Raw genomic sequence first — 56,493 nt, forward strand, 5'->3', positions numbered from 1 at the left:
CTCCAGGGGCGGCGGGGCTTCCAGGGGCGGCAGGGTCTCCAGGGGCTGCGGGGTCTTCGGGCGCTGCGGGGGCGCCGGGATCCGTTGGGGCCTGGGGCTCGACAGTGGTCTGGGGCTCGATGGTGACCTGGGGGGCGGCGGTGACCTGGGAGTTGGTCGTGGCCTGCGGGCCCGCAGCGCCCCCGTGAACGGCTCCTGGGTGAGCGGCACCCAGACGAGCGGCCCCCTGTTGAGCGGCCCCCGCCAGCACGCCGTCCAGCGGCAGCGACTGCGTGTGGCCCGGCAGTTCGCCCGCGCGTACCGCACCGGCCCCCGCGACCGGCCCCCCGGCCACCGGCCCGGCCCCCGGCCCGATCCCCACATCGGCTCCGCCCCCCGCCGCCCCCAAGGCGCCGGCCGTCGCCGCCGGGTGGGAGGGCAGGAGGACGGCGGCCGTGCACGCGGCGCCGAGGCAGGTCGCGAGGAAGGGGCGCATGGGAAATCCTGGACACGGGGCGGGGCGGCGCGCCATCGCTGGTCTGACGGGCCATCGGCCGATCCGGTGGCCGCCCGGGGCGTACCGGAGGCGTACCGCGGGCCTTCCGGACTGACCGCCGGCGGCCGGCGCGCGTACCCTGGCGGCGATGAACGCCACCGATCGCACCCCCGCCGACCTGCTGGGTTCCGCGCTCGCCGCGGACCCGGCCCGCCCGCTGGTGACCTTCTACGACGACGCCACCGGCGAACGGGTCGAACTCTCCGTCGCGACCTTCGCCAATTGGGTGGCGAAGACCGCCAACTACCTCCAGGGCGATCTGGCCGCCGAGCCGGGCGACCGGCTGGCGCTGCTGCTGCCGGCCCACTGGCAGACCGCCGTGTGGCTGCTGGCGTGCGCGTCGGTGGGCGTGGTCGCGGACGTCGGGGGCGATCCGGCGGCGGCCGATCTGGTCGTCAGCGGTCCGGACGCGCTCGACGCGGCGCGGGCCTGCTCCGGGGAGCGGGTGGCGCTGGCGCTGCGTCCGCTGGGCGGCCGGTTCCCGCAGCCGCCGGCGGGTTTCGCGGACTACGCGGTGGAGGTGCCGGGCCAGGGCGACCGTTTCGCGCCGTTCGTCCCGGTGGATCCGTCGGCGCCGGCGCTGGTGGCCGGCGGTGTCGAGCTGACCGGCGCGGAGATCGGGGCGCGGGCGCTGGCGGACGCGGCGGCGTCCGGGATGCCGCCGGCGCCGCGGGTGCTGTCGGGCCTGCCGTACGACTCCTGGCAGGGCCTGTCGTACGGGCTGTACGCGCCGCTGGCGGCGGGCGGCTCGGTGGTGCTGTGCCGGCACGTGGAGCGGCTGGACGAGGCGGCGCTGGCGGAGCGTACGGCGGCGGAGAAGGTGACGTTCACCGCGCCGCGCGCCTGAGCCCGGCGGCAGCACCGGCGCACGGGCCACGGCCCGGCCCGCGAAGCGGCCGCCGCCCCACCGCACGCCCGACCGGGACCGCCCCGGCCCCCGAAGCAGACCTCACCCCCACACCCCTTCCCCGAGGCTCCCCTCCCCCATCCAGCCGACCCCCCTTCCCTCCGGGCGGGCCGCCCGGCCCCGTTGGCGCCATGCTCGGTGTACAGGCCCGATGGGCGCGGGCATCCCCGGTGGGGGCCGTCGGTCCGCCGTCCGGTGGTGGCCGGCGCGGGGCCGCCGGCTCCGTGAGGAGGGACGCAGGTGACCGAGAGCCCCGAGAACCCGCCACCGCCCGGCCGCCGGCGTTCCGGGAAGCCGGCGCGGTTCCAGGGGTGGCCGGAGCGGCCGGCGGGGGTGCTGCGGACGGACCGGCCGGGGCCGCCGAGGACGCCGCCGGCCCGGCACCGGCGGTGGCTGCGGGCCGGGGCGCTGGCGCTGGCCGTGGCGGTGCCGGCGTCGGGGGCGCTGGGCTGGGCGATCTGGACGCGGCTGAACGGCAACATCCGCTCGGACAGCGCCACCGAACGGGAGCTGGAGAAGTACGAGTCGGAGCGGCCGCCGGCGGGCCCGCCGAACGCGCAGAACATCCTGCTGATCGGCTCGGACAACCGGTCCGGCGCCAACCGGGAGTACGGGACGGACACCGGGACGCAGCGGTCGGACACCACGATCCTGCTGCATCTGGCGGCGGACCGGCGCAGCGCGACGGCGGTGAGCATCCCGCGGGACCTGATGGTGGCGGTGCCGCACTGCAAGCGGGCGGACGGGCAGGAGTCGGCGGCCCGGACGGCGGAGTTCAACTGGGCGTTCGCGTACGGCGGGGCGGCGTGCGCGATCCGTACGGTGGAGCGGATGACGCGGATCCGCGTCGACCACCACATCATCGTGGACTTCACCGGGTTCAAGAACATGGTGGACGCGGTGCACGGCGTGCAGCTGTGCCTGGCGCGGCCGATCCGGGACGAGGAGGCCCATCTGTCGCTGCCGGCCGGGCGGCAGACGCTGGACGGGGAGGCGGCGCTGGGGTTCGTCCGGGCGCGCAAGTCGCTGGGGGACGGCAGCGACACCCAGCGGATGGCCCGGCAGCAGCAGTTCCTCGGGGCGCTGGTGAAGAAAGTGCAGAGCAATGGTGTGCTGCTGAATCCGATGCGGCTGTATCCGGTGATGGACGCGGCGACGAGTTCGCTGACGACCGACGCGGGTCTGGCGTCGCTGCGCGGGCTGTACGAATTGGTGCGCGGTATGCGCTCCATTCCCACCGCGCAGGTGCGGTTCCTGACCGTGCCGCGTACCGAGTACCGCTACGACCCCAATCGCGATGAGCTGGTGCAGCCGGACGCGGAGCGGCTCTTCTCGCGGCTGCGGAAGGATCAGCCGGTCGCGGTGGCGCCGCGGCGGGCGGGCGACGGGAAGCCGCGCGGGGCGGGGCGGGCGGCGCGGCCGGCGCCCGCCGGGAGTGCGGTGCCGGTCTTTCCGGGGAGCACCGCGGAACACGCGGCCTGCGAATAAAGACGCCGCAAAGGGTTCCGGGGAACGGCGAAGAAAATGGGCGGATTGCCCGGTTGTAGGGAAGTGGAATGTGTCACGGGCGTCGCTCGACGCTGAAGTGGGCGGATAGTGTGAGCGATCCGGTCGGCCCGACCAGCCGGCCGCCGACCGCTGCCCGGGCGGCCCGGCGCCACCGGAATCGGCGACCGCGCAGCGACCGGAACAGCAACCGAAACAGCAACCGCAACCACCCGACACACGATCGACCGACCGACCGAGCGCCTTGAGGGGATGGCGCCGCGTGGTACCGACGGAGGACTCAAGGCACCGTGGACGCGCAAGGCCGTGGGCAGGCGGACGACAACAACGTCGACCCCGCCGATCAGTGGGTGTTCGATCCGGACACCGGCAACTACGAGCTGCGGACCGACCCGTCGGGTCGGCCCCCGGCCCGGCCCGACGACCGGCCGGCGCGCGGGAGATGCGGGGCCGCGGGCGGTGCGGGCGGCGAGGACACCGACACCCGGCCGCTGCCGGTGCAGCGCGGCCGCCGCAAGGGCGCTGACGCCGGGGCCGGTGAAGCGGCGGGCGGCCGGGCGGCGCGCCGGGCCGCGGCCCGCAGCGGGTCCGGGCCGGCGGGCCGGGGCGCGGCGAGCCGCCGCAAGCCGAAGCGGGCGTCGGGCCGGCGGAAGGCGCTGTACTGGACGGCCGGGGTCGTGGGCTTCGTGCTCGTCGCCGGCTGCGGCACGGCGTTCGTGATCTACCAGCAGCTCGACGGCAACATCAAGAAGGTCGATGTCGGCGAGGAGAACGCGGCGGTCACCGACGGGCCGGTGAACCTCCTGGTCATCGGCACGGACGCGCGGACCGGCAAGGGCGACACCGGCTACGGCGACTCCGGCAGCGTCGGGCACGCGGACACCACGATCCTGATGCACATCTCCAAGGACCGGACGAACGCCACCGCGCTGAGCATCCCCCGGGACCTGATCACCGACATCCCGGACTGCCCGACGAAGCAGCCGGACGGCACGACGAAGGTGATCCCCGGTCAGCGGCAGGTGCGGTTCAACACCAGCCTGGGCCAGGAGGGCCGGGATCCGGGCTGCACGTGGCGGACGGTGGAGAAGCTGACCGGCCTGAAGATCAACCACTTCATGATGGCGGACTTCAACGCGGTCAAGGACCTGTCGAACGCGGTGGACGGCGTGGAGGTGTGCGCCGCGAAGGACATCAACGACCCCAAGTCGCATCTGCGGCTGTCGGCGGGCCGGCACGTCGTCAAGGGCGAGCAGGCGCTGGCGTTCGTCCGGACCCGGCACTCGGTGGGGACCGGCAGCGATCTGAGCCGGATCCAGCTGCAGCAGCAGTTCCTGGGGTCGCTGATCCGGAAGCTGAAGTCGAGCGCGTTCAGCAGCCCGGGGAAGCTGCTGGACGTGGCGCAGGCGGCGACGAAGGCGCTGACGGTGGACACCGGTATCGGCACCGCGTCGAAGCTGATGGACTTCGGGACCGATCTGAAGCGGGTCGACCTCAACAAGATCACCTTTGCTACCGTTCCGGTGCTGGACAACCCGCGGGACAAGGCGACCGTCGTGCTGGACACGGCGAAGGCCGAGCCGCTGTTCCGGATGGTGCAGCAGGACCACGCGCTGGCGAAGGGCGCCGGGAAGGGCAAGGGCGGCAAGGAGGCGCCGGTGAAGAAGGCGCCGGCGGAGCTGGTGCGGGTCGATGTGACCAATGGCGGCGGGCCGTTCGGCGCGGCGCAGGAGACCGTGGACTGGCTGCAGAACGACAAGGGCGCCCGGCTGTCGACCAACGCCGGCAACGCGCCGGAGAAGCTGTCGGCGACGCGGCTGGAGTACGCCCCCAACCAGGCGGACCAGGCGGCGACGCTGGCGGAGTGGATGGGCCTGCCGAAGAGCGCGCTGAAGCAGACGGCGCGGGACGCCGGTCCGCGGGTGCCGATGAAGCTGGTGCTCGGCAAGGACTTCACCGCGCCGGGCACGCCGATCGAGGCGCCGACCGAAACCCCGGCGGGGGTTCAGCACGTCAATGCGGATGACAAGAACATCTGCGCGAAGTAATCCGGCCGGCCACTGAGCCGGGGCCACCGAGCGCACCGGAACGGAACAACGGGGAGAGAGCGAATGCCGCAGAGCGGTGTGCGCGGTGACGGGCAGCGGCGGGGGCGCCGGGCGAAACCGGAACCGCTGGGCTGGGCCGACAGCGGCTTCCGCGACCAGGGGCTGCCCCCGGACGCGCCCGGCTGGAGCCCGGACGGGGCGGCGCCGGGAGCGTCCGGGCCGTCCGGTCCTTCCGGCCCTTCCGGTCCGTCCGGCGGCCCGGCCGCGGGCATACCGGTCCCCGGGATACCGGGCGGTGACGGGCCATCCCCTGACGGCCCGCCCGCTGACAGCCCGCCCGCTGACAGCCCGTCCACTGACGGACCGTCCGGTGACGGCCCGTCCGGCACCGACGCCAAGGGCGCGGACGGAAAAGCCGGCCGGCCGCGCCGCAAAGGCCGCCGGGTGCTGCGCTGGACGGCGCTGGGCCTGGGCCTGCTGCTGGTGGCCGGCGCCGGCGGCGGCTACCTCTACTACCAGCACCTGAACGCCAACCTCCGCAAGGAGGCCCTGGACCTCGGCCCGGGCGGGATCCAGAAGCCCGAGCCGAACGCGTTCGGGCAGACGCCGATGAACATCCTGCTGCTGGGGTCGGACGGCCGGAACACCGAGAAGAACATCGAGCTGGGCGGCGCCCGCCAGGACGCCGACCGCAAACCGCTCGCGGACGTCCAGATGCTGCTGCACGTCAGCGCGGACCGCAGCAACATGTCGGTGATCTCCATCCCGCGCGACACCCGGGTGCTGATCCCGCAGTGCACCGACCCCAAGGACGGGCACGTCTACCCGCAGACCACCGGGGCCATCAACGAGTCGCTGCAGCACGGCGGTCCGGGCTGCACCGTCGCCACCTGGAAGGCGCTGACCGGCATCTACATCGACCACTTCATGATGGTCGACTTCGCCGGGGTGGTGGACATGGCCGACGCGGTCGGCGGCGTGCCGGTCTGCGTGGACCGGAACGTCTACTCGCACGACAGCAGGGGCCACGGCAGCGGCCTGAAGCTGACCAAGGGCACCCACTCCGTCAAGGGCGTCCAGGCGCTCCAGTGGCTGCGGACCCGCTACGGCTTCGAGGACAACACCGACATCGGCCGGGCCAAGGCCCAGCACATGTATCTGAACTCGATGATCCGCCAGCTCAAGCAGGGCACCAAGCTCACCGACCCGGTGCAGCTGCGGAACCTCGCGGAGGCGGCGACCAGCGCGCTGACCGTCGATGAGGACCTGGGCTCGGTCAAGCGCCTGTACGACCTGGGCGGCGACCTCCAGCGGGTGCCGACCAAGCGCGTCACGATGGTCACCATGCCCTGGCAGTACGGGCCCGGGGAGCGGTACGTCGTCCCGAAGCCGGGCGAGGCGGAGGCCACGTTCGCGATGCTGCGCAACGACGTCGCGCTGGACGGCCAGGACGCCAAGGGCGCGAAGAAGAAGCCCGAACCGGACCCGGAGCCGTCGGTGCCCAAGGGGAAGCTGGCGGTCGTGGTGCAGAACGGCACCGGCAGCACCGTCCGCGGCCCGGTGGGCGGCCGCGCCGGCCAGATCCGCGACCACCTCGCGGGGCTCGGCTACACCGGCGCGACCCAGGACTCCGAGCTGATCAGCCAGGCCGACACCACCCTGGTCTACCGGGACGCGGGGCAGCGGGGCGACGCGCTGGCGCTGGCCAAGGCGCTGGGGCTGCCGAAGAGCGCGGTGCGCCAGTCGTCGGCGGCGTCCGGGCTGCGGCTGGTGGTCGGCAACGACTGGCGGAGCGGGACGGACTACGCGGCGGCGTCCGGCGCGCCGGGCAGCTCCGGCGGGGCGCCGGCCGACAAGGCCCCCAAGAGCGCCGACCCGCTGAACGCGGAGAAGGACTCCTCGGCCTGTATGACCGTCAATCCTCAGTACTCGTTCTGAGCAGTCCGCAGTACTCGTTCCGAGCGACACGTCTCTGAACGACACGTCTCCGGGCGGCCGGCCGGCGGCGGGGTGCGGCCCGGGGGCGCGCACCCCGGGCGGCTACTTCCCGGCCGGTGCGGCGGCGGTCCGCACGGCGGGCCGCCGGCTGGCGATGACCTTGCGGGCCAGCGAGCGCGGGCTGGTGAGGAAGCCGGTGCCCCAGGACATGTGCATGGTGACCAGGGCGACCGGGATCTGCGCGCGGGCCTTGAGCGGAAGGCCCTTGCCGGCCGGCAGCGAACCCGCGGTGATCGCCGCGAGGTAGCCGGCCGGGACGGCGAAGCCCCAGGGGGTGACGGCGGCGCCGACGACGAGCCCGGCGGCGATCGCGCACACCGCGGCCGGCGGGGCGAGGTAGCGGAGGTTGATCGACCCGGAGTGGTAGCGGGCGACGACGTGCCGCCACTTGCCGTAGTCCTTGTACTGCTTGGCCAGCGCGCGGACGCTGGGCCGCGGCCGGTACTGGACCTTCAGCTCCGGGGAGAACCAGATCAGGCCGCCGGCCTCGCGGATGCGGAAGTTCAGCTCCCAGTCCTGGGCGCGGATGAACTCCTCGTTGTAGCCGCCCTGCGCTTCGAGGACCTCGCGGCGGAAGACGCCGAGGTAGACGGTCTCGGCGGGGCCGGCCGCGCCGCCGGTGTGGAAGGCGGCGTTGCCCACGCCGATCCGGGAGGTCATGGCGGCGGCCACCGCCTGCTCCCAGGCGTTCTCGCCCTCGGCGTGCATGATGCCGCCGACGTTGGCGGCGCCGGTCTCCTCCAGCAGGCGGACGGCGGTGGCGATGTAGTTCGGCGAGAGCATGCCGTGGCCGTCGACGCGGACGACGACGGGGTGCCGGGACGCCTTGATCGCGGCGTTCAGGGCGGCGGGGGTGCGGCCGGTGGGGTTGGGGACGGTGTGCACGCGGGGGTCCTCGCGGACCAGTTCGGCGGCGATCTCGTCGGTGCGGTCCGTGGAGGGGCCGAGGGCGATCACCACCTCCATCTCGCCGGCGTACTCCTGCTCCAGGATGTGCCGGACCGCGTTGCGCAGGTGACGTTCCTCGTCGAGTACCGGCATGATCACGGAGACGGCCGGGAGCTGCTGCTGGGGCATGGTTCCTCGGGGGTACGGCCCGCTGGCGAGCCGCCGTGGGGCGGCAGCGCCCGCCGGGAGACTGCGGATTTCCGCCTCACGGTACCGCGAACGGGGGACGCGGTCGGACGGCAACCGGGTGGCCGCGCCCCGCCCGCCCGGTGTGTGGCGTTTTGCAGGAGATCGTATCGGCTTACGGTGTCCCGGTCCGCTCCGTACCGCACCGTTCCGCGCCCGCGCGGGCCGCCCGCGCCGGCCCGCAGCCCCCCGTCCCCGTCCACCGCGGAGGTGGCCCGTGACCGCGCCGTCCCCCTCCTCCCGCACCGTTCCGGGCCGGCGCCCGCGGCGGTCCCGGCGGCGTGCGCGCCCCCGGCGCCCCCAGGGGCCGCGCTGGGGCCTGCGGATCAGCACCGCGGCGGCCGCGCTGCTGCTGTCGGCGGGCGGCGTCGGGCACGCCATGGTCACCGGCGTGGAGACCGGCATCGGGCGGGTGGACGCCTTCCAGGGGATCAGCGACCGGCCCGGCGGCGGCGCCGGCCTGACGTTCCTGGTGGTCGGCACGGACGGCCGGGACAAGCTCACCGACGCCGAGAAGGAGAAGTTCCACCTCGGCGGCGCGCCCTGCCACTGCACCGACACCCTGATGCTGGTGCACCTGTCCGCCGACCGCAGCCGCGCCAGCGTCGTCAGCCTGCCCCGCGACTCCTACGCCGAGGTGCCCGCCCACCAGGACGCCGACGGCCGCCGCCACCCCCGGCACGCGCTGAAGCTGAACGCCGCCTACGCCGAGGGCGGCCCCAACCTCACCGTGCGGACCGTCGAGCACATGACGGGCGTGCACATCGACCACTACCTGGAGGTCGACTTCACCAGCTTCATGCGGACCGTGGACGCGGTCGGCGGGGTGGAGATCTGCACCGTGCGGCCGCTGCGGGACCGCTACTCGGGGCTGGACCTGCCGGCCGGCACGTCCCGGCTGGGCGGCGGGCAGGCGCTCCAGTACGTCCGCTCCCGGCACGTGGACGCCTCCGCCGACCTGGGCCGGATGCAGCGCCAGCAGCGCTTCCTGGCGGCGCTGGTGGACCGGATCACCTCGACCGGGGTGCTGGTCAACCCGGTGCGGCTGAAGGAGGTCGCCGACGCCGTGCTGCAGTCGGTGCGGGCCGACGCCGGCTTCGGGGCGGCCGATCTGACCGATCTGGCGCAGGCGATGCGCGGCTTCGGGCCGGCGTCGTCGGAGTTCGCGTCGGTGCCGCTGCGCGGCGCGGCGGAGAACGTGCCGGGGCTGGGCTCGACGGTGCGCTGGGACCCGGTGGAGGCGCCGAAGCTGTTCAGGGCGCTGCGCGAGGACCGGCCGTTCGCGCCCCGCCCGGAGCGCGCCGGGCCGTCCGCCGCGGTGGTGGACGTCCCGCCCGGCCGGGTGCAGGTACGGGTGGAGAACGGCACCGGGCGGCCCGGGCTGGCCGCGCGCGTCACCCGCGAGCTGCACGCCGCGGGCTTCGCCACCACCGGCGCCCCCGGGGACGCGGCCTCCGGCCCGGTGGCGCGCACGGTGATCTCGTACGACCCGCGCTGGGACCGTTCGGCCCGCTCGCTGGCGGCCGCGCTGCCGGGCGCGGAGCTGCGGCCGGCGGCCGGGCAGGGGCCGGTGATGCGGGTGACGGCGGGGGCGGACTTCCGGGCGGTGCGGCCGGTGCGGGCCGAGGAGCCGACGCCGGCGCCCGGCACCCTCGCGGCGATCACCGGTGACCAGGCGGTGTGCCGATGACCGTGCCAGCGCCCCGCCGGACCGCGCCGGGGCCGTCCCCGGCCGGCCCGGACCGGCGCCGCCGGGCGGCCCGGGTGGCCGCCGCCGGGGCGGTGCTGGGGCTGGTGCTGGCCGCGGCGGCGGCCGCGCCGGCGGCCCCGGACGCCCCGACCGGCTGCGGCGACCTGGTGCGCGGCCGGCTGTGCCTGCGCGGCCCGGTCGGCACCACCGGCGTCTACACGGCCGTCTACCGGCGGGACGACCCGGCGGCCGGGGAGCTGACCGTGCGGCTCGGCTACCAGCGGAAGAACTCCCGGATCACCGCGTTCCCCGGCTGGTTCGGCACCGGGCGGACCCGGGGCGGCGCGGTGCGGCTGAGCGGGCGGGTGGAGATGCTGCCCGACGAGTGCGTCCGGGGCGTCATGGAGTACGTCCGGACGGTGTTCGTGACCAAGTGGAGCTGCGGCTGACGCCGGGCGCCGCCCGGTGTCCGACACACGCGGAGGCGAACCATGTGGCAGGTCGTGCTGGCCGTCACCCCGGCCACGGTGGCGCTGTTCCTGGCCGCCGCGCTGGCGCTGGCGCTGGCCCTGGCGGCGTGGGCGGCCCGGACGCCGTACGGGCGCGGGCCGCGGGGCGCGGCGCGGGCGCTGCTGGCGGGCTGGCTGCTGCTGATGCTGGTGGTGACGCTGGCGCCGCTGCAGCCGCTCGGGTCGGCGGACGCGACGTTCTGGTGGCGGCCCGGGGAGGGCCTGTTCGAGCTGGGCGCGCGGCTGGAGCCGGCGCAGGTGGCGCTGCTGGTGCGGCGGCAGGCGGCCGGGGCGGCGCTGTTCGTGCCGGTGCCGCTGCTGCTGCGGTTCGCCGCGCCGCGCTGGTCGGCGGCCGGGGCGTTCCTGCTGGGCGTGGGGCTGAGCGCCGCCATCGAGACCGGGCAGCTGCTGATGCGGGCGGGCCGGGTCGCCGACATCGACGACGTGCTGTGCGCGGCGGCCGGGACGGCGACCGGCGCGGCCCTGGCGCTGGCGGCGAAGCTGGCGGTCGCCCTCGTCCACCGCCGGACGCTGCCGCGGCGCCCGGTACGGACCGCGCCGGCACCGGCACCCGAGGAGGCGTGAGGCGCCGGGCCGCGGCTGCGTACGGTCGCGGGGCGGCGCAGCAGCCCCGTGCCCGACCTGTCAGGCGTCGTCCGGCCGGTCAGGCGTCGTCCAGCCCCTCGGCCGCCCGCCGCTCCCGCAGCTCCTTGATGGCCCGGCGCCGCGCCAGCCGGTGCGTCCGCCGGATCTGGGCCTCCTGATAGCGCCGCTTGTCCCGCTCGGTCTCCGGGATGACCGGCGGCACCGGCCGCGGCTTCCCGTGCTCGTCAACGGCCGCGAAGACCAGATACGCCGAACCGACCTGCTGGGCCGGCGTGGACTCGTTCCACCGCTCGGCCAGCACCCGGACGCCGACCTCCATGGACGACCGCCCCGTCCAGTTGACCTGCGCCTTCACATGCACGAGGTCGCCGACCCTGACCGGCTCCAGGAACACCATCTCGTCCATCGACGCCGTCACCGCCGGCCCGCCGGAGTGCCGGCCGGCGACCGCGCCCGCCGCGTCGTCGACCAGTTTCATGATCACTCCGCCGTGCACGGTGCCGAGGAGGTTGGTGTCGGCCGCGGTCATGATGTGCGACAGCGTGGTGCGGGAAACGGAGGTCGGCTTGCCCGCGAGGGCGTCCTCCGCGGAGTCGGTGACGAGATCGGTCATGCAGACCAGCGTAAGCGGCTGCCGTACGCGACCGTACGGCAGCGGTGGCGAACGCGGCCCCTGGCGGGCCGACGCGGCCGGGGCGGGCGGCCGCGCCCCGGCCGCACAACGTCCGGCCGACCCGTGACCGAGGTCTCGACCCACCCCTCCCCTCCGTGACATCCGTCTCCCCTCCCCCGCCGGAAACCATCCGGAATGAAGCCTTCCGGAGGCCCCGCCGGAATCGTCGCCCCCTTCTCCATATGGGCCGTTACCGCTCCCCCGCTTTGCATCAGCTCTGCAACAGCCCTGGCCCGATCCCGCACCCGCCCTATGGAGCGGCCCCCCGCGGCGTGCACACTTCCCCGTATGAATGAGTGGCCCCAAGGACGGTCCGGCGACCCGGCCGGCAACCGGTACGGACGCGGCAGCGGCAGCGCCGAGCCGGAGGGCGCGCGCGCCATGCCGCACGTACGGCGCGACGCGGCCCCCGGTTACCGGCGGAACGAGCCCCCGCTCCCGCCCTCGCTCTCCCCGCGCCGCGGCGCGGGCGTCCCGCCGCAGCAGTCCGGGGGCCACGACGACGGCTACAACACCGGCCAGGTCTACGGCGCCGGCGGTGGCGGCGGCGCGGGCGGACGCTCCGCCCGGCCGCGCCCGAACTGGGGCCGCCGCATCAAGTGGACGGTGCTCACCCTGGTCGTCGTGGTGCTCGCCACCTCGATCGGCACGTACTTCTGGGCGGACGGCAAGCTGCGCCGCGAGATCGACCTGAGCAAGGTCATCGACCGCCCGGCCACCGGCGACGGCACCAACTACCTCATCGTCGGCACGGACAGCCGCGAGGGCATGACCGACGACATGAAGCAGAAGCTGCACACCGGCGGCCCCAAGGACGGCGGCCGCACCGACTCGATGCTGATCCTGCACGACGGCAGCAACGGCCCCACCCTCATATCCCTGCCCCGCGACTCCAACGTCGAGATCCCGTCGTACGTCGGCTCGACCTCCGGCAAGAAGTACCCGGCGACCGGCCGGCACACCAAGCTGAACGCCACCTACGCCGAGGACGGCCCGGCACTGCTGGTCCGCACCGTGGAGTACAACACCCACCTGCACATCGACCACTACGTGGAGATCGGCTTCGCCGGCTTCGCCAACATCGTCGACGCGCTGGGCGGGGTGGAGATGGACATCCCCAAGGGCTTCAAGGACAAGGACTCCGGCGCCGACTTCAAGGCCGGCACCCAGACCCTCAACGGCGCCCAGGCCCTCGCCTTCGTCCGGACCCGGCACGCGTTCGCCAGCCAGGACCTGGAGCGCACCAAGAACCAGCAGAAGTTCCTGGCCGCCATCGCCCACCAGGCCGCCACCCCCGGCACCGTCCTGAACCCCTTCAAGCTCTACCCGACGCTCGGCGCCGGCCTGGACACCCTGAAGGTCGACAAGGACATGAGCCTGTGGGACCTGGGCCAGATGTTCTTCGCCATGAAGGGCGTCACCAACGGCGACGGCAAGTCCATGAACATGCCCATCTCCGGCAGCGTCGGCGGCAACCTCGTCTGGGACCAGGCCAAACTCAAGCAACTCGTCCAGCAACTCAACAACGACGAACCGGTCACGGTCACCGGCAACTGACGGCGGACGATGACGACGAGGGGCCCCGGCCGATTGCGGCCGGGGCCCCTCTCCTCGTCTCGCCGTGAGCGCTGGACCTCGACCCCGGACAGCTTCGACAGCTTCAGCAACCGCGGATTGCTGCGGCGGTGCAGGGACGACAGGACACGGAGCACCTCGCGGCCCATGGGGTGGATCCTGACCATCTGCGGCGCCACGTCCCAGGCGGCACAGAGATCCCCAAGGGCCCCGTCCCGGTCACCGATGTCGAGCCGGGCCCGCGCCATGTTGATCCGGGTGGGCGCGATCCGTGTGGGCGGCAGGCCCGCCAGGACGGCCTCGATGTTCTCGGCGGCACGCAGGGCGTCACGCGGTTTCCCCAGGTCCAGCCGCGTGGCCAGTACGTGGGTGGCGGTGTTCCGCGGCCCGAAGATCAGTCCTTCAGCCGCCCGGCGAGGGTCATGCCCCGGAGGTTCAGCACACCGACCGCGAAGGCCCGCTGCTGACCCGAGAGGCTCGTCTGCGCCTGCGCGACAGCCCGGTCGACGATGGTCAGCCCGCCCTCGAAGTCCCCGCCGTTCAGATAGGCCCCGGCGCGGTCACGCGCGGCGATGGCGTCCCCCAGCGGATTGGCCCGCTGTTCGACGGCCCAGCGCTGACGCGTCACCGCCAGCTCCGCCATGTCCATCCACCTGTGCCGCGCGGCCAGCCAGTAGACGGTGCTGTAGACATCGGCGAGAGACGCCCACGCCTCCACCGTGTCCGCCGCATGGGCGTGCGTCGTGGCGTCCCTGAGCAGCCTCGGCAGCATCCTCAGCAGGCCGGGCCACCTCCACGTCGTCGCGGAGCCGTCCGGCAGCCGCCAGGGCGGCCCCTACCGACTCCTCGTGGACCTCCTGGCGTCCAGGCAGGTCGTAGTCCCGGACAGCGGAGCGAAGCGCCGACAGCTTCTGCTCTCCGTCCCGGGCGACAGCCGCCTTGCCCATGACCTCCGCCATGCTCAGCCCCAGCGGCTTGCCTACGGCGGCGGCCACGGCGGGCGTCAGCGTCCGGTCTCCCACCTCGATCTTGGAGAGCAGGGAGACGCTGATGTTCGCCCGCCGCGCCAACTGCGTCTGGGAGAGCCCGCGTTCCTTCCGGAGCGCGGCCAGGTTCGCGCCCGGTGCCAGTTCGGTGGTCGTGCTCATGCGATCAGCCCTACCTCCTGCCAGGGAGCCATCTGCCCGAGCCATCGTGCCCGTACCGGCAGGTACCCGCACGACGTTCCCCCGCCCCTGCCCCCGTTGGCCGCCACTTGTGCAAGCCGTGTGCAAGTCCCATGGCACGCAAGAAAGTTGACTGGGGTGCAGCAGTCAGCAACCGACGACAGCGAAGGGACCACCGATGGCGACAGCAGTGCATACGCGCGACCCCCGGACGTCTGGGAGCGCGTGGTACGGCTCATCATGCGCGACCACGGGACGGGCCGGGAGCTCGCGGGGCGCACCTTCGGCCAGAGGCCACCGCGCAGGAAGGGAATCGAGATGGAAGCGGTCACCGCGGCATGGGAACGGTACGCGGCCGGCAGGACGCCGAGGAGAGCCCGGAACGCCGCCGGGGCCGCCACGTGGCTGAACTGGACCCAGTACCCCGACCACGGGCCCGACGAGTCCCTGCTCGGCCCGGTGCGCGGGCGCCGGGTGCTGGAGCTCGGGTGCGGCACCGGCTGCAACCTCGCTCACCTCGCGACGCTGGGCGCGGTGTGCGTCGGCATCGACATCGCCCCTACGCAACGGGCAAAGGCGGAGGCCCGCTGGGGACGGGTCCCCCACCTCACGTTCCGGACGGCGGAGGTGACGGAGTTCCTGGCCGCCGCCCGCCCCGAGAGCTTCGACGTGGTGCTGTCGATCTTCGGGCCGGTGTGGTTCACGGCCCCGGCGACGCTCCTGCCGCTGGTGCGGCGGAGCCTGGCCCCGGGGGGTGTGTTCGCGTTCTCGCACAGGCCGCCCGAGCACGGCGAGGAGCCGGGAGGGCCGCTGCGGGACGCGCGGGCGGTGGCGCGGTGGGACCACTCGGCTCGGGAATGGGCGGGGCTGCTGGCGTCGGCCGGCTTCAGCGGCGCCACGGCAGAGGTCATCGATCCCCCGGTGGGCGAATCCGTGGGGACGCTGGTGGTGCGCGCCGAGGCGTGAGGGCTGGGCACCGCCCGAGCAGCGAAGGGGCCCCGGCCACTGCGGCCGGGGCCCCTCTCGTCGTCGCGCAGGGCGGGCCCTACGGCAGGTTGCGGGCCATCACGATCCGCTGGACCTGGTTGGTGCCCTCGTAGATCTGCGTGATCTTGGCATCGCGCATCATGCGCTCGAGCGGGTAGTCGCGGGTGTAGCCGTAGCCGCCGAGGAGCTGGACGGCGTCGGTGGTGATCTCCATGGCGGCGTCGGAGGCGTAGCACTTGGCGGCGGCGCCGAAGAAGGTGAGGTCCTCGTCCTTGCCGCCGGCCGAGACGCGCTCGGAGCGGGCCGCGGCGGCGTAGGTGAGCTGGCGGGCCGCCTCCAGCTTCATCGCCATGTCGGCCAGCATGAACTGCACGCCCTGGAAGTCGCCGATCGGCTTGCCGAACTGCTTGCGCTCCTGGACGTAGCCCTTGGCGTAGTCGAGGGCGCCCTGGGCGATGCCGAGGGCCTGCGCGGCGATGGTGATGCGGGTGTGGTCCAGGGTCTTCATGGCGGTGGCGAAGCCGGTGCCCTCCGCGCCGATCATGCGGTCGGCGGGGATCCGGACGTTGTCGAGGTAGACCTCGCGGGTCGGCGAGCCCTTGATGCCGAGCTTCTTCTCCGGGGCGCCGAAGGAGACGCCCTCGTCGCCCTTCTCGACGACGAACGCCGATATGCCCTTGGAGCGCTTCTCCGGGTCGGTGACGGCCATGACGGTGTAGAACTCCGACACCCCGGCGTTGGTGATCCACCGCTTGACGCCGTTGAGCACCCAGTGGTCGCCGTCCCGGACGGCCTTGGTCTTCATGCCCGCCGCGTCCGAACCGGCGTCCGGCTCGCTCAGGCAGTACGAGAACATCGCGTCGCCCTTGGCGAGCGGCCCGAGGTACTTCGCCTTCAGCTCCTCGCTGCCGGAGAGGATCACCGGGAGGGAGCCGAGCTTGTTGACGGCCGGGATCAGGGACGAGGACGCGCAGACCCGCGCCACCTCCTCGATCACGATGACCGTGGCCAGCGCGTCCGCCCCGGCACCGCCGTAGGACTCCGGGACGTGAACGGCGTGCAGGTCGTTGGCGACCAGCGCGTCCAGCGCCTCCTGGGGGAAGCGGGCCTCCTCGTCCACCGCGGCGGCGAACGGCGCGATCTTCGCCTCGGCGAGCGAGCGCACCGACTCGCGGAGCATGGCGTGCTCCTCCGACGGCCGGTACAGATCGAAATCAGCGGCCGCGTTCTTTCCCACTCGCGCCAAGGTGTCTCACTCCCCTGTGAGGTGTGGCAGCGCTAACTACCGTTAAGTAACCCTTACTGGAAAGGGATTCTAGGGCCGATGCCGGGCCGCGGATAGGTGAGGTTGCCGACAGTCCCCCCAGCGCGCGTACGCGTTCGGGAAGGGTGCGTTCCGTGCCCGACTATGCTCGGTCAGCACCGTCTTCCCGGAGAACGTCTGGAGCCCCGCATGGCCCTCAAGATCACCGTGATCGGCACCGGCTACCTCGGTGCCACCCACGCCGCCGCGATGGCGGAGCTGGGTTTCGAGGTGCTGGGCCTGGACGTCGCCCCCGAGAAGATCGAGATGCTGCGGCGGGGCGAGGTCCCGATGTACGAGCCCGGTCTGGAGGAGCTGCTGCGCCGCCACGTCGCCGGGATCGAGGGCTCCAGCGGGCGGCTGCGGTTCACCACCTCCTACGCCGAGGCCGGCGAGTTCGGCGACGTCCACTTCATCTGCGTCAACACTCCCCAGAAGCACGGCGAGTACGCCTGCGACATGTCGTACGTCGACGCCGCATTCGACGCGCTCGCGCCGCATCTGCACCGGGCCGCGCTGGTCGTCGGCAAGTCCACCGTGCCGGTGGGCAGCGCGGCCCGGCTCGCCGAGCGGCTGGCCGCCGCCGCGCCGGCCGGCGCCGACGTCGAGCTGGCCTGGAACCCGGAGTTCCTGCGCGAGGGCTACGCCGTCAAGGACACCCTCCACCCCGACCGGATCGTGGTCGGCACCGCCGGCCCCGAGCACCTGCCCGAGGGCAGCGGCGGGCGGGCCGAGGCGCTGCTGCGCGAGGTCTACGCCACGCCGATCGCCGAGGGCTCACCGTTCGTCGTGATGGACTTCCCCACCGCCGAGCTGGTCAAGACCGCCGCCAACTCCTTCCTGGCCACCAAGATCTCGTTCATCAACGCCATGGCCGAGGTCTGCGAGGCGGCCGGCGGCGACGTGGTCAAGCTCGCCGAGGCGATCGGCTACGACGAGCGGATCGGCAGCAAGTTCCTGCGGGCCGGTATCGGCTTCGGCGGCGGCTGCCTGCCCAAGGACATCCGCGCCTTCATGGCCCGGGCCGGCGAACTGGGCGCCGACCAGGCGCTGACCTTCCTCCGCGAGGTCGACTCGATCAACATGCGGCGCCGCTCCCACATGGTGGAGATGGCCCGCGAGGCGGTCGGCGGCAGCTTCCTCGGCAAGCGGGTCGCGGTCCTCGGCGCCACGTTCAAGCCCGACTCCGACGATGTGCGGGACTCCCCCGCGCTCAACGTCGCGGGGCAGATCCACCTCCAGGGCGGCCAGGTCACCATCTACGACCCCAAGGGCATGGCCAACGCCGAGCGGCTGTTCCCGACGCTGGGCTACGCCGAGAACGCGCGCGAGGCGGTGCGCGGCGCGCATGTCGTACTGCACCTGACCGAGTGGCGGGAGTTCCGCGAGCTGGATCCGGCGGAGCTGGCGGAGGTGGCGGGCGAGCGGAGCGTTCTGGATGGGCGCAATGCGTTGGACGCGGAGCTGTGGCGTAAGGCCGGGTGGGTTTATCGGGCGCTCGGTCGCCCTAATGCCTGATCTCTTGCGCCTTCGGCGCCTGTGCGCGTAGCGGGTCGCCGGCCGCGGTGTCGGCGTTCCCGCCGTGGGGGTGCTGTCTTTCGCGCCTGCGGCGCGGGGTATCCGCTGCGCGGGGCTGGTCGGCCGCGGTGCCGGGGTGGGTAGAAATCCGGTGCGTGGGGGTACGCGTGGGAGGGATGGTGCGGGTGAGCCGACGGAGGTAACGCCATGAGCCTGATCAGCCCGGGAGTCGTCGCGGTGGATTGTTCGGATCCGCGGGGGCTGGCGCAGTTCTATGCGGACGTGCTCGGCTGGGAGGTCGTGGACGACGGGCGGGACGACTGGGTGGAGGTCGCCGGGCCGCGGGGGCGGGCGCTGGCGTTTCAGCTGGTGGAGGACTACCGGCCGCCGCGGTGGCCGGGTCAGGACGTGCCGCAGCAGTTGCATCTGGACTTCGATGTGCGGCCGGAGGACATGGACGAGGCCGAGCGGAAGGTGGTCGCGCTGGGTGCCCGGCTGGTCCAGCACGACGAGGGGAAGCGGGACTTCCGGGTCTATCTGGATCCGGCCGGGCACCCGTTCTGCCTGTGCTTCCCGAAGGAGCGGTGACCTCAGGTCAGGACGGCGTTGGAGGGGGCGCGGCGGGACTGTTCGGCGCGGGCCGCGTCCTCGGCGGCGCGGAGGACCCGGACGGCGTTCTGCCAGGTCAGTTTGGCCAGGTCGGCGGGTGACCACTTGCGGTCGAGGAGTTCGGCGATCAGCGTGGGGTAGCTCGCGACGTCGGCGAGGTCCGCGGGGGTGAAGGCGGTGCCGTCGAAGTCGCCGCCGATGCCGATGTGGTCGATGCCGGCGACCTCGCGCATGTGGTCGAGGTGGTCGGCGACGGTCGCGGCGGTGGCCACCGGGCGCGGGTTGGCGGCCTCGAAGGCGCGCTGGACGGCCATGCCGCGCTCGGTGGTGTCGAGGTGGTGCAGGCCGTGGGCGCGCATGTTCTCGTCGGCGCGCAGGGTCCACTCGACGGCCGCGGGCAGCACGAACTTCGGGACGAAGGTGGCCATGGCGATGCCGCCGTTGGCGGGGAGTTGGGCCAGGACGTCGTCGGGGATGTTGCGCGGGTGGTCGCAGACCGCGCGGGCGGAGGAGTGCGAGAAGATCACCGGGGCGGTGGTGACGCGGAGCGCGTCCCGCATGGTGTCCGGGGAGACGTGCGAGAGGTCGACGAGCATCCCGCAGCGGTTCATCTCGCGGACGACCTCTTCGCCGAACGGCGACAGGCCGTGGTGGCGGGGCTCGTCGGTCGCCGAGTCCGCCCAGTCGTTGTTGTCGTTGTGGGTGAGCGTCATATAGCGGACGCCCAGGGCGTGGAAGGCCCGCAGGGTGGCCAGCGAGTTGTTGATCGAGTGGCCGCCCTCGGCGCCCATGAGGGAGGCGATGCGGCCCTCGGCGCGGGCCGCTTCCATGTCGTCGGCGGTCCTTGCCAGGCGCAGGTCGGACGCGTAGCGGTCGGTCAGCTGGTGGACGGCGTCGATCTGCTCCAGGGTCGCGCTGACGGCGTGGTCGCCGGCGTAGTCGGAGCGGACGTACACCGACCAGAACTGCGCGCCGACGCCGCCGGCCCGCAGCCGGGGCAGGTCGGTGTGGAGGGCGGCGCTCTGGTCGGTGGCCAGGTCGCGGCGGGCGAGGTCGTAGCGGACCTGTTCGCGCAGCGCCCAGGGGAGGTCGTTGTGGCCGTCGACGACGGGCCAGGCGGCGAGGAGTGCGCGGGCGGTGTCCAGGGCGGCGGTCACTTGCCGCCCCCGAAGCCGAAGCCGGCCGTGCCCGCGACCTTGGTGCGCAGCCGCTTGCCCTTCTCGGTGGCCTGGTCGTTCAGCTCCTGCTGGAACTCCCGCATCCGGGCGAGGAGTTCGGGGTCGTGGGCGGCGAGCATCCGGGCGGCGAGCAGGCCGGCGTTGCGGGCGCCGCCGACGGAGACGGTGGCGACGGGCACGCCGGCGGGCATCTGGACGATGGACAGGAGGGAGTCCATGCCGTCGAGGTACTTCAGCGGGACGGGGACGCCGATGACGGGCAGGGGGGTGACGGAGGCGAGCATGCCGGGGAGGTGGGCGGCCCCGCCCGCGCCGGCGATGATCGCCTTCAGGCCGCGGCCGGCCGCCTGCTCGCCGTACGCGATCATCTCGTGCGGCATGCGGTGGGCGGAGACGACATCGACCTCGTAGCCGATCTCGAACTCGTCCAGGGCCTGGGCGGCGGCCTCCATGACCGGCCAGTCCGAGTCGGAGCCCATGACGATGCCGATGAGGGGGGTGGTGCGGGGGGCGGGGCTGGCCGTCATTCGGTGATCGTTCCTCGCAGGTAGCCGGCGGCGTGCGCGGCGCGCTCGCGCACCTCCGCCAGGTCGTCGCCGTAGGTGTTGACGTGCCCGACCTTGCGGCCCGGCTTCACGTCCTTGCCGTACATGTGAATCTTCAACCGCGGGTCGCGTGCCATGCAATGGAGGTACGCGCCGTACATGTCGGGGTAGTCGCCGCCGAGGACGTTGGCCATCACCGTCCAGCGGGCGCGCGGGCGGGGGTCGCCGAGCGGGAGGTCGAGGACGGCGCGGACGTGGTTGGCGAACTGCGAGGTGATCGCGCCGTCCTGGGTCCAGTGCCCGGAGTTGTGCGGGCGCATGGCGAGTTCGTTGATCAGTACGGCGGGGGTGCCGTCGGCGTCGCGGACCTCGAACAGCTCGACGGCGAGGTGGCCGACGACGCCGAGCTCGTCGGCGATGCGCAGGGCGAGCTGCTGGGCGTGGGTGGACAGCTCGTCGGAGATACCGGGGGCCGGGGCGATCACGGTGTCGCAGACGCCGTCGACCTGGATGGACTCCACGACGGGGTAGGCGACGGCCTGGCCGTGCGGGGAGCGGACGACGTTGGCGGCCAGCTCGCGGACGAAGGGGACCTTCTCCTCGGCCAGGACGGGCACGCCGGCGCGGAACGGCTCGGCCGCCTCCTCGGAGGATCGTACGAGCCAGACGCCCTTGCCGTCGTAGCCGCCTCGGACGGTCTTGAGGATCACCGGGAAGCCGTCGCCCTCGGCCGCGAAGCGCGCGACGTCCTCGGGGTCGGCGACGATGCGGTGGCGGGGGCAGGGGGCGCCGATGGCGGACAGCTTGGCCCGCATGACGCCCTTGTCCTGGGCGTGCCGCAGGGCCTCCGGGCCGGGGCGGATGACGATGCCGTCGGCCTCCAGCGCGCGCAGGTGCTCGGTCGGCACGTGCTCGTGGTCGAAGGTGAGGACATCGCAGCCGCGGGCGAAGGCGCGCAGGGTCTCCAGGTCGCGGTAGTCGCCGATGACGACGTCGCTGACCACCTGGGCCGCCGAGTCCTGCGGGGTGTCGCTGAGGAGCTTGAACTTGATGCCGAGGGGGATACCCGCCTCGTGGGTCATACGGGCGAGCTGACCGCCGCCGACCATGCCGACTACCGGGAACGTCACGCCCCCAGGGTAGCCGCCCGGTGGTGGTGCGCCCGACCCCGGGTTGGAGGTTCCTCCGAGCGCAGGCGTTCGGGGAATTCCTTCGAAGGTCCAGATCCGCGGTGGGTTCCGGACCGGCCGGTACGTCCTCCGGCCGGGTCCGGCGATGAGGGGGAGGCCGCATGGAGAGCGGCGATATAGCCAGGCGTTCCCGGGCGCTGGTGACCGCGGTCGCCGTCACCGCCCTGCTGATCGCCCTGTACACGGTGGTCAGCCGGCTGTCCGGGCCGGAGGTCTACGGGCCGGACGACAGCGAGATCGCGGTCGCGGCCGGCGGCCGCTTCACCGTCGAGGTGCCCGACGACCCCGGCGGCGGCTTCCACTGGATCGTCGCCGCGCCCCGGCCGGATCCGGCCGTTCTGCGCCCGGCCGGCGAGCGGGTCCCGGACGGCGGCGGCACCCGGTGGCTGGACTTCCGGGCCGTCCGCCCCGGCCGCACCGACCTGCGGCTGCTGCGCTGCCACCGGTGCGCGACCGGGGCCGCCTACGAGCCGGGCGCGCGGGCCCTCAACTTCCGTGTCACGGTGGGATGACCGGGGCCCGGCCGGCCGCCCGCCGGCGGTGGCGCGGGGCAGCCGCCCGCGCACCGCCCCCTGTGAGGGCCGTGGTTAGCATGGGGGCCCACCGGGCCGCCGGCCCGGCCCACCGCCCACGACGGGGAGCTGAACGATCACATGAGTGAACGGAGCGCGCTGCGGTCGCGGCTGGAGGCGCTCACCCGGGAGATCGTGAAGTTCGGCGCCGTCGGCGGCGCCGGGGTCGTGGTGAACTTCGCGGTCTTCAACCTCGTCCGGCACCTGACCGAGCTGCCCGTCGTCCGGGCCAGCGTCGTGGCGACGGTGGTGGCCACCGGCACCAACTACGTCGGCTACCGCTACTTCGCGTACCGGGACCGCGACAAGCGCGGCCGCACCCGGGAGCTGACCCTCTTCCTGCTGTTCAGCGTGGTCGGCCTGGTCATCGAGAACGGCATCCTCTACGCGGCGACGTACGGCTTCGGCTGGGACACCCCGCTGCAGAGCAATGTGTTCAAGTTCCTCGGCATCGGCCTCGCCACCCTCTTCCGCTTCTGGTCGTACCGCACCTGGGTCTTCCGGGCGCTGCCGGCCCGGGAGGCGGTGGAGACGGCGGAGGCGTTCCTGGCGGACGGGTCGCGGCTGCCGAGCGGCGCCGGCCGGAAGTAGCGGCCGGCCCCCCTGTCACTCCTCGGCCTGCTCGCCCTCCCGCGCCAGGAACAGCGCGAAGACCGGCGGGTGCTGCTGGAGCAGCTCCAGGCGGCCGCCGTCCGCCTCGGCGAGGTCGCGGGCGACGGCGAGGCCGAGGCCGGTGGAGTTCCGGCCGGAGACGGTCCGCTCGAAGACCCGGGAGCCGAGGTCCGGCGGGACGCCGGGGCCGGCGTCGGTGACCTCCACGACGGCCTGATTGCCGGTGACGCGGGTGCGCAGCGCGACCGTCCCGGCACCGTGCATGAGGGAGTTCTCGATCAGGGTGGCCAGCACCTGGGCGACCGCGCCGGGGGTGCCGACGGCCCGCAGGCCCTTCTTGCCGGAGCGGACGATGGCCCGCCCGGCGCTGCGGTAGGCCGGCCGCCACTCCTCGATCTGCTGCTTGACGACCTCGTCGAGGTCGAAGGCGACCGCCGAGCCGGTGCGCGGGTCCCGGGAATTCGTGAGCAGCCGCTGCACCACGTCCGTCAGCCGCTCCACCTGGGCCAGCGCGATGGTGGCCTCTTCCTTCACGGTGTCCGGGTCGTCGGTGAGGGTGATCTCCTCCAGGCGCATGGACAGCGCGGTCAGCGGGGTGCGGAGCTGGTGGGAGGCGTCGGCGGCGAGGCGGCGCTCGGCGGTGAGCATCCGGGCGATCCGCTCGGCGCTGGCGTCGAGGACGTCGGCGACGCGGTCCAGCTCCTGGACGCCGTAGCGGCGGTGGCGGGGGCGGGGGTCGCCGGAGCCGAGCCGTTCGGCGGTCTCGGCGAGGTCGGTGAGCGGGGCGGTCAGGCGGCGGGCCTGCCGGATGGCGAGGACCACGGCCGCCAGGATGGCCAGCAGGGCGACGGCCAGGATGACCAGGAGGGTGCGGCCGATCTCGGCGCTGACCGTGGAGCGGGACTCCTGGACGGTGACCGCCTCGCCGCGGTCCCCGTGCACCGTGGACTCGATCACGTCGCCGGCCGGGCGCCGGCCGATCTCGATACGGGGCTTGCCGGGGACCTTGATCACGGCGTAGCGGTGGGCGGTGATCTGCTCGGAGAGGACCTCCGGGGTGATCTTCTCGCCGCTGCCCAGCCGGCTCTCGACTATCCCGACCAGCCGGACCGCCTCGGACGCCACGCTCTCCTGCGCGCCGGCCTGGATCGTACGGGTCTCGACGATCACCAGGGAGACACCGAAGACGGCGATGACGACGAGCACCACGGCGAGCGTGGAGTTGATCAGGCGGCGGCGCACGGGCCGCTAGCTCTTCTCGAAGCGGAAGCCGACGCCGCGGACGGTGGCGATGTAGCGGGGGTTGGCGGCGTCGTCCCCGAGCTTCTTGCGCAGCCACGAGATGTGCATGTCCAGGGTCTTGGTGGACGACCACCAGGTGGTGTCCCAGACCTCGCGCATCAGCTGGTCGCGGGTGACGACCCGGCCGGCGTCCCGCACCAGGACCCGCAGCAGGTCGAACTCCTTGGCGGTGAGCTGGAGTTCCTCGTCGCCCATCCAGGCGCGGTGCGATTCGACGTCGATCCGGACGCCGTGCGTGGCGGGCGGCTGCTGGGGCTCGGCGGTGGAGCCGCGGCGCAGCAGGGCCCGGACCCGGGCGAGCAGCTCGGCGAGGCGGAAGGGCTTGGTGACGTAGTCGTCGGCGCCGGCGTCGAGGCCCACGACGGTGTCCACCTCGTCGGCGCGGGCGGTCAGCACCAGGATGGGGAAGGAGTGGCCTTCGTTGCGCAGCCGGCGGCAGACCTCCAGTCCGTCCATACCGGGCAGCCCCAGATCCAGCACCACGAGGTCGATATTGCCCTGGATACCGGCGTCGAGCGCCGTCGGGCCGTCCTCACGCACCTCGACGTCGTAACCCTCGCGGCGCAGGGCGCGGGCGAGCGGCTCCGAGATGGACGCGTCATCCTCGGCGAGCAGTACACGGGTCATGGGCCGATGGTAGTCCGATGTACCGACAGCGAGGGGCGGACCAGCACGGATGGGCGACAGCGGGCCGATTCGCGCGCCGGGCTCGCACGCCCGGGGCGCGGGCGCACGGGTGCGGACGTGGTCGCAAAGAGCGGACCGGATGGTTCCGCAAGTGAGTGTGAGCGTTCTCTCACCACTCCCAACGGCGCGCCGACCGGACGTATGGTGGCCGGAACGTCCAACGCACAACCAATGGGACCCATGGCGCGGAACCGCTGTCATGGCCCTTGTTGTGTGCGGGGCCGGTACCCCCGGTCCCTTGCACAGTGAAAGACCTGTCGACCGGGTCCGCCGGCCGCGCCGTCGCGGCACGGGGGCGTGGATCCCGGTGTACGGCCTCCCGTCGGCCTCCCTGTGTGGGGGCCGAACCTCCCGGACGTGAGGGCGGGCAGGGCGGCGCCGGTGCCGGTCATCCCCCACCCGGGCGCTTACCGAGTCCCTCGGACGCGTCCCGAGAAGCAAGGAACCACCATGGCGTCCAGCCTGACGAAGGACGCGGCCCAGCAGGGAACCCCTGTCAACGGCGGCAAGACCTTCTTCGGCCACCCCCGCGGCCTGGCCACTCTCTTCATGACCGAGATGTGGGAGCGCTTCAGCTTCTACGGCATGCGCGCCCTGCTCGTCCTGTACCTGATCTCCGGTGGTCCGGACGCCAAGATCGGCTCGCAGGGCGGCGGTCTGGCCATGACGGCGGCGTCCGCCACGGCGATCTACGCCGTCTACATGGCCCTGGTGTACCTGCTCGCCATGCCCGGCGGCTGGTTCGGCGACCGGGTCTGGGGCCCGCGCAAGACGGTGATCGTCGGCTCGTGCGTGGTCATCGCCGGCCACATCGTGCTGGCCGTCCCCGGCCAGACGTTCTTCATCGGCCTGGCGATGGTGGCGTGCGGCTCCGGCCTGCTGAAGTCCAACATCTCCACGATGGTGGGCCACCTCTACGACGGCCCGCAGGACCCGCGCCGGGACGGCGGTTTCACCGTCTTCTACATGAGCATCAACCTCGGCTCGATGGCCGCGCCGATCATCGTCGGCGGCATCGGCCAGGGCCTCAACTGGCACCTGGGCTTCGCGACGGCGGCGCTGGGCATGGCGCTGGGCCTGATCCAGTTCCTGGTCGGCACCCGGAACCTCAACCCCAAGAGCAGCCAGGTCCCGACCCCGCTGCCCGCCGAGGAGCGCGCCGGCTGGCTGCGCAAGGGCCTGATCTGGGCCGTCGTCGCCGCGGTCTTCTACGGCATCGTGGTGGGCACCGGCCACTTCACCCTCAACTGGGCGCTGGTCCCGCTGGCCGTCATCGGCATCTGCGTGCCGTGCTTCGTACTGCTGCGCATCAAGCGGGACAAGGAGCTGTCCTCGGCCGAGCAGGCCAAGGTGAGCGGCTACCTGTGGTTCTTCGTCGCCGCCGCGGTCTTCTGGATGATCTTCGACCAGGCCGGTTCGACGCTGAGCGTGTTCGCCGAGAAGAACACCGCCGAGTCGGTCTTCGGCCTGGGCTTCCCGTCCTCGTGGATGCAGTCGGTCAACCCGGTGTGGGTGCTGGCGCTGGCCCCGGTCTTCGCGTCGATGTGGCTGGCGCTGGCCCGCCGCAACCGCGAGCCCAGCACGCCGGTGAAGTTCGCCATGGCGATGGTGCTGATCGGCGCCTCGTACTTCTTCTTCCTGGTGCCGATCGCGATGTCCTCGGACGGCTCCAAGGTCAGCCCGATGTGGCTGATCACCGTCTACGGCCTGCAGACGATGGGCGAGCTGTGCCTGTCCCCGGTCGGCCTGTCGGTGACCACCAAGCTGGCGCCGCAGAAGTACGCCAGCCAGATGATGGGCGTCTGGTTCCTCGCCGTCACCGCGGGCGACAGCGTCATCTCCCTGGTGTCCATCTCCGGCGCGGACCTCAGCGGTACGGGGGTGCTGGTCACCGAGGCGGTCCTCGCCGCCCTGGCCGGTGTCGCGGTCTTCCTGTACCGGAAGAAGATCAGTCCGCTGATGGGCGACGTGCACTAGGTCCGGCACCGGTCCTGGCATCTGCCCTGGGGCCCGGCGCGCTGTTGGCGCGCCGGGCCCTGTCGGCTTTTCCGGGGCTTTCGTACGGTGCCGGGGCTTTCCGTACGGTGCCGGGCCGGGCCGGGGTCAGCGGCGGAGGCGGCGCGGGGTGAAGGTGAGGAGCGCGCCGCCGAGCAGGGCGACGGTGCCGGCCAGGACGGCGAGGGCGGTCAGCGTGCCGTGGTCGGCGGCGCCGGTCGCGGCCAGGCCGCCGGAGGTGTTGCCGCCGCTGCCGGACGTTCCGGAGGTGCCCGAGGTGCTGGTGGAGCCCGTGGTGCCGGAGGTGCCCGACGTGCCGCCCGTGGTGCCGCCGCCGGACGACGAACCGCCCGTGGTGCCGCCGGGCTGGGCCGCGGTGTCCAGGGTGAGCGAGGCACCGGGGTCCTTCTCCGGGGTGCAGGTGGTGGTCGTACCGAGCGCGTTGACGGTGAGCACGCCCGGGGTGAGGGTGGCCCGGCCGGTGGCACCGGGGCGGTAGGTGCCCTTGAGGTCCGGGATCTCGATCGGCTGGCCGGACTTGATGGGCTGGTCGTTGGCGGGTCCCTCGACCCGCACCGCGCCCTTGTCGGCGCCGCCCACCTTCACGTCCATCGACGGTTTCACCGAGCCCTTGGGGATGTCCGCCGGGCTGTCCATCACCGACTTGGCGAAGTGCACCGTCAGGTCGTAACCGCCGCCCTTCTTCACCCCGTTGATCTGCACCGGCGAGGTGGCCTTCTTGTCCCCGATGGGCGTCTTGCAGGCGTACGGGACCTCCACCTCCTTGCCCTTGTAGGCGGTGCCGTCGGGGTCGCCCCCGGAGCCGCCGGTGGTCGTCCCGCCCTGGGTACCGGCGGTGGTGCCGGACGTTCCTCCGGACGTCCCTCCGGACGTGCTGCTGCCGCCGCTGGTCGTACCGCCGGACGTACTGGAACCGCCCGAGGTCGTACCGCCGGTGCCCGGGTCGCCCCCGGTGGAGCCGCCGCCGTCCGTCACCTTGATGGTGACCGCCGGGGGCACCGTCTCCTTGGGGGTGCACTTGGTGTCCGTGGAGATCGGCTTGCTGACGTTGATGGTGTACGCCCCGGGGGTCAGGGTGACCTCCCCGGGGGCGGTGAGCTTCAGCGTGCCCTTCATGGCGGACAGCTTCATGGGGCTGTTCTTCGGGATCGGCGGGTTCTGGCGCGGGCCCTGCACCGTGAGGTCCCCGCTCTGCGCCCCGCCGACCTTGAGCGTGCCGGTCGGCTGGACGGTGTCCTGGGCCAGGTCCAGGATGCCCGGGTTCGGCGAGGCCGCCTGGAGGGTCGTCACGACGACCTGGACCGCGTCGCCGACCTTGGCGGTGGCGGGCGCGGTCACCTCCACCTTGGTGGTGCCCTCGACGGGCGGCAGCCCCGAGATCGGCGGCGGCTGGCACTCCGTCCGGTACGCCACCGCGGCGGCCTGGGCGCTACCGGCGGCGGTGAGTACGCCCGCCCCGGCGAGGGCCAGCGCGGCCGCCGCGGCCACGCCCGTTCTGCTGCGCCGCCCGGCCGGCCTGGGCGGCCCGATCGGCCTTGTCGGCCTCATCAACGTCATCACGCGGAACCTTTCGACGGGGGTCGTGGGGTTGCTGTGGTGGACGGTGCGGTGTCCGGGGTGAACCACGGCAGGCCGGCGGCGCCCGGGGGCGGCCCGCCGGCGGGGGCGTGGTCGGGGTGGGGGTCGGTGGCCTGGAGGTCGGTGGCCTCGGTATCGGTGGCCTGACCGGTGGCCAGGGGGTCGGTGGCGTGGCCGGTGGCCAGGGGGTCGGTGGCGTGGCCGGTGGCCAGGGGGATGGTGGCGTGGCCGGTGGCCAGGGGGTCGGTGGTGTCGGCGGGACGGCGCCATAGGGGGCGCCGGACGCGCGTGGCGGTACCGGGGCGCGGGGCGGTACCGGGGCGCGGGGCGGTCTCCGGGTGCGCGGGGGCGCCGGAGCGCCGGGCCCCGGCTCGTACGGGCGCGGGGCGGTGCGGCCGCACCCGGTCGACGACCGCTATGCCGATCCGGAAGACCGCCGCCGGGACGACCACGCACAGCAGCACCCAGAACAGCGTCACGCCCCACGGCCGGCCCACCCGCCACGGCTGCTCGACCAGCAGCCGGCCGCCGTACCGCAGCGAGACCACGTAGTCGCCGTGCGCGCCGGCGGCCAGCTCCACCGGGAGCCGGACCTCGGCCCGTCGCCCGGCGGGGACGGTGCCGCGCCACCGCTGGTCCTCCCACTTCGGCGGGTAGACGCCGTGCCCGGTGCCGACCTGGAAGACCGGGTCGCGGGCCGGCGCGGAGCCGAGGTTGCCGACCGTGACGACCAGCTCGCGCTGCGGCGGGGCGCCGAACCACGTGAGCAGCCCGCTGCTGCCGGTCAGCCGGGGCCGGTCCAGTACGGCCAGCCGGCCGCCGCTGACGTCCTGGGGCAGCGGCGCCACCGGGTGCCCGGCCACCTTGAACGCGGCGTCCGCGGCGGCCGCCGGGCCGGTCACCGCCGCCACGTGCACGACGCAGGGGCAGGGCTTGGGCGGTTCGGCGACCGGGAGGACCCGGCGGAAGGCGCCGCGATCGTCGGTGGTGACGGTCCGGCCGTCGCCGTTGGCGCAGGAGTTGGTGCCGCCGATCATGTTCTGCCCGCAGATCAGCAGCGTGAGCAGGGTGTGCGGGCGCCAGCCGCGCCCGGTGACGGTGACGCTCCCGCCTGCCCCGGCCTCCTTCTCGGAAACGGCCACGGACGGCGCCCCGCCGTCCTCCGCGGCCCGGGCCTGCGCCGCTTGGGCCGCCGCCACGGGCACTACGGGCCCGACGGTCAGCAGGGCCAGCACGAGCGACCCGAGCAACGCCATGAGCCCCACCGCACCGCCGCGCCCCATAGGCCCGGTCCCACCGGTCCCACCCATCCCACCCATCCCGCCGTTCACCCGCGCACCCCTGATCCCGTCCTCGTCCTCGGTTCCGTCTGCGGTTCGGCCTGCGGTTCCGTCCGCGGTTCGGTCCTCGTGGCGCCGCCCATATGCCGCGTACGTCCCGTACGCCGCGTACGTCGTGCAAGCCCCACGCGCCGTCTCCGCAGCACCGCCCAGCCGCCGCCCCCGCCCGCCGCCGCGGCGAGCAGGGCGCCCCCGGAGGCCCAGGGGACGGCCGTGTAGCGGGTGGTGGCGGTGTCGCGGGCGCCGTCCTCGGCGGTGGCGGTGAGGGTGACCCGCACCGCGTCCAGGGCGGGCGGATCGGGCCAGGTCTCGGTGCGTTCGGCGCGGCCGCCGGGCGGCAGGGCGGCCGGCAGGGCGCGGGCGGGCCGGCGCAGCAGCGGGCCGAAGAGGCCGTCCGCGCGGACCGCCAGCCGGGGGCGGAGCGCGGTGGTCCCGCGGTTGACGAGGGTGTAGCGGATCTCGGCGTTGCCGCCGGCCCGGCGCACCGCCAGGTGCTCGACGGTCAGCGCGGCGAGCGCGGCCCCGGTGACCCGCAGCCGCACCGGAATCCGGGCCCGCGCACCGGACCCGCTCCCGGTGACGGTGAGGGTGCCGGTACGGCTCCCGGGGGCGGCGTCGCGCGGCACCGTCACGGTGAACGGGACCCGCGCCCGGGTCCGCGCCGGAACGGTCACCTCCGCCGTGCCGAAGGCCAGCCACGCCCCCGTACCGCCGTCTCCGGAAGGCCGTACCGTGACCGGCCGCCCCGTAGGGTTGCGCACCTCCAGCCGGTCCGTGAGGACCGTGCCGGGCGCGCCCTCCAGGTAGAACGCCGCCCGGTCGGGCCCGTCCGGAACCGCCGACCAGCCCGCCGCGCGCCCGTCCGCCACCGGCCGGACCGCAGCCGCCACCGGCCGCACCGGACCAGCGACCGCCACCGGACTCACCCGATCCGCGACCGCCACCGGGCTCACCGGACGAGCGTCCGCCACCGGACTCCCCCCTCCCCCGGCCGCCACGAAGGCCGCCACGAAGAGCCCCGCGACGGCCGCCACCCAGGGACGGAACGGCATCGCCGCCTCCTCCCCGTACGCGTCAGGCCCGCTGCTGACGGCGGGTCAGCCAGAGCACACCGGCCGCGCCCGCCAGCAGGACCGTGCCGCCGAGGGTGCCCAGGGCGAGGGCGGAGTCCGCCGGTCCGGTCTGCGGCAGCTGCCCGCCGCCGGACCCGCCGGCCGCCCCCGAGGCGCCGCCGCTCCCGCCGCTCGCGCCCCCGCCGCCCTTGACGTCCAGCGTCAGCGACGGCTTGGGGTGGTTGGCCGGGGTGCAGGTCGTGGTGGTGCCCAGCGCCTTGATGGTGAGCGTGGACGCCGTGAGGGTGACCTTGCCGCTCGCCTTCGGGGTGTACGTACCGCTCAAGTCGCTGATCTTGATAGGGGTGTTGGCCGGTATCGCCTGGTCGTTGGGCGGGCCGGTGACCGCCACCGTGCCGCTCTCGGCGCCGCCCAGCTGGATCAGCGCGCTGGGGTTCATCGCGCCCTTGCCCAGTTCGACGGGGCTGGACGAGACGCCCTTCTGGAAGGACATCACCAGCTTGTACGAACCGCCGCTGGGCGTCCCCTTGATGTCGATGGGCGAGACCGCCCCCTTGTTGCCGATCGGCGTCTTGCACTGGTAGTTGACGTCGACGACCTCGGCGTACGCGGCGGGCGCGGTGAACAGCACCGCCGTCCCGGCCGCCGTCGCCGCGGCCGCGGCCAGCCCGGCCGCCCGCCGCGGCCGCCTGCCGTGCTGTGCGTGGAAGCGGGCCACCTCGACTTCCCCTCTCCGGTCGGCGCGCCGCCGAAGGTTACTGACGGCACATCAGATTGGGCGTCAAGGTACGCCCGGGAGGGTGCCGAGGGAAGGCACAGGGCGGCCCCGATACGGGACGGGGCCCATATACGACACGGCGCGGGCCCCGGGGCCCGCGCGCGCAACGGTCTCGTGCCCGCCGCCCCTTCAGGACGGCGCGGCCAGCTCCGCCCAGACGGTCTTGCCGGCGCCGTCGGCGTTGCGCACCACGCCCCAGTCCAGGCAGAGCCGCTGCACGATGAACATGCCGTGGCCGCCGGGGCGCCCGGGGCGGTGCGGGCTGCGCGGCGCCGGGGAGCCCGCGCCCAGGTCGCTGACCTCCAGGCGGAGCACCTTGGCCACACGGCGCAGCCGGAGCTCCTCGGGGCCCTCGGCGTGCAGGCAGGCGTTGGTGACCAGCTCGGAGACGACGAGCAGCACGTCCTCGGCCGCGGCCCGCTGGTCGGCGGTGGCCGCCGGCAGCCAGCCCCAGTCCTGGAGCGCCTCGCGGGCGAAGTCCCGGGCCCGGGCGACGGTGCCCCGGGTCCCCGCCAGGCGCAGCCGGCGGATCTGACCTGCCGGTACGGCGGCGGAAGCACCGGCGCCGACCGGCTCCGGGCCGAGATCGCCCGGCGGGTACGGCCGGGTGGTGCTCATCAGCGCTTCACCTCACCGATTCGCCTGTTCACGGACAACAGTTAACTGATTGATTCAACGGATCCAGGTGTCTCCTGCCCGAGCGGACCGTGAGAACACCCACTTGTTGGGTACGGGAGCTGTGATACCGGCTACCTGCCCGGAAGGCATCCTTCCGGACGGCCGCGCGGATCAGTCGGCCAGGGCCGCTTCGAGCGAGTCGTGCACCGTGAAAACGGCGTCCGCGCCGGTGATCTCGAACACCCGGGCCACCACCGGCTGCATCCCGGCCAGGTGGACGCCGCCCCCCGCGGCCTCCGCCTTCAGGCGGGCGCCCAGCAGGACGTTCAGCCCGGTGGAGTCCATGAAATCGAGGCGTGAGCAGTCCACCACGAGGCGTGCGTAGCCGTCGTCGACGCAGCCTTCCAGTGATTCCCGCAACAGATCCGCGGTGTGGTGATCCAGCTCACCGGCGACGGTCACGACCGCGCTGGCGCCGTGCTGGCGGATCTCGACGTGAAGCCGGCCCCGGCTTGCACTGCCGACCGTCCCGCGGTCCATGCGAGCGCACCCCTCTTGCTGCCTAGACGACTGTTTTGGTGACGACATTGCTTACGACTGCGCGTGTCGAACCCTACGCCTTCCTGACGCGCGCCGGTAGCCGAAGAAAGGGCATAGCCGATCAATACGGACAGCGGCCACTTGCCTTCTTGCGGCGAAGACAGGTAGGCGTAGAAGGACACATTCGAAACGGCCGGCTTTGGAGGCGCCGCACACCGCAGCTTCACGCAGAGGCTTCGGCAGCCATATGCCGAGAACGATGGAGGAGACACATGTCACCCCGGCTCGACGAATTGCGCACCGACGACCCCCGGAAGACCGCATCGTCGACACCCCTGCCCGATACCACCGGGCTTATCCCTTCCCCGTCGCACGCCCCGGACGCCGAGTCCCCGAGCGTGCCCGATATCGACGGTCTGCCCGAGATCCCACCCTTTGACGAAGTGGGTCCGGTAGATGCCAGGGCGCTGTCGAAAACCCTCTTCGAGCGCCTGGAATCGCTGGAAGAAGGCACCCACGAATTCGCGTACGTGCGCAACACGCTGGTCGAACTGAACCTCGCGCTGGTGAAGTTCGCGGCCTCCCGGTTCCGCTCCCGCAGCGAGCCCATGGAGGACATCGTCCAGGTCGGCACCATCGGGCTGATCAAGGCGATCGACCGCTTCGAGCTCGGCCGCGGCGTGGAGTTCCCGACCTTCGCGATGCCGACCATCGTCGGCGAGATAAAGCGCTTCTTCCGCGACACCAGCTGGTCGGTGCGGGTCCCGCGCCGGCTCCAGGAACTCCGCCTGGACCTGGCCAAGGCCGGTGACGAGCTGGCCCAGCAGCTCGACCGCGCCCCCACCGTCGGCGAGCTGGCCGAACGCCTCGGCATCACCAAGGACGAGGTCGTCGAGGGCATGGCCGCGAGCAACGCCTACACGGCGAGCTCGCTGGACGCCCAGCCGGAGGAGGACGACACCGAGGGCGCGCTGGCCGACCGGATCGGCTACGAGGACCACGGCCTCGAGGGCATCGAGTACGTCGAGTCGCTGAAGCCGCTGATCGCCGAACTCCCGCAGCGGGACCGGAAGATCCTCTCCCTGCGGTTCGTCGCCAATATGACGCAGTCCGAGATCGGCGAGGAGCTGGGCATCTCCCAGATGCACGTCTCCCGGCTGCTCTCCCGCACCCTGGCCCGGCTCCGCAAGGGCCTGATGATCGAGGAGTAGCCCGCGGTCGCGCCGGCCCGCCGCGGCCGGCGGGCGCACCCGCGCAGACGAGGGCCCGCCCCGGCAGTGTCCGGGACGGGCCCTCGGTGCGTCCGGGGCCGCCGGCGCCCGGCAGCGGGCCTACAGGCGCGCGCCCTTGTGCCACACGTCCGTCACCAGGGGGACGCCCGGCCGGTAGGCGAGGTGGACGTGCGAGGGCGCGTCCAGCAGGAGCAGGTCGGCGCGGGCGCCGGGGGCGATCCGGCCGACGTCGTCGCGGCGCAGCGCCCGGGCGCCGCCGGCGGTCGCCGACCACACCGCCTCGTCGGGCGTCATCCCCATGTCGCGGACGGCCAGCGCGATGCAGAACGGCATCGAACTGGTGAAGGACGAGCCGGGGTTGCAGTCCGTGGAGAGCGCCACGGTGGCGCCCGCGTCGAGCAGCGGGCGGGCGTCGGGCCACTGCGCGCGGGTGGAGAACTCGGCGCCCGGCAGGAGCGTGGCGACGGTGTCCGACTGGGCCAGCGCGTCGATGTCGGCGGCGGTGAGGTGGGTGCAGTGGTCGGCGGAGGCGGCGCCCAGTTCGACGGCGAGCTGGACGCCGGGTCCGTGGCCGAGCTGGTTGGCGTGCACCCGGGGGACGAGGCCCTTGGCCTTTCCGGCGGTCAGGACGGCGCGCGCCTGGTCGCCGTCGAAGGCGCCGCGTTCGCAGAAGACGTCGACCCAGCGGGCGTGCGGGGCGCAGGCGTCCAGCATCGGGCCGGTGACCAGGTCGACGTAGCCGGCCGGGTCGTCGGCGTAGTCCGGGGAGACGATGTGCGCGCCGAGGAAGGTGACCTCGTCGGTGTGCGCGGCGGCGATCCGCACCGCGCGGGCCTCGTCCTCGACGGTCAGGCCGTAGCCGGACTTGACCTCCTGGGTGGTGGTGCCCTGGCGCAGGCCCTCGGCGAGGTAGCGGGCGACGTTGGCGTGCAGGGCGGCGTCGTCGGCGGCGCGGGTGGCGGCGACGGTGGTGCGGATGCCGCCGGCGGAGTACGGGCGGCCGGACATCCGGGCGTTGAACTCCTCGGTGCGATCGCCGGCGAAGACCAGGTGGGAGTGGGAGTCGACGAAGCCGGGCAGGCCCGCGCGGCCGGCGGCGTCGACGGCGTTGTCAGTGGCGGGTGCTTTGCTTGAGGGACCGACCCAGGCGATGCGGTCGCCGTCGATGACGACCGCGGCGTCCTGGATCAGACCGAGGGGGCCTTCACCGAGGGAGGGGTCGTTGGTGACGAGCTGGGCGATGTGGGTGATGGCGGTGGTCGGCGCGGAGGTCGTCGTCATCGCGGGGGTGCTCTCCTTCGTCCGCGGGCCGGGCGGCCCGGGCTTCGGGCGGGTGGGGGTCAGCCGCGTACGGCGGCGATGGCGTCTGCGAGCGCTCCGGCCACGTCGGGCACGCGGATGTGCGCACCGTCCCGGACGATCTGCCGCCCGGCCACGATGGTGTGCCGGACATCGGCCGCCGTGGCGGCGAATACGGCCGTCTCGGCGCCCAGGCGCGGCGGCGGTCCGGCGGTGCGTACGGAGTCCAGCCGGATCGTGGTGAGGTCGGCGAGCGCGCCGGGCGCGAGCGTGCCGGCGTCGTCCCAGCCGAGCGCCGCGTGCCCGTCGGCGGTGGCGGCGCGCAGCAGGGCGGCGGCGGTCCAGTGGCCCCGGGTGCGGGTGCGCAGCCGCTCGTCCAGCTCCATGGCGCGGGCCTCTTCGAGCAGGTCGATGACGGCGTGGCTGTCGCTGCCCAGGGAGAGCGGGCTGCCCTGCCGCTGGAGGGCGGCGGCCGGGCCGATGCCGTCGGCGAGGTCCCGTTCGGTGGTCGGGCACATGCACACGCCGGTGGTGGAGCCGCCGAGCAGGGCGATGTCGCCGTCGGTGAGGTGGGTGGCGTGCACGGCCGTGGTGCGCGGGCCCAGGACGCCGTGTTCGGCGAGCAGTTCGGTGGGGGTGCGGCCGTGGGCGGCGCGGCAGGCGTCGTTCTCGGCGGTCTGCTCGGAGAGGTGGACGTGCAGCGGTGCCCGCCGCTGCCGGGCCCACTCCGCGACGGTGCCCAGCTCCCCGGCCGGGACGGCCCGTACGGAGTGCACGGCGGCGCCGATCCGGGCGTGCCCGGCGTCCTTGAGGGCGTCGGCGCGCTCCGCCCAGGCGTCCGCGGTGCCGTCCGAGAAGCGCAGCTGGTGGCGGTTGGGCGGGTCGCCGAAGCCGGCGGAGAGGTAAGCGGTGTCGAGCAGGGTGATCCGGATACCGGCCTCGTCGGCCGCGGCGATCAGGGCCTCGCCCATCGCGTTGGGGTCGGCGTAGCGGGTGCCGCCGGGCGCGTGGTGGAGGTAGTGGAACTCCCCGACGCAGGTGATGCCGGCCAGCGCCATCTCGGCGTAGGCGGCGCGGGCGAGCGCGTGGTAGCTCTCCGGCGTCAGCCGGTCCGCGACGCCGTACATGACCTCCCGCCAGGTCCAGAAGGTCCCGGACCCGACCTGCACGCTGCCGCGCAGGGCGCGGTGGAAGGCGTGGCTGTGGGCGTTGCTCAGGCCCGGCAGGGTCAGGCCGCGCAGCGCCTCCGCGCCGGGCGGCGGGGCGGCGACGCCGGTGCGGACGGCGGTGATCCGGCCGTCCGCGGTGTCCAGGGCGACGCCCGGCTCGACGCGGTCGCCGAGCCAGGCGTGTTCGAGCCAGTATGTGACCGGTGCCGTCGGCGGTGTCATCGGCACGCCAGCCCCTCCAGTACGTCGGCGAGTGCGGTGACCCCGGCGGTGCAGTCGTCCTCGGTGGCCGTTTCGGCGGGCGAGTGCGAGACACCGGTGGGGTTGCGGACGAACAGCATCGCGGTCGGGACGGTCGCGGACAAAATACCCGCGTCGTGTCCAGCCCCGGTGCCCAGGACCGGCACCGGCCGGTCGCTCCCCTTGCCGAGGATGGCGCCGAGTTCGTCCCGCAGCGCGTGCCCGAATTCCACGATCGGGGTGAAGGATTCGCGGACGATGTCGAGGTCGACGCCGTCGCGGGCGGCCCGCTCGGCGGCGGCCCGCTCGATCCCGGCGATCACGGTGTCCAGGGTGTCCTGGGCGGCGGCGCGGGCGTCGAGCCAGCCGCGGACGAGCGAGGGGATGGCGTTGACGCCGTTCGGCTCGACGCTGACCTTCCCGAAGGTGGCCAGGGCGCCGGCCAGCCGGGCCTGCTCGCGGGCGGCGAGCACGGTCGCGGCGTAGGAGAGCATCGGGTCGCGGCGGTCCTCCAGGCGGGTGGTGCCGGCGTGGTTGGCCTCGCCGCGGAAGTCGAACCGCCAGCGGCCGTGCGGCCAGATGGCGGAGGCGATGCCGACCGGCGCGCCGGCGCCCTCGTCGTGCAGCGCCAGCGCGCGGCCCTGCTCGACGTGGAGTTCGACGAACGCGCCGAGGGTGGCGAGCCGTTCGGGGTCCGGGCCGATGGCCTCGGGGTCGTGGCCGGCGCGCTCCATGGCCTGCGGGAGGGTGGTGCCGTCGCCGTCGCGCAGCCGGTGCGCGGCCTCGCGGGTCAGCGCCCCGGTGGCCAGCCGGGAGCCGACGCAGGCGAGCCCGAAGCGGGCGCCCTCCTCGTCGCCGAAGTTGACGATGGCCAGGGGTTTGGTGAACTGCGCGCCGCGGCCCCGCAGTTCGTCCAGCGCGGCGAAGGAGGACACCACGCCCAGCGGGCCGTCGAAGGCGCCGCCGTCCGGGACGGAGTCCAGGTGCGAGCCGGTGGCGACGGCCCCGCCGGGGGCCACGTCGCGGTAGCTCGTGGCGCCGAGCCAGGCCCACTGGTTGCCGTTGCGGTCGAGCTCGTAGGCCAGCCCGCGGGCCTCGGCCTGGGCGCGGAACCACGCGCGGCAGTCCGCGTCGGCGCCGGTCCAGGCGAAGCGGCGGTAGCCCCCGGAGGAGGAGTCGCGGCCGAGCGGCCGCAGCTCCTCCCACATCTCGTGGAACGACGAGGTCACGCGCCCTCGCCCTCGCGCATCGGGATCCGGACGCCGCGCTCGGCGGCGACCTCGTCGGCGCGCTCGTAGCCGGCGTCGACGTGCCGGATGACGCCCATACCGGGGTCGTTGGTGAGCACCCGGCGGATCTTCTCGCCGGCCAGCGCGGTGCCGTCGGCGACGGTGACCTGCCCGGCGTGGATCGAGCGGCCCATGCCGACGCCGCCGCCGTGGTGCAGGGAGACCCAGGAGGCGCCGGAGGCGACGTTGACCATGGCGTTGAGCAGCGGCCAGTCGGCGATCGCGTCCGAGCCGTCCTTCATGGCCTCGGTCTCGCGGTAGGGGGAGGCGACCGAGCCGCAGTCGAGGTGGTCGCGGCCGATGGCCAGCGGCGCCTGGAGCGTGCCGTCGGCGACCATCTCGTTGAACCGCTCGCCGGCCTTGTCGCGCTCGCCGTAGCCGAGCCAGCAGATCCGGGCGGGCAGGCCCTGGAAGTGGACGCGTTCGCCGGCCATCTTGATCCAGCGGGCCAGGGAGGTGTTCTCGGGGAAGAGGTCGAGGATCGCCTTGTCGGTGGCCGCGATGTCCTTGGGGTCGCCGGAGAGCGCCGCCCAGCGGAACGGGCCCTTGCCCTCGGCGAAGAGCGGCCGGATGTAGGCGGGGACGAAGCCGGGGAAGGCGAACGCCCGCTGGTACCCGGCGAGTTGGGCCTCGCCGCGGATGGAGTTGCCGTAGTCGAAGACCTCGGCGCCGGCGTCCATGAAGCCGACCATGGCCTCGACGTGCCGGGCCATCGACTCCCGGGCGCGGGCGGTGAAGCCGGCCGGGTCCTTGGCCGCGTACTCCTTCATCTCGGCGAAGTCGACGCCGGTGGGGAGGTAGGACAGCGGGTCGTGGGCGCTGGTCTGGTCGGTGACGATGTCGATCGGGGCGCCGTCGGCGAGCATCCGCGGCAGGAGGTCGGCGGCGTTGCCGAGCAGGCCGATGGAGAGCGGTTTGCGCTGGTCACGGGCCTCGACGGCGAGCTGGAGGGCGTGCTGGAGGCTGTCGGCCCGCACGTCGAGGTAGCGGTGCTCGATACGGCGCTCGATGGCGCGCGGGTCGCAGTCGATGCAGATCGCGACGCCGTCGTTCATGGTGACGGCGAGCGGCTGGGCGCCGCCCATGCCGCCGAGGCCGGCGGTGAGGGTGATGGTGCCGGCCAGCGTCCCGCCGAACTTCTTCGCGGCGACCGCCGCGAACGTCTCGTAGGTGCCCTGGAGGATGCCCTGGGTGCCGATGTAGATCCACGAACCGGCCGTCATCTGGCCGTACATGGTCAGGCCGAGGGCCTCCAGGCGGCGGAACTCCTCCCAGTTGGCCCAGTCGCCGACGAGGTTGGAGTTGGCGATCAGGACGCGCGGCGCCCACTCGTGGGTCTGCATCACGCCGACCGGCTTGCCGGACTGGACGAGCATCGTCTCGTCCTGCTTCAGCGTGGTCAGGGTGCGGACCATCGCGTCGAACGAGCGCCAGTCGCGGGCGGCCTTGCCGGTGCCGCCGTAGACGACGAGCTGGTCCGGATGCTCGGCGACCTCCGGGTCGAGGTTGTTCTGGAGCATGCGGAGTGCGGCTTCCTGCTGCCATCCGCGCGCGCTCAGCTCCGTACCGCGCGGTGCCCGCACGGGTCGCGGTCCCGACATGGGCCCTGCCTCCCTGACCTTGATGGATTGACCTATTCACAGTCTTGCGCGCCTGAATACGACTAGTCAACAGGCGCCGGGGTGCCGGTGGCGGGTTTTCCCCAGGCCGCCGATTTCGACTTGCCGGGCGGGAAAGCCGGTGTTAGCTTTCCGAGTGGGAAAGTTGGAGCGGGGCGCCGGCAGCGGCGGCCCCGCCCGCCCGGACCGTCCGGGCCGCGCGCGGGCACGCCATCCGCGCCGCGGACCGGGAGGCGTCCGGGACGTCTACGGGGAGGCGAACGGGACATGACCACACCGGTGGATGCCGAGCGGGCCTGGCAGGATCTCCAGCGGATCCGCGTCCCGCAGGAGCGGGTGTACGACGAGGTCGAGCGGTGCGCGCGCGGCGACCGGCGGGCGACGTACGTCACCGCCGCCCTGATGTGGCTCTTCCTCGCCTCCTCCGGGCTGGACCTGCCGCGCTGGGCCTCGTTCCTCGTGCTCGCCGCCTACGTCGGCGGTCTGGCCGCCCTGGGCGTGATCTACAGCCGCCGGACGCGGGTGCGGCTGCACCGCTCGCGGTACACCTGGCGCACCTTCGCCACCTTCCTCGCCGGCGCGGCCGTCGGCGGCGGCACGATCCTGCTCACCGGCTACCTGGCCGAGCGGCTGGCGCTGCCCTACGGGAGCGTGATCCAGGCGACCGTCTCCGCCGGCGCCTTCGCGCTCTTCGTCGGCCCCGCCAACCGCTGGGCGGTCAGCCCGCTCCGCGGCCGCGCCCTGGGCGCACCGCCCGCGAGACCGATCCCCGAGGAGGCCGGCCGATGAGCACCCCATCGGGCTTCGACGAACTCATCCATCCCGCCACCCGGCTGTCCGTGGTGGCCATGCTCGCCGCGACCGAATGGGCCGACTTCGCCTTCGTCCGCGACGGCCTCTCGCTCAGCGACTCCGCGCTCTCCAAGCAGCTGCACACGCTGGAGGAGGCCGGATATCTGGAGATCCGCAAGGAGGGCGGCGGCCGGAAGCGGCGCACCAAGGTGCGGCTGACGGCCCGCGGCCGCGCCGCCTTCGACGGCCATGTCGCCGCGCTCCGCGCCATCGTCGAGGGCGCGGGCCCGGGGGCCGCCCGGTCCGCACCGCAGCAGCCGGCCGACGCCGGCCGATGACCACACACCACGGGGGGAAGCAGCGATGACCACCACACCCACCGGCCCGGCCGGCACCGCGCCGGTCGTACGGGCCCGCGGCCTGCGCATGGCGTACGGCGGCACCGATGTCCTGCACGGCGTCGACCTCGACATCCGGCGCGGCGAGGTCTTCGCCCTGCTGGGGCCGAACGGCGCCGGCAAGACCACCACCGTCGAGATCCTGGAGGGCTTCCGGCAGCGTTCCGCCGGCGAGGTCGAGGTGCTCGGCGCGGATCCGGCGCGGGCCGGCGACGCCTGGCGGGGCCGGATCGGCCTCGTCCTGCAGTCCTGGCGCGACCACCGCCGCTGGCAGGTCGCCGAGCTGCTGACGCACTTCGCCGGGTACTACCCCGAGCCCCGGGATCCCGACGAGCTGCTGGCGGTGGTCGGCCTGACCGGCCAGGCGGGGCAGCGCGTCGACCGGCTCTCCGGCGGCCAGCGCCGCCGCCTGGACGTGGCACTCGGCATCGTCGGCCGCCCGGAGCTGCTGTTCCTGGACGAGCCCACGACCGGCTTCGACCCCGAGGCCCGCCGCGGCTTCCACGACCTGGTGGAGCGCCTGGCCCGCGAGGAGGGCGTCACGGTCCTGTTGACGACCCACGATCTGGCCGAGGCGGAGCGGCTCGCCGACCGGATAGCGATGCTGGTCGACGGACGGATCCGGGCCTGCGGCACACCGGCCGAGCTGGCCGCGCGGGCCGCGGCGCGGGCCGAGGTCCGCTGGACGGCACCGGACGGCGAGCGGCGCCGCGAGCACACCGCCGATCCGTCCCGCCTGGTCTGGGAGCTCCACCAGGCCCTCGGCGGCCCGATCGCCGACCTGGAGGTGCGCCGCCCGACGCTGGAGGACACGTACCTCCACATGCTCCACGGCCGGCCCGGGACCGAGGGGGGCCACGGCACCACCGGCCCCGCCGACTCCGGCTCCGGGGCCGACTCCGGCTCGGGCTCCGGCGAGGGCGCCGACGCCGACGCGGATCGGGCTCGCGCGGCATGACCACCGGGCGCCCGCCCGGCGTACGGGAAACGGCACACGGCACGGCAGACAGCAGCACCACCACGACGGGGGAACGGACATGACCATGACGTCACCGACAGCGGCCGGCGGGCCGGGCCTCGCGGCCCCGGGCCGGCGCGGCGGCCACGGAGGACTGCGGCCCTGGCGGGCCGGGATCCGGCGCGGCGTGATCGAACTGCGCCATCTGCTGGGCAACAAAAAGGAGTTGGCCGGCCACGTCTCCAACATCGTCGTCGGCCTGCTCATCACCTCGTTCATCCACGGAAACGTCCCCGGGACGCACATCCCGATGGCGCATCTGACGCTGTCCGGGTTCGCCGGGTACCTCCTCTTCCAGATCGGGCTGCTCAACCTCCCGCAGATCCTGGTGACCGAGCGGGAGGAGGGCACCCTGCTGCGGCTGCGCGCCACCCCCGGCGGCATACCGGCCTACCTCATCGCCAAGTCCCTGCTGATCGTGGTCCTCGCGCTGGGCACCCTCGCGGTGCTGCTGGGCGCCGCCGCCGCCCTGGTGGACGGGCCGCTGCCGCACAGCGCCGGCGGCTGGCTGACGCTGCTGTGGGTGACCGCCCTCGGCCTGCTCGCGGTCGTCCCGCTGGGCGCGGCCATCGGGGCCGTCCTGCCCAACCCCCGGGAGGCGCTGGCGCTGATCATGCTGCCGTCGATGGCCCTGCTGATCACCTCCGGCGCGATGTTCCCGCTGTCCCGGATGCCGGCGGTGGTCCAGGACATCGCCTCGGTCTTCCCGCTCCGCTGGATGGCCCAGGGCCTGCGCTCGGCCCTGCTCCCGGACGCCGCCCGGGCCGCCGAGGCCGCCGGCTCCTGGCAACTCCCCACCGTCGCCCTGGTCCTGGGGGCCTGGGCCGTCCTCGGCTTCCTGCTCGCCGTCCCCCTCCTCCGCCGCGCCACCCGCCGCGAATCCGGCTCCCGCCTCACCGCCCGCCAGGCCATAGCCAAGGCGAACGGCGTCCCGGGGGCGTAGGGGGTGTCCGCCTAGGGCGCGGGGGCCTGGCGCGGGCCGGCCCGGCCGCTCCGGCCGGGCCGGGCCGGAGCGGTCTCACCCGGGCAACACGCCCAAGCGGGGGCAGACCCGGATCGGTCCGTGCCAAGGCCGCGCTGGCGTGGCGCGGCGGGGTGGCCGGATGATGAAGTGGGCGCATGACCTTCACGGACCGAGACCGTGCCGTTCAGGCAGCCATCACTCAGGGGCTGGTCGGCTCCGGGCAGCCCGTGGCGGGGCTGCTCGACATCGCCGGCATCCGCCGGTCCGCGGCCGAACTCCGCGCCGCCTTCGCGGAGTTCACCGCTCCGGGCACCCCGGTCCTGCACGCGTTCGCGGTGAAGGCCGCCGCCCTCGTCCCCGTACTGCGGCTGCTGGCGCAGGAAGGCATCGGCTGCGAGGTGGCCAGCCCCGGCGAGCTGGCCGTGGCCCGGGCCGCCGGGATCCCGGCCCGTGACACCGTCCTGGACTCCCCCGCCAAGACCCGTTCCGAGCTCCGCGAGGCGCTCGCCCTCGGCATCGCCGTCAACGTCGACAACCACGAGGAACTGGCCCGTATCGACCGGATGATGGCCTCCGCGCCGTCCACCGCCCCGATAGGGCTGCGGGTCAATCCGCAGATCGGCGGCGGCAGCATCGGCGCGATGAGCACCGCCACCGACACCTCCAAGTTCGGCATCCCGCTGCGCGACTCAGGGGCCCGCGACTGGGTCGTCCGGGCCTGCCTCGACCGGCCGTGGCTGACCCGCCTGCACGCCCACGTCGGCTCCCAGGGCATGCCGCTGGAGCGGATGGCCGAGGGCGTCCGGGCGCTCTACGACCTCGCCGAGGAGATCAACGAACAGGCCGGCGGCCGCCGGATCACCACCCTCGACATCGGCGGCGGCCTGCCCGTCAACTTCGCCTCCGACACCGTCACCCCCACCTACCGCGAGTACGCGGCAGTGCTGCACGCGGCGGTCCCCGGACTGTTCTCCGGGCGGTACGGGCTGGTCACCGAGTTCGGCCGGTCGCTGCTGGCCAAGCACGGGATGGTGCTGGCCCGCGTCGAGTACGCGAAGTGGGCCGGCGGCCGCCCGATCGCGGTCACCCACGCCGGCGCCCAGGTCGCCACCCGCACGGTCTTCGCGCCCGCGGCCTGGCCGATCCGGGTGGCGGCGTACGACGCGGCCGGCCGGCCGAAGACCGGGGCGCCGGTCCCGCAGGACATCGCCGGCCCCTGCTGCTTCGCCGGCGACCTGGTCGCCGAGAACCGCCCGCTGCCGCTGCTGGAGGCCGGCGACCACACCGCCCTCCTGGACACCGGCGCGTACTACTTCTCCACCCACTTCGCCTACAACTCGCTGCCCCGGCCCGGTGTGTACGGCTACGCGGCCGGGCCGGACGGCACGGTGCGGTTCGCCACCGTCCGGACCCCGCAGACCCTGGAGGAGCTCACCGCCGAGAGCGGCGCCGCGCACGCCGACGACCTGCGCGACCTCGCCCTGGGCTGAGCGCGGGCGCGCGCCGGCCGGGGCGCGCGCCGGCCGGGGCGCCCGCCGGGGCCCGCCCCGCGCCCCCGGCGCCTCACTCCACGAACAGCCCCCGCTCCGCCGCCTTGGTGTCGAACTCCTCCAGGCGGGCCTGGGCGTCGGGCAGCCCGTCGCACATCGCCTCCAGCAGCACCCGCCCCAGCAGCATCGGGGCGCACGCGGTGTCGAAGGCCAGACCGGTGCCGACCGGGGCCGGCAGCAGCAGATCGCTGTGGTGCGCCACCGGCGCGAACGCGCTGTCGGCGACGGTGACGACGGTCAGCCCGGCGGCGCGGGCGCACTCCAGGGCCTCGATGACCTCGCGCGGGTGGCGGGGCAGCGCGAAGCACAGCAGCACGGTGGCCCCGGCGCGTACCGCCGCGTCGATGCGGTCGGTGAGCATGGTGCCGCCCTCGTCCAGCAGCCGGACGTCGGGGTGGACCTTCCGTGCGAAGTACGCGAAACCGGCGGCCTGCGCGGTGGCCGCGCGCAGGCCGAGGACCGGCAGCGGCCGGGAGCGGGCGAGCAGGCGCCCGGCCTCGGTCACCGGCCCGGTGTCGGCGAGCGCGTCGGCCAGGTGCCGGAGGTTCTCGATCTCGGCCTGGACGGCCTGCTGGTACTCGTTCAGCGCACCGGCGCCGCCGGGCTTCCCGGCGGGGGCCACGTCCCGGAGGTGGCGGCGGAGCGCCGGGTAGCCGTCGAAGCCGAGCGCCACCGCGAAGCGGGTGACGGACGGCTGGCTGACCCCGGCGAGTTCGGCCAGCTCGACGCTGGAGAGGAACGGCGCGTCGGCGGCCCGCCGCACCATGCAGTGGGCGATCCGGCGCTGGGTCGGCGTCAGCCGGTGCCCCTCGAAGAGCCGCTGGAGGCGGGCCGCGCCGCCGGCGCCCGGCCCGTCGGCGGCCCGGCCCGCCGCCGCCCGCCCGGCCGCGCCGGTCCCCCGCGCCCGCGTGCCGCCCGCGCGGACGCCGCCGTCCACGTCACCGCCCACGCCGTTGTCCCCGTCCCCGCTCATCGCCTCTTCCTCCCGGCCCGCTCCGGGCCTTGTCGTCTGCCGACCGACTGTACGGAATTCCCGGCCGCGCCGGTCCGGGGTACGGGCGGAAGCGGCCCGTCCGGCCGCCCGGCGCCCGCCCCTCCCCGCCACCACCAATCCAGTCCCGCCTATTGACCTCCCATTCATTCACACCGATCCTGCATGAATCCATACACGCAGCGCACCCGGAGCGCGCCCGAAGCGCAACCGGGGCGCATTCGGCCACCCCGGACAAGGCAAAGAGCACGTACGCACGGCACACCCAGCACCCCAGCACCCCGAAAGAGGCGGGCACCATGGCAGGAGTGATCGAGCAGCGCTCGATCGACGTCGTCCCGGACGACGAGCGGCACGGCAGCGCGGTCAGCCAGTTCACCCTCTGGCTCGGCGCCAACCTCCAGGTCACCGCCGTGGTCACCGGCGCGCTGGCCGTCGTCTTCGGCGCCAACGCCTGCTGGGCGGTGATCGGCCTGCTGCTCGGCAACCTCGCGGGCGGCGCCGTGATGGCGCTGCACTCCGCCCAGGGCCCGCGCCTCGGACTGCCGCAGATGATCACCTCGCGGGCGCAGTTCGGCGTGCGCGGCGCGGTGGTGCCGCTGGCGCTGGTGATCGTCATGTACATCGGCTTCTTCGCCAGCGGCAGCGTGCTCGCCGGGCAGGCGGTGGGCGAGCTGACGCACCTGGGCGGCACGGCCGGCATCGTGCTCTTCGCCGCGGTCACCGCCGTCGCCGCGGCCGTCGGCTACCGCCTGATCCACCTCCTCGGCAAGATCGCCGGCCTGGTCTGCGCGCTGGCCTTCGTCTACCTCGGCGTCCACCTGCTCCAGCGCGCCGACCTCGCCGCGCTGCTGCACGACCGCGGTTTCGCGCTGCCGGTCTTCCTGCTCGCGGTCTCGCTCTCGGCGTCCTGGCAGCTGGCGTTCGGCCCGTACGTGGCGGACTACTCCCGCTATCTGCCGCGCCACACCTCCACCCGCGCCACGTTCTGGTGGACGCTCTCCGGGTCGGTGCTGGGCGCGCAGTGGTCGATGACGTTCGGGGCGCTGGCGGCCGCGGCGGCCCCGGCCGCGTTCACCGGCAACGAGGTCGGCTATCTCGTCGGACTCGGCGGTACGGGGCTGATCGCCTCGTTCCTCTACTTCGTCATCGCGCTCGGCAAGCTCACCATCAACATCCTCAACACCTACGGCGGCTTCATGTCGCTGGTCACCAGCGTCAGCGGCTTCCGCGGCCAGCGCACCCTCTCCGCGCGCGGCCGGGCGGCGTACATCGCCGGGATCATGGTGGCCGGGACCGCCGTCGCGCTGCTCGGCAAGGACTCCTTCCTCACCTCCTTCAAGGACTTCCTGCTCTTCCTGCTGACGTTCTTCACGCCCTGGTCGGCGATCAACCTCACCGACTACTACCTGATCTCCAAGGAGCGCTACGACATCCCGGCGCTCACCGACCCCGGCGGCCGCTACGGCGCCTGGAACGTCCGCGCGCTGGCGGTCTACGCCTTCGGGGTGCTGGCCCAACTCCCGTTCCTGGCCACGCAGTTCTACACCGGCCCGCTGGTCGCCCCGCTCGGCGGCGCCGATATCTCCTGGCTGGTCGGCCTGGCCGTGCCCGCCGTCCTGTACCGGCTCACCGCCCGCCGCGACGCCCACCGCCCCGGCGCCCCGGACGCCCCGGAGGGGCACCACCTGCCGGCCGGTCTCGGGGGCTAGCCCTACCGCGCGGGCCCCCTCCCTGTCCCTACGCTCGGCGTATGGCGACACACGACCCCGCATCCCGGTCCTCCACCCCGCGGTCCCCCGACTCCGACCTGCGCACCGACCTCGACGCCGCGCTCCGGACCCGTGCCGAGCTGGGCCCCGAGTACGAGGCGGAGCTGGTCGAATCCTTCCTGGAGAAGCTCGACCGGAACGTCGAACGGCGGGTGCGCCGGCAGGTGGCCGAGCAGCAGGTGCAAGTGGCGCGCGGGCACCGGCCGCCGGGTGCCGGGTCCGGCCGGTCGGAGTTCTGGGAGCGGTTCGCGGTCGCCGTGGTCTCGCTGGTGCTGGCCGTCCCGCTGACCGCGATCGCCGTGGTCAACGCCGGGCTGGTCGGCCTGGTGGTCTGCTGGGCCGGCGTCGTCGGCGTCAACGCCGTCCACGGCCTGGCGCCGGGCACGCGGCGGCGGACCCGCGCGGACCGCCCCGACGAGGAGTGGCGCGACGAGAAGTGGGGCTGACCGCAGCACCGGGACCGGACCGGAGCCAGGGGGGTTTTCGCGGGGACCGCCGCACCCCGGCCGGAGCCGGGGGCGGGACGACGGCGGTCCCCGCCCGGGACGCGATCCGGGTCAGGGCCGGCCCTCGCATCCTGGCGATCGTGGAGGTCCGGGAGCCGCTCCGGAGGTCCGTATCGCCTGACACCACTGTGGCGCAGAAGTGTTAACCCCGTGCTGCGCCCACGTGACGCCTACGCGCCCCTAGCGGCGCCGGCCCTTTTCCTGACGGAAACCTGACACGCGACCCGGCACCGCACAACGGGCCGGGCCCACGACCGGGCCCACGGGCCGGGCCACGGGCGCGGGCACCAGCCGCCCGCCCGGACGCCCGCGCCCCCGCCCGCCGGAAGACCTCCGCCCCTACTTCCCGGCCCCCCGCGCCAGATAAGCCAGCAGGTCCTGCCGGCTGACCACGCCCTTCGGCTTGCCCTCGACCAGCACGATCGCCGCGTCGGCGGTCTCCAGCACCGCCATCAGGTCGGCGACCGGCTCGCCCGAGCCGACCTGCGGCAGCGGCGGGCACATGTGCTTCTCCAGCGGGTCGGAGAGCGAGGCCCGCTGGGTGAACAGCGCGTCCAGCAGCTCCCGTTCGACGACCGACCCGACGACCTCGGCGGCCATCACGTCCGGGTGCCCGGCGCCCGGCTTGACGATCGGCATCTGCGAGACGCCGTACTCCCGCAGCACCTCGATCGCCTCGCCGACCGTCTCCTCCGGGTGCATGTGGACGAGCGAGGGCAGCGCGCCCGCCTTGTGCTGGAGGACCTCGCCGACCCGGGCGGCGGTGCCGCTCTCCTCCAGGAAGCCGTAGTCGGCCATCCACTCGTCGTTGAAGATCTTGGAGAGGTAGCCGCGGCCGCTGTCCGGCAGCAGGATGACCATCACATCGTCCGGGCCGAGCCGCTCGGCGACCCGCAGACCGGCCACCACGGCCATCCCGCAGGAGCCGCCGACCAGCAGGCCCTCCTCCTTGGCCAGCCGCCGGGTCATCTGGAAGGCGTCCTTGTCGGACACCGCCACGATCTCGTCGGCGACATCGCGGTCGTAGGCGGTCGGCCAGAAGTCCTCACCGACGCCCTCGATGAGGTACGGCCGGCCGGAGCCGCCGCTGTAGACGGAGCCCTCCGGGTCGGCGCCGATGACCTTCACCCGGCCCTCGCTGGCGTCCTTCAGATAGCGGCCGGTGCCGCTGATCGTGCCGCCGGTGCCGACGCCCGCCACGAAGTGCGTGATCCGCCCGTCGGTCTGCTCCCACAGCTCCGGCCCGGTGGTCTCGTAGTGCGAGCGCGGGTTGTTGGGGTTGCTGTACTGGTCCGGCTTCCAGGCGCCGGGCGTCTCGCGCACCAGCCGGTCCGAGACGTTGTAGTACGAGTCCGGGTGCTCGGGGTCCACCGCGGTGGGGCAGACCACCACCTCGGCGCCGTACGCCCGCAGCACGTTGATCTTGTCCGTGGACACCTTGTCCGGGCAGACGAAGATGCACTTGTAGCCCTTCTGCTGGGCCACGATCGCGAGCCCGACGCCGGTGTTCCCGGACGTCGGCTCCACGATCGTGCCGCCCGGGCGCAACTCGCCGGACTCCTCGGCGGCCTCGATCATCCGCAGCGCGATCCGGTCCTTGACCGATCCGCCCGGGTTGAAGTACTCGACCTTCACCAGGACGGTTGCCTGGATCCCCTGAGTGACGCTGTTGAGCCGGACGAGCGGGGTGTTGCCGACGAGCTCAATCATCGAATCGTAAAACTGCACGGTGGTCTCCGCGGTCGGGGGCACGCTCTCCTGCGCCCGTGCCGCCAGCCTATTGCCCTGGTGGGCCGGGGGCCCCCGGGTCCGTCCGCACGGCTCCATCGGGGGCCCGGAGCGGTGCGGCGCGTTGCGGCGGGGTCCGGAACGGGCATCTGACAGATGACGGAGTTCTGCCCTTTCACGTGCGCGTCCGGCCCTGCCGCGGCGCGCCCGCGCTGCACGGGGAGGTGCCGGCCGATGGCGATGACGAGGTCCAGGGCGAGGGTCGCGCGGCGGATCGCGACCGCGGCGGCGTTCGGCGGCGGCGGCGCCGGGCTGCTGGGCGTGGCCGCGGTCGGGCTGCTGCTGACCGAGGTGCGGCTGGCCCGCCGCACGGTCGGCGGCTCCAGCGACATCCCGCCCTGCGCCGACGGCCGCTACGGCGCCGCCTTCGGCCACCGCACCGACCGTCCGCCGCTGCGGCTGGGCTTCCTCGGCGACTCCACGGCGGCGGGCCAGGGCGTCCACCGGGCCTCCCAGACGCCCGGCGCGCTGCTCGCCAGGGGCCTGGCCGCGCTCGCCGAACTCCCCGTCGACCTCCGCAACGTGGCCCTGCCCGGCGCCCGGTCCGACGACCTGCCGCGCCAGGTGCAGCTGATCCTGGACGGCGGCGAGGAGGTCCCGGACCTCTGCGTGATCATGATCGGCGCCAATGACGTCACCCGCCGGCTGCCGCCCGCGGAGTCGGTGCGCCATCTGTCGGCGGCGGTGCGGACGCTGCGCGCGGCCGGCTGCGAGGTCGTCGTCGGCACCTGCCCCGACCTGGGCACCATCGAGCCGGTCTACCAGCCGCTGCGGTGGGTGGCCCGCCGGCTGTCCCGCCAGCTGGCCGCCGCGCAGACCATCGGCGTGGTCGAGAACGGCGGCCGGACGGTCTCGCTCGGCGCGCTGCTCGGCCCGGAGTTCGAGGCCCGGCCCCGGGAGCTGTTCGGCCCGGACAACTACCACCCCTCGGCCGAGGGCTACGCCACCGCCGCGATGGCGGTGTTCCCCACGGTGTGCGCGGCGCTCGGCCTGTGGCCGGAGGAGGAGCGTCCGGAGCCCGCCCGGCGCGAGGACATCCTGCCGGTCGAGCAGGCCGCGGCCCGGGCCGCCTCCGAGGGCGGTACGGAGGTCACCGCCTCCCGCGCGCCGTGGGCCCTGCTCAAGCACCGCCGGCGCCGCCGCCTGCCGGACCCGGAGGAGGGTGAACGGGACGGGACGGCGGTGACGGGGTGAGGGGCGCGCAGGGGCGTACGCGGAACGGACGCTGCCCGCCGGGGCCCGACCGCACGGGGATACCCGCCCGCCCCGTTCCGGGAATACCGGCCCGCCCCGCCCCGTTCCCATAAGCGCCCGCTTAGAAAAGAGGCCCGCATCACAGCGCGCAGCGCGTGACCTCTCGCCGTACGTACGGGTAACTTCCCAGACGGTCCACCCTGTTCGCGGCCCGCCGCCCGGGGCGCCGCCGCGCGACGAGGCACCGGACGCCGCACCTACTCACTCCTGGAGCCGTGATGCCCGAAGCCGTGATCGTCTCAGCCGCCCGCTCCCCGATCGGCCGCGCCTTCAAGGGCTCCCTGAAGGACCTGCGCCCCGACGACCTCACCGCGACGATCATCCAGGCCGCGCTCGCCAAGGTGCCCGAGCTGGACCCGGCCGATATCGACGACCTGATGCTGGGCTGCGGTCTGCCCGGCGGCGAGCAGGGCCACAACCTCGGCCGGATCGTGGCCGTCCAGATGGGGATGGACCACCTCCCGGGCTGCACGATCACCCGCTACTGCTCCTCCTCGCTCCAGACCAGCCGGATGGCGCTGCACGCGATCAAGGCCGGCGAGGGCGACGTCTTCATCTCGGCGGGCGTCGAGATGGTCTCGCGCAGCGTCAAGGGCACCTCCGACGGCATGCCCGACACCCACAACCCGCTCTTCGCGGACGCCGAGGCCCGTACGGCGGCCCGCGCCGAGCAGGAGGGCGCCGACTGGCAGGACCCGCGCGCGGACGGCCTGCTCCCCGACCCGTACATCGCGATGGGCCAGACCGCGGAGAATCTGGCCCGTTTCAAGGGCATCACCCGCCAGGAGATGGACGAGTTCGGCGTCCGCTCGCAGAACCTCGCCGAGCAGGCGATCAAGAACGGCTTCTGGGAGCGGGAGATCACGCCGGTCACGCTGCCGGACGGCACGGTCGTCGCCAAGGACGACGGTCCGCGCGCCGGCGTCACGCTGGAGGGCGTGCAGGGCCTGAAGCCGGTGTTCCGCCCGGACGGCCTGGTCACCGCGGGCAACTGCTGCCCGCTCAACGACGGCGCCGCCGCGCTGGTGATCATGTCCGACACCAAGGCGCGCGAGCTGGGCCTGACCCCGCTGGCCCGGATCGTCTCCACCGGCGTCTCCGGCCTCTCCCCCGAGATCATGGGCTACGGCCCGGTGGAGGCCAGCAAGCAGGCGCTCCGGCGCGCCGGGCTGTCGATCGGGGACATCGACCTGGTCGAGATCAACGAGGCGTTCGCCGCGCAGGTCATCCCCTCGTACCGCGACCTCGGCATCGACCTGGACCGGCTGAACGTCAACGGCGGCGCGATCGCCGTCGGCCACCCCTTCGGCATGACCGGCGCCCGGATCACCACCACGCTGGTCAACTCCCTCCAGTGGCACGACAAGCAGTTCGGCCTGGAGACGATGTGCGTGGGCGGCGGCCAGGGCATGGCCATGGTGATCGAGCGGCTCAGCTAGTCCAGCTCGGACCGATGGGTGCGTGGAAAACGGGTCAACTCCCGTTTCCCGCGCACCCTTCGCGTTCGTACGGGCACCTGGGGCGACGCGGAGTGACGCGCGCCACTCGGTGACAAGATCGCGACCCAATCGCTCCCAGGATTGTGACCAACATCCCGGGGAAGCAGCGTCCTTGCAGCTCAGCCGGGGCCCGCCGGACCGCAGGACCCCCCAAGGGCACCCCATTTCGGGACATAGCACCCCGCTCACGGTCGCCGACACCGGCCCGGCTGTTGTAGGAAGTCGGAGAACAATCTGCTATCGGGAGTACGCCGGTGACCGGTCCGCGACAGTGTGTGCGTATGCCCGGGAGTGAGCGAACACCGAAAGGTGCGCGCCTCGCGAGTGCGAGGCTCAAGCGAAGCGAGGTTTCGGCATGACTGTCACCACCCTCGTCCTGCTGCTGGCCGCGGCGGTCGCCGTGGTGCTGGGCGCCGCCGCCCTGGGCAGCGCCCGGGCGCTGCGCCGCCAGATCGCCGCGCTGCACGCCGAACTCGTCGCCGCCCGCGCGGAGGCCGCCGCCCGCGCCGGTGCCGGGTGCCCGGCGGCCGCGGCGGTCCCGGCGGCCCGCGGGGTGCCGGCCGGCGAGACCCCGCTCGCGGACATACGCGCCGCCGTCGCGGACGCGCTCGCCGAGGAGCGGGAGCGGGAGCTGGCCGAGGCGCGCGCCTTCTGGGCCGCGCAGGAGGCCCGGGACGCCGCGGACGCCCCGTCGCTGTCCGGCCCGCTGGCCGGTCTGGGCGACGAGCTGCCGTTCGACGGCCGCGAGGGGCGCCGGGAGGCGGACGGGCGGCTGGAGCTGGACCGCTTCGACGGCCACCCGTTCGTACCGCGCCAGGCGGACCTGGCCGGGCTGGAGTCACTGCTCGGCCCGGACGCCCTGGAGCCGCTGCCGGCGCTGGAGTCCGTCGAGGCGCTGGAATCGGTGGAGGCCCTGGAGTCCGTCGAGGCCCTTGAGACGGTTGAGGCGCTGGAGTCCGTCGAGGCACTGGACGCGCTGGACGCGCCGGAGTTCGAGCCGGCCGAGCCCACCGAGTCCGCCGAGCTGGCCGCGGCCCGCCGCCGCCACCCCTCGCACCCGGACTTCTCGCCGATGCCGGCCGCCGCCGACCACGAGCGGACGGTGGCGCGCCTGGCGGAGCTGGCCCGGGACGCCACCCCGCTCGCCGACGTCCGCCCCGGCCCGCTGGGCACCCTGGACGTATACGTCTTCGCGGACGGCACCACGCTCTGTCTGACGCCGGGGCACCGCGAGACCGCCGAGAGCGTGGCCGGCGCGCTGCGCGAGGGCCACACCCCCGTCCTGCTCGGCGGCTCGGGGATCGCCGGCGCCTACACCCTGACGTTCTCCTGGGGCGAGCGCCGCGAGGAGAACGCCTACATCCTCGCCGACCGGGTGATCGCCTCGCTCTGAGCGGTCTCCTCCACCCGGCGCACGGCCTCCGCCAGCTGCTCGGCGGGGGCCGCTTTCGCGTCAGCTTTCACGCCAGCTTCCGCGCCGGCTTCCGCGTCGCCCGGAACGGCCGCGGCGGCGCCCCGCAGCGCCTCGATCAGGTCGTGCCCGGCCACCGCGAGCTGGTCGCCGGCGGCGAAGATCCCGGCGTCGGGGAGTTCCCTGGGCTCCTGCCCGGGGCGCTCGATCCGCTGCGCGCGGGCCGCCAACTCCCGGGCCAGCGCCAGCCCTTCGGCCGCGGCGCCGCGCCGCAGGGCGCTCTGCGGCAGCGCCCGGAGGCGGTCGGCGAGGGCGTCCACGGCGGTCTGCAAAGGCGTCACGTCAAGCACGCGGCGAGCCTATGCGCAACGTACGGGTGGTTGCCAACGGCGGAAGCCTGGGGCACGGTGAGCGGAAGAACCAGCATCGACCGCGTCCGGAGGCGCCGATGTCTCAGTCCATCTCCGAAGAAACCCACCGGAACCTCCTCTCCCGGATCCCGCACTGCACGGGCCGGGAAATCTCCGAATGGCTCCGCACCGTCGACGAAGGCCCCGCCCTCTTCCGCTTCGACGAGAAGGTCAGCTGGCTGCGCGGCGCGCACAACCTCTCCTACGGCCACGCCAAGGCGATCGTCCATGAACACGATCTCCGGCGCGCCGCCCGGAAGTTCTGAGAGCACCGGGCCCGTACCGCACCACCGGTCCGGGAACGCGCGAGGGGCCCGCGGGCGCAGTGCCCGCGGGCCCCTCGTGCCGCCTGCGGCGGTCAGTCGCGCAGGATCGAGATCAGCCGCAGCATCTCCCAGTAGATCCACACCAGCGTCAGGGTCAGGCCGAACGCGGCCAGCCAGGACTCCTCGCGCGGCGCGCCGTAGGCGATACCGTCCTCGACCTGCTTGAAGTCCATGGCGAGGAACGCCGCGCCGAGCACGATGCCGACGACGCCGAAGAGGATGCCCAGGCCGCCGCTGCGGAAGCCGAGGCCGTCACCGCCGCCGAAGACCATGAACAGCACGTTGACCAGCGACAGCAGGACGAAGCCCAGCGCCGCGATCAGCACGAAGCGGGTGAACCGCTCGGTGACCCGGATGATCCGCGTCTTGTAGGCGATCAGCACGGCGGCGAACACCGCCATCGTGCCCAGCACCGCCTGCATGGGCGCGCCGCTCAGCTTCGGCAGGCTGTTGAGGTAGCCGCTGAGCGCGCCCAGGAAGACGCCCTCCAGCGCGGCGTAGCCCAGGATCAGCGCCGGGACCGGCTTGCGCAGGAAGGACTGGATGAAGCCGAGGACCGTCGCGGCCAGGCCGGCGCCGATCGCGAAGGCGAGCTGCCCGGTCAGGAAGAGCCAGCCGGCGGTGGCGCCGGCGACGACCGTCCCGAGCGTCAGGCCCGTGCGCGTGACGACGTCGTCCATCGTCATGGGCCGGGTCTGCGGGGTGTGCTGCGGTGCGTACGGGGGCGTCTGGGTGGCGTACGGGTTCGTCCCGGCGTACGGGTTGGCTCCGGCGTAGGGGCCGGCGGCGGGGCCCCCGGCCTGCGCCGGCGCATCGAAGCCCGCGTAGCCGGTGCCGCGGCTGAATCCCCGCCGCGAGAAGACCGGGTTGCTGCTCCTCATCTCACTCCTCCATGGCCGCCCTGCGCGGCCTTGTCGCAAGCGTAATGGCTTGGCAAAGACACGTCTCTCGTCCTTGGGCAGGATCTTCCCCTGATACGCGGACGACACGTCCTCTCCATGGAGGACGTCCGGGGCGGCCCGGAGGTGCCCGCCGCGGCGGACCGGTTGCCGGCCGCGGTGCCCGCGCCGCCGCCGACGCTGTGTCATATGCCACTTCATCCCCCGGACGCCGGCCGGGGCGGCCCGTCAGATAGTCCGGACAAAATCCGGGTAATCGATCTTTTCCCGTCGCGGTCGAACGCGCTTTTACCCGCTTCGTCAACTCCGGGAGCCCGGGGTCACCGGCATGATCCGAATCCGATAAATGTCTGATCTCCGCACTCGGGCGCAACCGATTGACCAGAGCCGTCGTCATACCTGCTGGCCGGAGCCTGCCCTTCACCGGGCGGCATCCGTCACCTCGTGTAGCGATCCGGGTGCGGGTGGTCGTAAAGCCCGTGAGTCGATGGGGCTATTCTGGCCCGGAAACAGCAGCGAAAGAGGGTTGAGGTGCCTGTGCCTGACGTCTCAGTAGTCGTCATTGTCTACAACGACGCCGACCGGTTGCCGACCGCGGTCCAGTCCGTACTGGATCAGACACTCCGGGACGTCGAGGTGGTGATCGTCGACGATTGCAGCACCGACCGTTCTTTCGAGGTCGCGCAGCAGCTCGCGGCCACCCATCCCGAGCGGGTCAGAGCCTTCCAGCTGCCGGAGAACAGCGGGGCCGGCGGGGAGCCGCGGAACCTCGGCATTCAGCACACCCGGGGACAGTACGTCATGTTCCTGGACAGCGATGACGTCCTGGAGCAGAACGCCTGCCGCAATTTGCTGGAGGCCGCCGAGGAAACCCGCGCGGACATCGTCTCCGGTCTGTGCGTCCGGATCCACAAGGACACCCGGAACCAGAAGCGCGACGAGTGGTACTCCTGGCTCTATTCCACGACCCGGACGCTTGAGTCCGTCACGGAATTGCCGGACCTTTTCGTGTGGGACACCCTCTCCACCAACAAGTGCTACCGGCGTGAATTCCTCATCGAGCACGACCTGCGCTTCCCCAAGGGGATGTTCTACGAGGACCTGATGTTTATCGCCGACGCGTATCTCGCGGCGGAGCGCATCACCCTGATCCCCAATCAGGTCTATTTCTGGAACGTCTTCGAGAAGGCCGCCGTGAAGTCGGTGACGAACCGGCGCCACGAAATGACGAACTACACCCACCGGCTGGAGATCCACCGGCGGATCGACGCGCT

50 protein-coding genes and 1 pseudogene (1 of these 51 only partly in view) are annotated in these 56,493 nt (G+C 73.6%); 27 read left to right on the forward strand and 24 right to left on the reverse strand.

Annotated elements, in window-relative coordinates; translation table 11 throughout:
- Nucleotides 1-623: 623 nt before the first annotated feature.
- The 4 genes from ADL22_RS13875 to ADL22_RS13890 all read left to right on the forward strand — a co-directional run bounded on the left by ADL22_RS13875 (nt 624) and on the right by ADL22_RS13890 (nt 6,934).
- Nucleotides 624-1,382, forward strand: a complete 759-nt coding sequence (locus ADL22_RS13875; protein ID WP_066977967.1) for a TIGR03089 family protein — start codon at nt 624-626, stop codon at nt 1,380-1,382.
- A 300-nt stretch (nt 1,383-1,682) separates the two neighbouring features.
- The gene (locus ADL22_RS13880) at nt 1,683-2,930 is read left to right on the forward strand and encodes an LCP family protein (RefSeq protein WP_066977970.1); all 1,248 of its coding nucleotides are present in this window, start codon (nt 1,683-1,685) and stop codon (nt 2,928-2,930) included.
- Between the two features lie 308 nt (nt 2,931-3,238).
- Complete coding sequence (locus tag ADL22_RS13885) at nt 3,239-4,996, forward strand: LCP family protein (protein ID WP_066977973.1); 1,758 nt, start codon at nt 3,239-3,241, stop codon at nt 4,994-4,996.
- A gap of 63 nt (nt 4,997-5,059) precedes the next feature.
- On the forward strand, nt 5,060-6,934 hold the full coding sequence (locus tag ADL22_RS13890; RefSeq protein WP_066977975.1) for an LCP family protein: 1,875 nt from the start codon (nt 5,060-5,062) through the stop codon (nt 6,932-6,934).
- Nucleotides 6,935-7,036: 102 nt separating this feature from the next.
- On the opposite strand, the gene ADL22_RS13895 is transcribed toward ADL22_RS13890, so the two are convergent.
- A complete protein-coding gene (locus tag ADL22_RS13895) occupies nt 7,037-8,071 on the reverse strand; it encodes a glycosyltransferase family 2 protein (protein ID WP_066977978.1) in 1,035 nt (344 codons plus the stop codon).
- Between the two features lie 274 nt (nt 8,072-8,345).
- Here ADL22_RS13895 and ADL22_RS13900 point away from each other — a divergent pair, with 274 nt between their 5' ends.
- The 3 genes from ADL22_RS13900 to ADL22_RS13910 are packed head-to-tail and all read left to right on the forward strand — an operon-like array spanning nt 8,346 to nt 10,912.
- A complete protein-coding gene (locus ADL22_RS13900; RefSeq protein WP_066977981.1) occupies nt 8,346-9,818 on the forward strand; it encodes an LCP family protein in 1,473 nt (490 codons plus the stop codon).
- A complete protein-coding gene (locus tag ADL22_RS13905) occupies nt 9,815-10,267 on the forward strand; it encodes a hypothetical protein (RefSeq protein WP_066977984.1) in 453 nt (150 codons plus the stop codon). The genes ADL22_RS13900 and ADL22_RS13905 overlap by 4 nt, the downstream gene beginning before the upstream one ends.
- A 42-nt stretch (nt 10,268-10,309) precedes the next feature.
- The gene (locus tag ADL22_RS13910; RefSeq protein WP_066977988.1) at nt 10,310-10,912 is read left to right on the forward strand and encodes a VanZ family protein; all 603 of its coding nucleotides are present in this window, start codon (nt 10,310-10,312) and stop codon (nt 10,910-10,912) included.
- Nucleotides 10,913-10,991: 79 nt separating this feature from the next.
- On the opposite strand, the gene ADL22_RS13915 is transcribed toward ADL22_RS13910, so the two are convergent.
- Nucleotides 10,992-11,546 carry an acyl-CoA thioesterase gene (locus tag ADL22_RS13915; protein WP_066977991.1) on the reverse strand — a complete coding sequence of 185 codons (555 nt, stop codon included), beginning with the start codon at nt 11,544-11,546 and terminating at the stop codon, nt 10,992-10,994.
- A gap of 348 nt (nt 11,547-11,894) precedes the next feature.
- On the opposite strand from ADL22_RS13915, the gene ADL22_RS13920 reads away from it, so the two are divergent.
- A complete protein-coding gene (locus tag ADL22_RS13920; RefSeq protein ID WP_066977994.1) occupies nt 11,895-13,163 on the forward strand; it encodes an LCP family protein in 1,269 nt (422 codons plus the stop codon).
- 412 nt (nt 13,164-13,575) lie between these two features.
- Here the strand turns inward: ADL22_RS13920 and ADL22_RS36165 are convergent, their stop codons facing one another.
- Nucleotides 13,576-13,953, reverse strand: a complete 378-nt coding sequence (locus ADL22_RS36165) for a hypothetical protein (protein WP_066977997.1) — start codon at nt 13,951-13,953, stop codon at nt 13,576-13,578.
- 238 nt (nt 13,954-14,191) lie between these two features.
- Nucleotides 14,192-14,374 (reverse strand): annotated as a pseudogene (locus ADL22_RS36170) (helix-turn-helix domain-containing protein); the annotation flags it as partial.
- A gap of 111 nt (nt 14,375-14,485) precedes the next feature.
- On the opposite strand from ADL22_RS36170, the gene ADL22_RS13930 reads away from it, so the two are divergent.
- On the forward strand, nt 14,486-15,313 hold the full coding sequence (locus ADL22_RS13930) for a class I SAM-dependent DNA methyltransferase (RefSeq protein WP_234430690.1): 828 nt from the start codon (nt 14,486-14,488) through the stop codon (nt 15,311-15,313).
- A gap of 79 nt (nt 15,314-15,392) precedes the next feature.
- Here ADL22_RS13930 and ADL22_RS13935 read toward each other — a convergent pair whose 3' ends face one another.
- Entirely contained in the window at nt 15,393-16,571 is a 1,179-nt protein-coding gene (locus tag ADL22_RS13935; protein ID WP_267890167.1) for an acyl-CoA dehydrogenase family protein, read from the reverse strand.
- Between the two features lie 216 nt (nt 16,572-16,787).
- Here ADL22_RS13935 and ADL22_RS13940 point away from each other — a divergent pair, with 216 nt between their 5' ends.
- Nucleotides 16,788-18,155, forward strand: coding sequence for a UDP-glucose dehydrogenase family protein (locus ADL22_RS13940; protein ID WP_066978002.1), 1,368 nt, complete (start codon nt 16,788-16,790; stop codon nt 18,153-18,155).
- A gap of 207 nt (nt 18,156-18,362) precedes the next feature.
- A complete protein-coding gene (locus ADL22_RS13945) occupies nt 18,363-18,743 on the forward strand; it encodes a VOC family protein (protein ID WP_066978005.1) in 381 nt (126 codons plus the stop codon).
- 2 nt (nt 18,744-18,745) lie between these two features.
- On the opposite strand, the gene ADL22_RS13950 is transcribed toward ADL22_RS13945, so the two are convergent.
- From ADL22_RS13950 to ADL22_RS13960, 3 genes are read right to left on the reverse strand one after another with little or no spacing between them, the layout of a single operon-like run.
- Nucleotides 18,746-19,921: a dipeptidase gene (locus ADL22_RS13950; RefSeq protein ID WP_066978007.1), complete on the reverse strand. Its 1,176-nt coding sequence runs from the start codon at nt 19,919-19,921 to the stop codon at nt 18,746-18,748.
- The gene (gene purE, locus ADL22_RS13955; protein ID WP_066978010.1) at nt 19,918-20,469 is read right to left on the reverse strand and encodes a 5-(carboxyamino)imidazole ribonucleotide mutase; all 552 of its coding nucleotides are present in this window, start codon (nt 20,467-20,469) and stop codon (nt 19,918-19,920) included. Before purE ends, ADL22_RS13950 begins: the two co-directional genes overlap by 4 nt.
- The gene (locus ADL22_RS13960; protein ID WP_234430691.1) at nt 20,466-21,617 is read right to left on the reverse strand and encodes a 5-(carboxyamino)imidazole ribonucleotide synthase; all 1,152 of its coding nucleotides are present in this window, start codon (nt 21,615-21,617) and stop codon (nt 20,466-20,468) included. Before ADL22_RS13960 ends, purE begins: the two co-directional genes overlap by 4 nt.
- A 161-nt stretch (nt 21,618-21,778) precedes the next feature.
- Here ADL22_RS13960 and ADL22_RS13965 point away from each other — a divergent pair, with 161 nt between their 5' ends.
- Together ADL22_RS13965 and ADL22_RS13970 are read left to right on the forward strand one after the other, a co-directional pair.
- The gene (locus tag ADL22_RS13965) at nt 21,779-22,189 is read left to right on the forward strand and encodes a protease inhibitor I42 family protein (RefSeq protein ID WP_079064108.1); all 411 of its coding nucleotides are present in this window, start codon (nt 21,779-21,781) and stop codon (nt 22,187-22,189) included.
- A gap of 141 nt (nt 22,190-22,330) precedes the next feature.
- A complete protein-coding gene (locus ADL22_RS13970) occupies nt 22,331-22,840 on the forward strand; it encodes a GtrA family protein (protein WP_066978020.1) in 510 nt (169 codons plus the stop codon).
- A 15-nt stretch (nt 22,841-22,855) separates the two neighbouring features.
- On the opposite strand, the gene ADL22_RS13975 is transcribed toward ADL22_RS13970, so the two are convergent.
- Both ADL22_RS13975 and ADL22_RS13980 read right to left on the reverse strand, forming a co-directional pair.
- On the reverse strand, nt 22,856-24,103 hold the full coding sequence (locus ADL22_RS13975) for an ATP-binding protein (protein ID WP_066978024.1): 1,248 nt from the start codon (nt 24,101-24,103) through the stop codon (nt 22,856-22,858).
- Between the two features lie 6 nt (nt 24,104-24,109).
- The gene (locus ADL22_RS13980) at nt 24,110-24,790 is read right to left on the reverse strand and encodes a response regulator transcription factor (protein WP_066978027.1); all 681 of its coding nucleotides are present in this window, start codon (nt 24,788-24,790) and stop codon (nt 24,110-24,112) included.
- Nucleotides 24,791-25,300: 510 nt separating this feature from the next.
- Here ADL22_RS13980 and ADL22_RS13985 point away from each other — a divergent pair.
- Entirely contained in the window at nt 25,301-26,827 is a 1,527-nt protein-coding gene (locus ADL22_RS13985) for a peptide MFS transporter (RefSeq protein ID WP_066978030.1), read from the forward strand.
- Between the two features lie 126 nt (nt 26,828-26,953).
- Here the strand turns inward: ADL22_RS13985 and ADL22_RS13990 are convergent, their stop codons facing one another.
- From ADL22_RS13990 to ADL22_RS14015, 6 genes are all read right to left on the reverse strand, one after another.
- Complete coding sequence (locus ADL22_RS13990; protein ID WP_066978031.1) at nt 26,954-28,423, reverse strand: hypothetical protein; 1,470 nt, start codon at nt 28,421-28,423, stop codon at nt 26,954-26,956.
- Complete coding sequence (locus ADL22_RS13995; protein ID WP_066978034.1) at nt 28,423-29,700, reverse strand: hypothetical protein; 1,278 nt, start codon at nt 29,698-29,700, stop codon at nt 28,423-28,425. The genes ADL22_RS13990 and ADL22_RS13995 overlap by 1 nt, the downstream gene beginning before the upstream one ends.
- Before the next feature lie 71 nt (nt 29,701-29,771).
- Entirely contained in the window at nt 29,772-30,836 is a 1,065-nt protein-coding gene (locus tag ADL22_RS14000; protein ID WP_066978037.1) for a hypothetical protein, read from the reverse strand.
- 22 nt (nt 30,837-30,858) lie between these two features.
- On the reverse strand, nt 30,859-31,575 hold the full coding sequence (locus ADL22_RS14005; protein WP_066978040.1) for an LPXTG cell wall anchor domain-containing protein: 717 nt from the start codon (nt 31,573-31,575) through the stop codon (nt 30,859-30,861).
- Nucleotides 31,576-31,764: 189 nt separating this feature from the next.
- On the reverse strand, nt 31,765-32,253 hold the full coding sequence (locus ADL22_RS14010; RefSeq protein ID WP_066978044.1) for an ATP-binding protein: 489 nt from the start codon (nt 32,251-32,253) through the stop codon (nt 31,765-31,767).
- 171 nt (nt 32,254-32,424) lie between these two features.
- Nucleotides 32,425-32,793, reverse strand: coding sequence for an STAS domain-containing protein (locus ADL22_RS14015; protein WP_066978046.1), 369 nt, complete (start codon nt 32,791-32,793; stop codon nt 32,425-32,427).
- 272 nt (nt 32,794-33,065) lie between these two features.
- Here ADL22_RS14015 and ADL22_RS14020 point away from each other — a divergent pair, with 272 nt between their 5' ends.
- Nucleotides 33,066-34,004: an RNA polymerase sigma factor SigF gene (locus tag ADL22_RS14020; protein WP_066978050.1), complete on the forward strand. Its 939-nt coding sequence runs from the start codon at nt 33,066-33,068 to the stop codon at nt 34,002-34,004.
- Nucleotides 34,005-34,124: 120 nt separating this feature from the next.
- Here ADL22_RS14020 and hutI read toward each other — a convergent pair whose 3' ends face one another.
- Genes hutI through hutU form a run of 4 tightly spaced genes read right to left on the reverse strand, consistent with a single transcriptional unit; the run spans nt 34,125 to nt 39,623 of the window.
- Nucleotides 34,125-35,306, reverse strand: a complete 1,182-nt coding sequence (gene hutI / locus ADL22_RS14025) for an imidazolonepropionase (protein WP_066978053.1) — start codon at nt 35,304-35,306, stop codon at nt 34,125-34,127.
- A gap of 59 nt (nt 35,307-35,365) precedes the next feature.
- Complete coding sequence (locus ADL22_RS14030) at nt 35,366-36,715, reverse strand: formimidoylglutamate deiminase (protein ID WP_199836292.1); 1,350 nt, start codon at nt 36,713-36,715, stop codon at nt 35,366-35,368.
- Entirely contained in the window at nt 36,712-37,941 is a 1,230-nt protein-coding gene (locus ADL22_RS14035) for an allantoate amidohydrolase (protein WP_234430693.1), read from the reverse strand. The genes ADL22_RS14030 and ADL22_RS14035 overlap by 4 nt, the downstream gene beginning before the upstream one ends.
- Before the next feature lie 17 nt (nt 37,942-37,958).
- Nucleotides 37,959-39,623, reverse strand: a complete 1,665-nt coding sequence (gene hutU, locus ADL22_RS14040; RefSeq protein ID WP_066978061.1) for a urocanate hydratase — start codon at nt 39,621-39,623, stop codon at nt 37,959-37,961.
- Nucleotides 39,624-39,908: 285 nt separating this feature from the next.
- On the opposite strand from hutU, the gene ADL22_RS14045 reads away from it, so the two are divergent.
- From ADL22_RS14045 to ADL22_RS14065, 5 genes are all read left to right on the forward strand, one after another.
- Nucleotides 39,909-40,430, forward strand: coding sequence for a hypothetical protein (locus ADL22_RS14045; protein ID WP_066978063.1), 522 nt, complete (start codon nt 39,909-39,911; stop codon nt 40,428-40,430).
- Nucleotides 40,427-40,771, forward strand: coding sequence for a winged helix-turn-helix domain-containing protein (locus ADL22_RS14050; protein WP_066978066.1), 345 nt, complete (start codon nt 40,427-40,429; stop codon nt 40,769-40,771). The genes ADL22_RS14045 and ADL22_RS14050 overlap by 4 nt, the downstream gene beginning before the upstream one ends.
- Nucleotides 40,772-40,796: 25 nt before the next feature.
- Nucleotides 40,797-41,789: an ABC transporter ATP-binding protein gene (locus ADL22_RS14055; RefSeq protein ID WP_066978069.1), complete on the forward strand. Its 993-nt coding sequence runs from the start codon at nt 40,797-40,799 to the stop codon at nt 41,787-41,789.
- Nucleotides 41,790-41,874: 85 nt separating this feature from the next.
- Nucleotides 41,875-42,792 (forward strand): ABC transporter permease, encoded by a 918-nt coding sequence (locus ADL22_RS14060; protein ID WP_079064111.1) that lies wholly within the window; start codon nt 41,875-41,877, stop codon nt 42,790-42,792.
- Nucleotides 42,793-42,968: 176 nt separating this feature from the next.
- Nucleotides 42,969-44,303: a diaminopimelate decarboxylase gene (locus ADL22_RS14065; RefSeq protein WP_066978072.1), complete on the forward strand. Its 1,335-nt coding sequence runs from the start codon at nt 42,969-42,971 to the stop codon at nt 44,301-44,303.
- Nucleotides 44,304-44,376: 73 nt separating this feature from the next.
- On the opposite strand, the gene ADL22_RS14070 is transcribed toward ADL22_RS14065, so the two are convergent.
- Nucleotides 44,377-45,336: a MurR/RpiR family transcriptional regulator gene (locus tag ADL22_RS14070; protein WP_066978076.1), complete on the reverse strand. Its 960-nt coding sequence runs from the start codon at nt 45,334-45,336 to the stop codon at nt 44,377-44,379.
- A 317-nt stretch (nt 45,337-45,653) separates the two neighbouring features.
- Between ADL22_RS14070 and ADL22_RS14075 the strand changes: the two genes are divergently transcribed.
- Both ADL22_RS14075 and ADL22_RS14080 read left to right on the forward strand, forming a co-directional pair.
- Nucleotides 45,654-47,066, forward strand: a complete 1,413-nt coding sequence (locus ADL22_RS14075) for a purine-cytosine permease family protein (protein ID WP_107116299.1) — start codon at nt 45,654-45,656, stop codon at nt 47,064-47,066.
- A gap of 41 nt (nt 47,067-47,107) precedes the next feature.
- The gene (locus ADL22_RS14080) at nt 47,108-47,572 is read left to right on the forward strand and encodes a hypothetical protein (protein ID WP_066978136.1); all 465 of its coding nucleotides are present in this window, start codon (nt 47,108-47,110) and stop codon (nt 47,570-47,572) included.
- Between the two features lie 399 nt (nt 47,573-47,971).
- Here ADL22_RS14080 and ADL22_RS14085 read toward each other — a convergent pair whose 3' ends face one another.
- Entirely contained in the window at nt 47,972-49,360 is a 1,389-nt protein-coding gene (locus ADL22_RS14085; protein WP_066978139.1) for a cystathionine beta-synthase, read from the reverse strand.
- 234 nt (nt 49,361-49,594) lie between these two features.
- Here ADL22_RS14085 and ADL22_RS14090 point away from each other — a divergent pair, with 234 nt between their 5' ends.
- The 3 genes from ADL22_RS14090 (at nt 49,595) to ADL22_RS14100 (ending at nt 53,566) form a co-directional block, all read left to right on the forward strand.
- The gene (locus ADL22_RS14090) at nt 49,595-50,614 is read left to right on the forward strand and encodes an SGNH/GDSL hydrolase family protein (protein WP_066978079.1); all 1,020 of its coding nucleotides are present in this window, start codon (nt 49,595-49,597) and stop codon (nt 50,612-50,614) included.
- 278 nt (nt 50,615-50,892) lie between these two features.
- On the forward strand, nt 50,893-52,113 hold the full coding sequence (locus ADL22_RS14095; RefSeq protein ID WP_066978082.1) for an acetyl-CoA C-acetyltransferase: 1,221 nt from the start codon (nt 50,893-50,895) through the stop codon (nt 52,111-52,113).
- 415 nt (nt 52,114-52,528) lie between these two features.
- On the forward strand, nt 52,529-53,566 hold the full coding sequence (locus ADL22_RS14100) for a hypothetical protein (protein ID WP_066978085.1): 1,038 nt from the start codon (nt 52,529-52,531) through the stop codon (nt 53,564-53,566).
- Here the strand turns inward: ADL22_RS14100 and ADL22_RS14105 are convergent.
- Nucleotides 53,530-53,934, reverse strand: a complete 405-nt coding sequence (locus tag ADL22_RS14105; protein WP_066978088.1) for a hypothetical protein — start codon at nt 53,932-53,934, stop codon at nt 53,530-53,532. The two genes, ADL22_RS14100 and ADL22_RS14105, sit on opposite strands and share 37 nt — an antisense overlap.
- Before the next feature lie 98 nt (nt 53,935-54,032).
- Here ADL22_RS14105 and ADL22_RS14110 point away from each other — a divergent pair, with 98 nt between their 5' ends.
- Nucleotides 54,033-54,260: a DUF4287 domain-containing protein gene (locus tag ADL22_RS14110; protein ID WP_066978091.1), complete on the forward strand. Its 228-nt coding sequence runs from the start codon at nt 54,033-54,035 to the stop codon at nt 54,258-54,260.
- 92 nt (nt 54,261-54,352) lie between these two features.
- On the opposite strand, the gene ADL22_RS14115 is transcribed toward ADL22_RS14110, so the two are convergent.
- Entirely contained in the window at nt 54,353-55,201 is an 849-nt protein-coding gene (locus tag ADL22_RS14115) for a Bax inhibitor-1/YccA family membrane protein (protein ID WP_066978094.1), read from the reverse strand.
- 555 nt (nt 55,202-55,756) lie between these two features.
- Here ADL22_RS14115 and ADL22_RS14120 point away from each other — a divergent pair.
- A protein-coding gene (locus ADL22_RS14120; protein WP_066978097.1) for a bifunctional glycosyltransferase/CDP-glycerol:glycerophosphate glycerophosphotransferase crosses the window boundary here: on the forward strand, nt 55,757-56,493 show its 5' portion. It continues 2,113 nt past the right edge of the window; 737 of the gene's 2,850 nt are visible here — the first part of the coding sequence; the start codon lies at nt 55,757-55,759; the stop codon falls past the right edge of the window.

The organism is Streptomyces sp. NRRL F-4489 (assembly GCF_001509485.1).
Classification (GTDB): domain Bacteria; phylum Actinomycetota; class Actinomycetes; order Streptomycetales; family Streptomycetaceae; genus Streptomyces.

Coding starts and splice junctions, on each gene's coding strand:
- ADL22_RS13970 (WP_066978020.1), top strand. CDS start 22,331: ATGAGTGAACGGAGCGCGCTGCGGTCGCGGCTGGAGGCGCTCACCCGG.
- ADL22_RS13995 (WP_066978034.1), bottom strand. CDS start 29,700: ATGGCGTTGCTCGGGTCGCTCGTGCTGGCCCTGCTGACCGTCGGGCCC.
- ADL22_RS14115 (WP_066978094.1), bottom strand. CDS start 55,201: ATGAGGAGCAGCAACCCGGTCTTCTCGCGGCGGGGATTCAGCCGCGGC.
- ADL22_RS14100 (WP_066978085.1), top strand. CDS start 52,529: ATGACTGTCACCACCCTCGTCCTGCTGCTGGCCGCGGCGGTCGCCGTG.
- ADL22_RS13985 (WP_066978030.1), top strand. CDS start 25,301: ATGGCGTCCAGCCTGACGAAGGACGCGGCCCAGCAGGGAACCCCTGTC.
- purE (WP_066978010.1), bottom strand. CDS start 20,469: ATGACGGCCAGCCCCGCCCCCCGCACCACCCCCCTCATCGGCATCGTC.
- ADL22_RS14015 (WP_066978046.1), bottom strand. CDS start 32,793: ATGGACCGCGGGACGGTCGGCAGTGCAAGCCGGGGCCGGCTTCACGTC.
- ADL22_RS13890 (WP_066977975.1), top strand. CDS start 5,060: ATGCCGCAGAGCGGTGTGCGCGGTGACGGGCAGCGGCGGGGGCGCCGG.
- ADL22_RS14030 (WP_199836292.1), bottom strand. CDS start 36,715: ATGACACCGCCGACGGCACCGGTCACATACTGGCTCGAACACGCCTGG.
- ADL22_RS14095 (WP_066978082.1), top strand. CDS start 50,893: ATGCCCGAAGCCGTGATCGTCTCAGCCGCCCGCTCCCCGATCGGCCGC.
- ADL22_RS13875 (WP_066977967.1), top strand. CDS start 624: ATGAACGCCACCGATCGCACCCCCGCCGACCTGCTGGGTTCCGCGCTC.
- hutI (WP_066978053.1), bottom strand. CDS start 35,306: ATGACGACGACCTCCGCGCCGACCACCGCCATCACCCACATCGCCCAG.
- ADL22_RS13920 (WP_066977994.1), top strand. CDS start 11,895: ATGAATGAGTGGCCCCAAGGACGGTCCGGCGACCCGGCCGGCAACCGG.
- ADL22_RS13895 (WP_066977978.1), bottom strand. CDS start 8,071: ATGCCCCAGCAGCAGCTCCCGGCCGTCTCCGTGATCATGCCGGTACTC.
- ADL22_RS14060 (WP_079064111.1), top strand. CDS start 41,875: ATGACGTCACCGACAGCGGCCGGCGGGCCGGGCCTCGCGGCCCCGGGC.
- ADL22_RS14110 (WP_066978091.1), top strand. CDS start 54,033: ATGTCTCAGTCCATCTCCGAAGAAACCCACCGGAACCTCCTCTCCCGG.
- ADL22_RS14045 (WP_066978063.1), top strand. CDS start 39,909: ATGACCACACCGGTGGATGCCGAGCGGGCCTGGCAGGATCTCCAGCGG.
- ADL22_RS14055 (WP_066978069.1), top strand. CDS start 40,797: ATGACCACCACACCCACCGGCCCGGCCGGCACCGCGCCGGTCGTACGG.
- ADL22_RS13945 (WP_066978005.1), top strand. CDS start 18,363: ATGAGCCTGATCAGCCCGGGAGTCGTCGCGGTGGATTGTTCGGATCCG.
- hutU (WP_066978061.1), bottom strand. CDS start 39,623: ATGTCGGGACCGCGACCCGTGCGGGCACCGCGCGGTACGGAGCTGAGC.
- ADL22_RS13940 (WP_066978002.1), top strand. CDS start 16,788: ATGGCCCTCAAGATCACCGTGATCGGCACCGGCTACCTCGGTGCCACC.
- ADL22_RS14080 (WP_066978136.1), top strand. CDS start 47,108: ATGGCGACACACGACCCCGCATCCCGGTCCTCCACCCCGCGGTCCCCC.
- ADL22_RS14065 (WP_066978072.1), top strand. CDS start 42,969: ATGACCTTCACGGACCGAGACCGTGCCGTTCAGGCAGCCATCACTCAG.
- ADL22_RS14075 (WP_107116299.1), top strand. CDS start 45,654: ATGGCAGGAGTGATCGAGCAGCGCTCGATCGACGTCGTCCCGGACGAC.
- ADL22_RS14090 (WP_066978079.1), top strand. CDS start 49,595: ATGGCGATGACGAGGTCCAGGGCGAGGGTCGCGCGGCGGATCGCGACC.
- ADL22_RS14035 (WP_234430693.1), bottom strand. CDS start 37,941: ATGTGGGAGGAGCTGCGGCCGCTCGGCCGCGACTCCTCCTCCGGGGGC.
- ADL22_RS13980 (WP_066978027.1), bottom strand. CDS start 24,790: ATGACCCGTGTACTGCTCGCCGAGGATGACGCGTCCATCTCGGAGCCG.
- ADL22_RS14010 (WP_066978044.1), bottom strand. CDS start 32,253: ATGAGCACCACCCGGCCGTACCCGCCGGGCGATCTCGGCCCGGAGCCG.
- ADL22_RS13990 (WP_066978031.1), bottom strand. CDS start 28,423: ATGACGTTGATGAGGCCGACAAGGCCGATCGGGCCGCCCAGGCCGGCC.
- ADL22_RS13965 (WP_079064108.1), top strand. CDS start 21,779: ATGGAGAGCGGCGATATAGCCAGGCGTTCCCGGGCGCTGGTGACCGCG.
- ADL22_RS13910 (WP_066977988.1), top strand. CDS start 10,310: ATGTGGCAGGTCGTGCTGGCCGTCACCCCGGCCACGGTGGCGCTGTTC.
- ADL22_RS14050 (WP_066978066.1), top strand. CDS start 40,427: ATGAGCACCCCATCGGGCTTCGACGAACTCATCCATCCCGCCACCCGG.
- ADL22_RS36165 (WP_066977997.1), bottom strand. CDS start 13,953: ATGCTGCCGAGGCTGCTCAGGGACGCCACGACGCACGCCCATGCGGCG.
- ADL22_RS13905 (WP_066977984.1), top strand. CDS start 9,815: ATGACCGTGCCAGCGCCCCGCCGGACCGCGCCGGGGCCGTCCCCGGCC.
- ADL22_RS14000 (WP_066978037.1), bottom strand. CDS start 30,836: ATGCCGTTCCGTCCCTGGGTGGCGGCCGTCGCGGGGCTCTTCGTGGCG.
- ADL22_RS14070 (WP_066978076.1), bottom strand. CDS start 45,336: ATGAGCGGGGACGGGGACAACGGCGTGGGCGGTGACGTGGACGGCGGC.
- ADL22_RS14020 (WP_066978050.1), top strand. CDS start 33,066: ATGTCACCCCGGCTCGACGAATTGCGCACCGACGACCCCCGGAAGACC.
- ADL22_RS13915 (WP_066977991.1), bottom strand. CDS start 11,546: ATGACCGATCTCGTCACCGACTCCGCGGAGGACGCCCTCGCGGGCAAG.